The 48,772-nt window shown below is 70.1% G+C and carries 49 protein-coding genes (1 of these 49 cut by a window edge); 29 read left to right on the top strand and 20 right to left on the bottom strand.

Annotated elements, in window-relative coordinates:
• The 4 genes from AWC02_RS23040 to AWC02_RS13955 form a co-directional block, all read left to right on the top strand.
• A partial coding sequence (locus AWC02_RS23040) for a hypothetical protein (protein ID WP_133055594.1) occupies positions 1-78 on the top strand: 78 nt, incomplete at its 5' end.
• A gap of 102 nt (positions 79-180) precedes the next feature.
• The gene (locus AWC02_RS13965; RefSeq protein ID WP_085129350.1) at positions 181-690 is read left to right on the top strand and encodes a DUF6912 family protein; all 510 of its coding nucleotides are present in this window, start codon (positions 181-183) and stop codon (positions 688-690) included.
• A 64-nt stretch (positions 691-754) separates the two neighbouring features.
• On the top strand, positions 755-1,900 hold the full coding sequence (locus AWC02_RS13960; RefSeq protein WP_085129349.1) for a ferredoxin reductase: 1,146 nt from the start codon (positions 755-757) through the stop codon (positions 1,898-1,900).
• A gap of 81 nt (positions 1,901-1,981) precedes the next feature.
• Entirely contained in the window at positions 1,982-3,241 is a 1,260-nt protein-coding gene (locus tag AWC02_RS13955; RefSeq protein WP_085129348.1) for a fatty acid desaturase family protein, read from the top strand.
• A 20-nt stretch (positions 3,242-3,261) separates the two neighbouring features.
• Here the strand turns inward: AWC02_RS13955 and rsgA are convergent, their stop codons facing one another.
• From rsgA to AWC02_RS13935, 4 genes are all read right to left on the bottom strand, one after another.
• Positions 3,262-4,245, bottom strand: a complete 984-nt coding sequence (gene rsgA, locus AWC02_RS13950; protein ID WP_085129347.1) for a ribosome small subunit-dependent GTPase A — start codon at positions 4,243-4,245, stop codon at positions 3,262-3,264.
• Positions 4,242-5,534 (bottom strand): 3-phosphoshikimate 1-carboxyvinyltransferase, encoded by a 1,293-nt coding sequence (aroA, locus tag AWC02_RS13945; RefSeq protein ID WP_109561013.1) that lies wholly within the window; start codon positions 5,532-5,534, stop codon positions 4,242-4,244. Before aroA ends, rsgA begins: the two co-directional genes overlap by 4 nt.
• A 203-nt stretch (positions 5,535-5,737) precedes the next feature.
• On the bottom strand, positions 5,738-6,976 hold the full coding sequence (locus tag AWC02_RS13940) for a PPE family protein (protein ID WP_085129346.1): 1,239 nt from the start codon (positions 6,974-6,976) through the stop codon (positions 5,738-5,740).
• 14 nt (positions 6,977-6,990) lie between these two features.
• Positions 6,991-7,290, bottom strand: a complete 300-nt coding sequence (locus tag AWC02_RS13935; RefSeq protein ID WP_085129345.1) for a PE family protein — start codon at positions 7,288-7,290, stop codon at positions 6,991-6,993.
• A gap of 247 nt (positions 7,291-7,537) precedes the next feature.
• Between AWC02_RS13935 and AWC02_RS13930 the strand changes: the two genes are divergently transcribed.
• The 4 genes from AWC02_RS13930 to AWC02_RS13915 all read left to right on the top strand — a co-directional run bounded on the left by AWC02_RS13930 (position 7,538) and on the right by AWC02_RS13915 (position 11,629).
• Entirely contained in the window at positions 7,538-8,293 is a 756-nt protein-coding gene (locus AWC02_RS13930) for an SOS response-associated peptidase (RefSeq protein ID WP_085129344.1), read from the top strand.
• 79 nt (positions 8,294-8,372) lie between these two features.
• A complete protein-coding gene (locus AWC02_RS13925) occupies positions 8,373-9,095 on the top strand; it encodes a response regulator transcription factor (protein WP_085129343.1) in 723 nt (240 codons plus the stop codon).
• Positions 9,092-10,531, top strand: coding sequence for a sensor histidine kinase (locus AWC02_RS13920; RefSeq protein ID WP_207568059.1), 1,440 nt, complete (start codon positions 9,092-9,094; stop codon positions 10,529-10,531). Before AWC02_RS13925 ends, AWC02_RS13920 begins: the two co-directional genes overlap by 4 nt.
• A gap of 51 nt (positions 10,532-10,582) precedes the next feature.
• Positions 10,583-11,629 (top strand): class I SAM-dependent methyltransferase, encoded by a 1,047-nt coding sequence (locus AWC02_RS13915; protein WP_085129342.1) that lies wholly within the window; start codon positions 10,583-10,585, stop codon positions 11,627-11,629.
• A 42-nt stretch (positions 11,630-11,671) separates the two neighbouring features.
• Here the strand turns inward: AWC02_RS13915 and AWC02_RS13910 are convergent, their stop codons facing one another.
• Positions 11,672-12,529 (bottom strand): SDR family oxidoreductase, encoded by an 858-nt coding sequence (locus tag AWC02_RS13910; protein ID WP_085129341.1) that lies wholly within the window; start codon positions 12,527-12,529, stop codon positions 11,672-11,674.
• A gap of 305 nt (positions 12,530-12,834) precedes the next feature.
• On the opposite strand from AWC02_RS13910, the gene AWC02_RS13905 reads away from it, so the two are divergent.
• The 5 genes from AWC02_RS13905 to rsrA all read left to right on the top strand — a co-directional run bounded on the left by AWC02_RS13905 (position 12,835) and on the right by rsrA (position 15,628).
• Positions 12,835-13,470 carry a TetR/AcrR family transcriptional regulator gene (locus AWC02_RS13905; protein ID WP_085129363.1) on the top strand — a complete coding sequence of 212 codons (636 nt, stop codon included), beginning with the start codon at positions 12,835-12,837 and terminating at the stop codon, positions 13,468-13,470.
• 102 nt (positions 13,471-13,572) lie between these two features.
• Positions 13,573-13,746, top strand: coding sequence for a CsbD family protein (locus tag AWC02_RS13900; protein WP_085129340.1), 174 nt, complete (start codon positions 13,573-13,575; stop codon positions 13,744-13,746).
• Positions 13,747-13,892: 146 nt separating this feature from the next.
• Positions 13,893-14,435 (top strand): anti-sigma factor antagonist, encoded by a 543-nt coding sequence (locus AWC02_RS13895; protein WP_085129339.1) that lies wholly within the window; start codon positions 13,893-13,895, stop codon positions 14,433-14,435.
• 228 nt (positions 14,436-14,663) lie between these two features.
• Positions 14,664-15,332 (top strand): sigma-70 family RNA polymerase sigma factor, encoded by a 669-nt coding sequence (locus AWC02_RS13890; protein ID WP_237160469.1) that lies wholly within the window; start codon positions 14,664-14,666, stop codon positions 15,330-15,332.
• Positions 15,329-15,628 carry a mycothiol system anti-sigma-R factor gene (gene rsrA, locus AWC02_RS13885; RefSeq protein WP_085129337.1) on the top strand — a complete coding sequence of 100 codons (300 nt, stop codon included), beginning with the start codon at positions 15,329-15,331 and terminating at the stop codon, positions 15,626-15,628. Before AWC02_RS13890 ends, rsrA begins: the two co-directional genes overlap by 4 nt.
• 73 nt (positions 15,629-15,701) lie before the next feature.
• Here rsrA and AWC02_RS23035 read toward each other — a convergent pair whose 3' ends face one another.
• A complete protein-coding gene (locus AWC02_RS23035) occupies positions 15,702-15,776 on the bottom strand; it encodes a 50S ribosomal protein bL37 (protein ID WP_011728008.1) in 75 nt (24 codons plus the stop codon).
• A 115-nt stretch (positions 15,777-15,891) separates the two neighbouring features.
• Positions 15,892-16,284: a hypothetical protein gene (locus AWC02_RS13880; protein WP_085129336.1), complete on the bottom strand. Its 393-nt coding sequence runs from the start codon at positions 16,282-16,284 to the stop codon at positions 15,892-15,894.
• A 322-nt stretch (positions 16,285-16,606) separates the two neighbouring features.
• Here AWC02_RS13880 and AWC02_RS13875 point away from each other — a divergent pair, with 322 nt between their 5' ends.
• Together AWC02_RS13875 and AWC02_RS13870 are read left to right on the top strand one after the other, a co-directional pair.
• A complete protein-coding gene (locus AWC02_RS13875) occupies positions 16,607-16,822 on the top strand; it encodes a biotin/lipoyl-binding carrier protein (RefSeq protein ID WP_085129362.1) in 216 nt (71 codons plus the stop codon).
• Positions 16,823-16,855: 33 nt separating this feature from the next.
• Positions 16,856-18,343, top strand: coding sequence for a sensor histidine kinase (locus AWC02_RS13870; RefSeq protein WP_085129335.1), 1,488 nt, complete (start codon positions 16,856-16,858; stop codon positions 18,341-18,343).
• A 66-nt stretch (positions 18,344-18,409) separates the two neighbouring features.
• On the opposite strand, the gene AWC02_RS13865 is transcribed toward AWC02_RS13870, so the two are convergent.
• Both AWC02_RS13865 and AWC02_RS13860 read right to left on the bottom strand, forming a co-directional pair.
• Positions 18,410-18,664, bottom strand: a complete 255-nt coding sequence (locus tag AWC02_RS13865) for a WhiB family transcriptional regulator (protein ID WP_046189156.1) — start codon at positions 18,662-18,664, stop codon at positions 18,410-18,412.
• 253 nt (positions 18,665-18,917) lie between these two features.
• On the bottom strand, positions 18,918-19,883 hold the full coding sequence (locus tag AWC02_RS13860; protein ID WP_085129334.1) for a diacylglycerol/lipid kinase family protein: 966 nt from the start codon (positions 19,881-19,883) through the stop codon (positions 18,918-18,920).
• Positions 19,884-19,938: 55 nt separating this feature from the next.
• Here AWC02_RS13860 and AWC02_RS13855 point away from each other — a divergent pair, with 55 nt between their 5' ends.
• On the top strand, positions 19,939-20,331 hold the full coding sequence (locus AWC02_RS13855) for a hypothetical protein (RefSeq protein ID WP_207568058.1): 393 nt from the start codon (positions 19,939-19,941) through the stop codon (positions 20,329-20,331).
• On the opposite strand, the gene AWC02_RS13850 is transcribed toward AWC02_RS13855, so the two are convergent.
• Both AWC02_RS13850 and AWC02_RS13845 read right to left on the bottom strand, forming a co-directional pair.
• Entirely contained in the window at positions 20,291-21,406 is a 1,116-nt protein-coding gene (locus AWC02_RS13850) for an isochorismate synthase (protein WP_085129332.1), read from the bottom strand. The genes AWC02_RS13855 and AWC02_RS13850 overlap by 41 nt on opposite strands.
• Positions 21,403-22,005 (bottom strand): acid phosphatase, encoded by a 603-nt coding sequence (locus tag AWC02_RS13845; RefSeq protein WP_085129331.1) that lies wholly within the window; start codon positions 22,003-22,005, stop codon positions 21,403-21,405. The genes AWC02_RS13850 and AWC02_RS13845 overlap by 4 nt, the downstream gene beginning before the upstream one ends.
• A gap of 87 nt (positions 22,006-22,092) precedes the next feature.
• Here AWC02_RS13845 and AWC02_RS13840 point away from each other — a divergent pair, with 87 nt between their 5' ends.
• Positions 22,093-22,884 (top strand): ParA family protein, encoded by a 792-nt coding sequence (locus AWC02_RS13840; RefSeq protein ID WP_109561011.1) that lies wholly within the window; start codon positions 22,093-22,095, stop codon positions 22,882-22,884.
• Here AWC02_RS13840 and AWC02_RS13835 read toward each other — a convergent pair whose 3' ends face one another.
• The gene (locus AWC02_RS13835) at positions 22,885-24,120 is read right to left on the bottom strand and encodes an Rv3212 family protein (protein ID WP_085129330.1); all 1,236 of its coding nucleotides are present in this window, start codon (positions 24,118-24,120) and stop codon (positions 22,885-22,887) included.
• 14 nt (positions 24,121-24,134) lie between these two features.
• Positions 24,135-25,634 (bottom strand): DEAD/DEAH box helicase, encoded by a 1,500-nt coding sequence (locus AWC02_RS13830; protein ID WP_085129329.1) that lies wholly within the window; start codon positions 25,632-25,634, stop codon positions 24,135-24,137.
• Between the two features lie 254 nt (positions 25,635-25,888).
• Here AWC02_RS13830 and AWC02_RS13825 point away from each other — a divergent pair, with 254 nt between their 5' ends.
• Together AWC02_RS13825 and AWC02_RS13820 are read left to right on the top strand one after the other, a co-directional pair.
• The gene (locus AWC02_RS13825) at positions 25,889-26,584 is read left to right on the top strand and encodes a ferritin-like fold-containing protein (protein ID WP_085129328.1); all 696 of its coding nucleotides are present in this window, start codon (positions 25,889-25,891) and stop codon (positions 26,582-26,584) included.
• A gap of 146 nt (positions 26,585-26,730) precedes the next feature.
• Entirely contained in the window at positions 26,731-26,988 is a 258-nt protein-coding gene (locus AWC02_RS13820) for a DUF3107 domain-containing protein (RefSeq protein WP_085129360.1), read from the top strand.
• On the opposite strand, the gene AWC02_RS13815 is transcribed toward AWC02_RS13820, so the two are convergent.
• Positions 26,978-27,664 carry an HTH-type transcriptional activator FasR gene (locus AWC02_RS13815; RefSeq protein WP_085129327.1) on the bottom strand — a complete coding sequence of 229 codons (687 nt, stop codon included), beginning with the start codon at positions 27,662-27,664 and terminating at the stop codon, positions 26,978-26,980. The genes AWC02_RS13820 and AWC02_RS13815 overlap by 11 nt on opposite strands.
• A gap of 204 nt (positions 27,665-27,868) precedes the next feature.
• Between AWC02_RS13815 and AWC02_RS13810 the strand changes: the two genes are divergently transcribed.
• The 3 genes from AWC02_RS13810 (at position 27,869) to AWC02_RS13800 (ending at position 31,174) form a co-directional block, all read left to right on the top strand.
• The gene (locus tag AWC02_RS13810) at positions 27,869-28,900 is read left to right on the top strand and encodes a DUF3152 domain-containing protein (protein ID WP_109561008.1); all 1,032 of its coding nucleotides are present in this window, start codon (positions 27,869-27,871) and stop codon (positions 28,898-28,900) included.
• Between the two features lie 95 nt (positions 28,901-28,995).
• Entirely contained in the window at positions 28,996-30,174 is a 1,179-nt protein-coding gene (gene moeZ / locus AWC02_RS13805; protein ID WP_085129325.1) for an adenylyltransferase/sulfurtransferase MoeZ, read from the top strand.
• 145 nt (positions 30,175-30,319) lie between these two features.
• Positions 30,320-31,174 (top strand): TIGR02569 family protein, encoded by an 855-nt coding sequence (locus AWC02_RS13800; RefSeq protein ID WP_085129324.1) that lies wholly within the window; start codon positions 30,320-30,322, stop codon positions 31,172-31,174.
• A gap of 105 nt (positions 31,175-31,279) precedes the next feature.
• Here the strand turns inward: AWC02_RS13800 and AWC02_RS13795 are convergent, their stop codons facing one another.
• Positions 31,280-31,573 (bottom strand): MGMT family protein, encoded by a 294-nt coding sequence (locus AWC02_RS13795; RefSeq protein ID WP_085129323.1) that lies wholly within the window; start codon positions 31,571-31,573, stop codon positions 31,280-31,282.
• A gap of 11 nt (positions 31,574-31,584) precedes the next feature.
• Positions 31,585-32,373 carry an alpha/beta fold hydrolase gene (locus AWC02_RS13790; RefSeq protein WP_237160467.1) on the bottom strand — a complete coding sequence of 263 codons (789 nt, stop codon included), beginning with the start codon at positions 32,371-32,373 and terminating at the stop codon, positions 31,585-31,587.
• A 57-nt stretch (positions 32,374-32,430) separates the two neighbouring features.
• Between AWC02_RS13790 and AWC02_RS13785 the strand changes: the two genes are divergently transcribed.
• From AWC02_RS13785 to nudC, 4 genes are all read left to right on the top strand, one after another.
• Positions 32,431-35,571, top strand: a complete 3,141-nt coding sequence (locus tag AWC02_RS13785) for an ATP-dependent helicase (protein WP_085129321.1) — start codon at positions 32,431-32,433, stop codon at positions 35,569-35,571.
• Positions 35,568-38,885 carry an ATP-dependent helicase gene (locus AWC02_RS13780; protein WP_085129359.1) on the top strand — a complete coding sequence of 1,106 codons (3,318 nt, stop codon included), beginning with the start codon at positions 35,568-35,570 and terminating at the stop codon, positions 38,883-38,885. The genes AWC02_RS13785 and AWC02_RS13780 overlap by 4 nt, the downstream gene beginning before the upstream one ends.
• 56 nt (positions 38,886-38,941) lie before the next feature.
• Entirely contained in the window at positions 38,942-40,018 is a 1,077-nt protein-coding gene (locus AWC02_RS13775) for a potassium channel family protein (RefSeq protein ID WP_085129320.1), read from the top strand.
• Between the two features lie 73 nt (positions 40,019-40,091).
• Complete coding sequence (gene nudC / locus AWC02_RS13770) at positions 40,092-41,015, top strand: NAD(+) diphosphatase (RefSeq protein WP_237160466.1); 924 nt, start codon at positions 40,092-40,094, stop codon at positions 41,013-41,015.
• Between the two features lie 9 nt (positions 41,016-41,024).
• On the opposite strand, the gene AWC02_RS13765 is transcribed toward nudC, so the two are convergent.
• Positions 41,025-41,273 carry a mycoredoxin gene (locus tag AWC02_RS13765; protein WP_207568057.1) on the bottom strand — a complete coding sequence of 83 codons (249 nt, stop codon included), beginning with the start codon at positions 41,271-41,273 and terminating at the stop codon, positions 41,025-41,027.
• A gap of 74 nt (positions 41,274-41,347) precedes the next feature.
• Between AWC02_RS13765 and AWC02_RS13760 the strand changes: the two genes are divergently transcribed.
• Both AWC02_RS13760 and AWC02_RS13755 read left to right on the top strand, forming a co-directional pair.
• Positions 41,348-43,471 carry an ATP-dependent DNA helicase UvrD2 gene (locus tag AWC02_RS13760; RefSeq protein ID WP_085129318.1) on the top strand — a complete coding sequence of 708 codons (2,124 nt, stop codon included), beginning with the start codon at positions 41,348-41,350 and terminating at the stop codon, positions 43,469-43,471.
• Positions 43,472-43,775: 304 nt separating this feature from the next.
• Complete coding sequence (locus tag AWC02_RS13755; protein WP_085129317.1) at positions 43,776-44,021, top strand: WhiB family transcriptional regulator; 246 nt, start codon at positions 43,776-43,778, stop codon at positions 44,019-44,021.
• A gap of 11 nt (positions 44,022-44,032) precedes the next feature.
• Here the strand turns inward: AWC02_RS13755 and AWC02_RS13750 are convergent, their stop codons facing one another.
• The 3 genes from AWC02_RS13750 to AWC02_RS13740 form a co-directional block, all read right to left on the bottom strand.
• Positions 44,033-45,388, bottom strand: coding sequence for a macrolide-binding ATPase MABP-1 (locus tag AWC02_RS13750; protein WP_085129316.1), 1,356 nt, complete (start codon positions 45,386-45,388; stop codon positions 44,033-44,035).
• Positions 45,389-45,443: 55 nt separating this feature from the next.
• Positions 45,444-46,289 (bottom strand): TOMM precursor leader peptide-binding protein, encoded by an 846-nt coding sequence (locus tag AWC02_RS13745; RefSeq protein WP_207568056.1) that lies wholly within the window; start codon positions 46,287-46,289, stop codon positions 45,444-45,446.
• 77 nt (positions 46,290-46,366) lie between these two features.
• Complete coding sequence (locus AWC02_RS13740) at positions 46,367-47,701, bottom strand: zinc-dependent metalloprotease (RefSeq protein ID WP_085129356.1); 1,335 nt, start codon at positions 47,699-47,701, stop codon at positions 46,367-46,369.
• A gap of 100 nt (positions 47,702-47,801) precedes the next feature.
• Here AWC02_RS13740 and AWC02_RS13735 point away from each other — a divergent pair, with 100 nt between their 5' ends.
• Positions 47,802-48,772: the 5' portion of a YlbL family protein gene (locus AWC02_RS13735; protein ID WP_085129315.1), read on the top strand. It continues 49 nt past the right edge of the window; 971 of the gene's 1,020 nt are visible here — the first part of the coding sequence; it begins with the start codon at positions 47,802-47,804; its stop codon lies off the right edge, out of view.

The following is a 48,772-nucleotide window of genomic DNA, read 5'->3' as shown; positions in this document are numbered from 1 at the left end:
CGCAAGCTGATCGGCGGCCAGGAGGACCAACTCATCGACATCGCCCTGGAGATCCAACGGGAGCGAGCCGCGAAATAGCCGCAATCCAAGGGTGTTGGCAATCCTCGTACAGCCCCTGCTGCGAGCTCTCGCCCTGCTCTACTGGGCCGGGGTCGATGGCCGCGGGCTAAGGTCTGGCTCATGCGGGTTTACATCCCGGCGACGCTGGCCATGCTGGCCCAGCTGGTCGCCGACGGCTCACTGCGTCCGGTCAGCGGAACGGCGTTCGCGGTGACTCCGGCACTGCGGGAGGCCTACGCCCACGGCGACGAGGACGAGCTGGCCGAGGTCGCGCTCGCCGAGGCGGCGCTGGCGTCGCTGCGGCTGCTCGGTGCTGCCGCGACCGATCCGGCTGCCGAGAAGCTGCCGGTTCGCCGGGCGGTGCTGGTCGCCGAAGTTGAGGGCGTCACGGTCCGCCCCGACCTGGACGCCGCCGTGGTCCGGCTGGCGGGTCCGGTGGCGATCACCGACGTGGTCGCGGCGTATGTGGACAACGCCGCTGCCGAGCCGGCTGTACGCGCGGCGCTGGCGGTGATCGACGACGCCGATCTCGGAGACGAGGACGCCGAGCTGACAGTCGGCGACGCCCAGGACCACGACCTGGCCTGGTACGCCACCCAGGAGCTGCCGTTCCTGCTTGACCTGCTCTGATGCCGCCCGAGCTAAGTTACGGTACCGTAGGTTCATCCATCCGGTAGCGAACAGGGACACCGTCGTGAGCAAGAAGCAATCGGCCATCGTCGCGCGGCTCGGCGACACCAAGCGGGCGACCGCCGCGGGGGCCGAGCGGCATCCGGCGTGGAACGCATTACGTCGCATCGCCACACAGATCACCACGCCGCTGCTGCCGGATGACTATCTGCGGCTGGTCAACCCGTTGTGGTCGGCCCGCGAACTGCGCGGCCGCGTGGTGGAGGTCCGGCGGGAGACCGCGGATTCGGCGACGCTGGTCATCAAGCCCGGCTGGGGTTTCCAGTTCGACTATCGGCCCGGTCAATACATCGGTATCGGCCTGCTGGTGGACGGGCGATGGCGCTGGCGGTCCTACTCGCTCACATCGGCACCGGTGAGCGGCGCCCGAACCATCGCGATCACCGTCAAGGCGATGCCGGAGGGTTTTCTGTCCAGTCATCTGGTGGACGGCGTTGCGGCCGGGACCATCGTGCGACTGGCGGCCCCGCAGGGGGAGTTCGTGCTGCCCGATCCGGCGCCGGCCTCGGTTCTGTTCCTCACCGCGGGATCGGGGATCACCCCGGTCATGGCGATGTTGCGCTCCCTGGCCCGGCGGGGCGAGGTGGGCAACGTTGTTCACCTGCACTCGGCCCCGACCGCGGCAGACGCGCTGTTCGCCGATGAGCTGGACCGCCTGGCGCAGGACAACCCCGGTTACCGGCTGCTGCTGCGCACCACGCGCGACCAGGGCCGGCTGCAGCTGCGTGGCCCGGAAGCCCTCGACGGTGCGGTGCCCGACTGGCGTGAGCGTCAGACCTGGGCCTGCGGGCCGGCGGCGATGTTGGGCGACGCCGAGCTTCTCTGGTCGAAGGCGGGGATCTCCGAGCGTCTGCACGTCGAGCGGTTCTCGGTGGCGCGCACCGGCGCGGCCGGGGGCGGCGGTACCGTCACCTTCGCTGCCAGCGGAAAGAGTGTCGCGGCGGATGCGGCAACCACGTTGCTGGAGGCGGGCGAGGGCGCCGGCGTGCTGATGCCGTTCGGATGCCGGATGGGTATCTGTCAGTCATGCGTGGTGACGCTGGTTTCGGGGCAGGTCCGTGATCTGCGCACCGGTGTCGACCACGAGGCCGGCACCCGGGTGCAGACCTGTGTGTGCGCCGCAGCCGGCGATTGCCAACTGGACGTCTAAGGATTACCCGCTGGTAACCTACGTTGACGTAAGTTACGATAGCGTAGGTAAAGACAGTAAAGCGTTTCCTGGAGGAAGTAAATGGCGGTAACCGACGTCGAGGTGTTCGCGCACCTCAGTGACGCCGACGTGGCGAACCTCGCTGCAGAGCTGGATGCCATCCGCCGAGACGTCGAGGCCAGTCGGGGCGAGCGCGACGCTCGATACATCCACCGCACCATCGCGGCTCAGCGACTGCTTGAGGTGACCGGTCGGGTGCTGCTGGCGGCCGGGGATCGGCGCTGGGCGCGCTGGACCGGTACGGCGACCCTGGGCGTGGCCAAGATTGTCGAGAACATGGAGATCGGCCACAACGTCATGCACGGCCAGTGGGACTGGATGAACGATCCCGAGATCCACTCCAGTGGCTGGGAATGGGACATGGCCGGCTACTCCAAGCACTGGCGTTTCACCCACAACTTCGCTCACCACAAGTACACCAACATCCTCGGGATGGATGACGACGTGGGCTACGGCCTGCTGCGGGTCACGCGTGACGCGCCCTGGAAGCGCTTCAACATATTCAACATCTTCTACAACGCCATGCTCGCGATCGGTTTTGAGTGGGGAGTGGCGTTGCAGCACCTGGAGGTCGGCAAGATCTTCAAGGGCCGCAACGACCGCCAGGCGTCATTGGTGCGGTTGCGGGAGTTCGGCGGCAAGGCCGGCCGGCAGTTGTTCAAGGACTACATCGCGTTTCCGGCCCTGACCTCCTTGTCGCCCCGCGCATCGTTCGCCTCCACGGTGAAGGCCAACGCGATCGCCAACGTGATCCGTAACGTGTGGGCCAACGCCATCATCTTCTGCGGCCATTTCCCCGACGGCGCAGAGAAGTTCACCAAGACCGACATGGCCGGTGAGTCGCAGGGGCAGTGGTATCTCCGGCAACTGCTGGGCAGCGCCAACATCGACGCCGGACCGGTGATGCGGTTCTTCTCCGGCAGCCTGTCGCACCAGATCGAGCATCATCTGTTCCCCGATCTGCCGAGCAACCGCTACCCCGAGATCGCCGAGCGGGTGCGGGCCGTCTGCGAGCGCTACGACCTGCCCTACACCTCCGGCCCGTTCCTGGTGCAGTACGGCAAAACCTGGCGCACCATCGCCAAACTGTCTCTGCCGGACCGCTTCCTGCATGACACTGCCGATGACGCGCCGGAAACGCGCAGCGAGAAGATGTTCGCCGAACTCGGGCCGGGATTCTCGCGGGTGGATCCGATGACCGGGCGCCGTCGCGGTCTCAAGTCGGCCATCAAGGCGGTGCGCGGCTGGCGCAGCGGCCGGCAGGCGGAATTAGCCGCCTGATCCGGCGGAAGCCAAAAGCGTCAGCCCTCGCGCAACACCGTGAGCAACCGGCGGGCCGCCGCGACCCGGCGCTGCGCCGCCCCCGTCAGGTTGTCCAGCGCGCATTCGGGATCGGCGGGCGGACCCAGATGGCCGCAGCCGCGCGGACAGTCCGCGATGGCCTCGGCCAGGTCGGAGAACGCCAGCAACACGTCGTCGGGCGCAATATGGGCCAGGCCGAACGAGCGAATCCCCGGGGTGTCGATCACCCAGCCGGAGTCCGCCAGCCGCAGGGCTACCGACTGAGTGGACGTATGCCGGCCCCGGCCGATGTCGGTGACCCGCCCCACGGCCCGGTCAGCATCTGGGACAAGGCGATTCACCAGGGTGGACTTGCCGACACCGGAGTGGCCCAGCAGCACGGTCACTTTCGACTCCAGTAGGGGGGCGACGGCGTCGAGCGGGTCGTCGCGGCCCGCGGTCACGATCGTGAGGTCCAGGTCGGCGAACTGACCGGCGAACGGCTCCGGATCGGCCAGGTCGGTCTTGGTGAGGCACAGAATCGGCGCCAGGCCTCCGGCGTAGGCGGCGATCAGGGCCCGTTCGACCAGACCGGTCCGTGGCGGCGGGTCGGCCAGCGCCACCACCATGAGCAGCTGATCGGCGTTGGCGACCACCACCCGCTCGGTGGGGTCGGTGTCATCGGCGGTGCGCCGCAAGACCGTTCGCCGGGGTCTGCGTCGCACGATCCGTGCCAGCGTGTCCGGCCGCCCGGACAGGTCGCCGACCACGTCGACGCGGTCACCGACCACGATCGGGGTACGGCCCAGCTCGCGGGCCCGCATCGCGGTGACCGGCCGGTCGGCCGGATCCCCGTCCAAAACGCAGCCCCAGCGGCCGCGGTCCACGCTGACGACCATCGCCGAACGGGCATCGGCGTGCCCCGGGCGGATTTTGGTGCGCGGCCGCGATCCGCGGCCGGAGCGGACTTTGACGTCGGACTCGTCGTAGTCCTCCGGTTTCAAGCCCCGGCTCCCGCATCGGCGAGCATGTCGGCCCACATCCGGGGAAACGCCGGCAGGGTCTTGGCGGTGGTCTCGATGTCTTCGACCTCCACGCCGGGCACCCGCAGCCCCAGAATCGCACCGGCGGTGGCCATCCGATGGTCGGCGTAGGAGTGCCACGTCCCGCCGTGCAGCTCGGTGGCGGTGATCACCAGGCCGTCGTCGGTCTCGACGGCCTGGCCGCCCAACCGGTTGATCTCGGTTGTCAGCGCCGCGAGGCGGTCGGTCTCGTGCCCGCGCAGATGCGCGATGCCGCTCAGCCGCGACACCGACCCGGGATCGGCCAAGGCTGCCAGCGCAGCCACCGTCGGGGTGAGCTCGCCGACGGCCCGCAGATCCACGTCGAAGCCGCCGTAACCGTCTGGGCCCTGCACCTCAAGGTGCGCGTCGGTGTGGCTCACCCGAGCGCCGGTGGCGCCGATGATCTCGATGATGGCCGCGCTGGGCTGGACGCCGACCGCGGGCCAGCCGGCGATACGCACCCGTCCTCCGGTGACCACGGCGGCAGCCAGGAACGGGGTGGCGTTGGACAGGTCCGGCTCGATATCCCAGTTGCGGGCTGCCGCCGTCGCCGGCTCGACCCGCCAGCGGTTCGCGGTGGCGTCGTCGACGTCGATTCCGGCCTGGCGCAGCATCGCCACCGTCATCGCGATGTGCGGCGCGGACGGCAGGCTCGCCCCGGTGTGCACCACGGTCAGCCCGTCGTCGAACGCCGCCGCAGCCAGCAGCAGGCCGGAGACGAACTGCGAGGATGCCGAGGCGTCGATCGCCACCGTGCCACCGGCCACCGCCCCGGTGCCGTGGACCCCGAACGGCAATCCGTCGCCGTCGACCGCGATGCCAAGGCTGCGCATCGCGTCCAACAGCGGTGCAATCGGCCGGGCCCGGGCCTGCTCGTCCCCGTCGAACGTGACGGTGACCGTGCCCAGTGCTGCCAGCGGAGGCACGAACCGCAGCACGGTACCGGCCAGTCCGCAGTTCAACCGGATGTCCGGCTCGGGGTCGATCTTGCCGCTGACCGTCACGTGGTGCGCCACCGCCTCGACGCGCAGGCCCAGTGCCCGCAGTGCGTCGAGCATCAGGTCGGTGTCGCGGCTGCGCAGGGCGCCGGACAGGGTGGAGACGCCGCCGCCGCGGTCGGCGGCCAGTGCGGCCAGCACCAGCGCCCGATTGGTCTGCGACTTCGAACCGGGCACGATCACCGTCGCGTCGACAGCAGCGGTAGGCGTCGGCGCCGGCCAATTCATCACGGTCTCATCCTGCCAGCGTCGGACCGGGTGGCTGATATCGGCGCGCGGTCGGGCCGTCGTCGACGGGGGTTGCCGGCGTGACATGTGCTGTCCGCGTTGCGCCACCAGCACGCCGATGCCGCGCCAGAGCAGGTCATGGCGCGGCATCGATAGGGGTGGGGGACCGATCGCGGGGCGGCGCGATCGGCCCAGGAGCTAGGGGATCAGCCGCCGGCCGGGGGACGTCCGACCACCATCGGCCGGAATCCGTAGCGCGGAGTGCCGAAGGCACCGAAACCGCCGCGGCCGGCGCCGCCGGCGCCCGCCATTGGAATTCCGCCCATTGTGTGGGCGGCGCCACCGGCCCCGGCCGCGCCTGCTGCCCCCAGGCCACTGAGCTGCGCCGTTGCGGCCTGTGTCGCCGCCGCAGGTACGGCGGCGGCCCAGGTCTGCGGCACCGAGAGCGGGCCGACCAGCGAGGCCTTGCCGATGGTGCCCGAGATACCGGCGCCCAGGCCCTTGGCCGCGCCTTCGGCTGCTTTGGCGGCTCCTTCGGCGAGCTTGGAAGCCCCCTCGGCGACCTTCGCCGCCGGGAACATCGAGTGGGACAACCCGTCGATGTCCTTGAACGCCGTGGTGAAAAGCCGCATCGGCGAGACCATCCGGATGAACATGTCCATCGGGCTCGACGCGCTCAGCGTTTCCGACCCGGTCAGGCCCCGCATGAGGTCGCCGAGCACACCGTTGAAGGTGATACTCGACCCGTCCAGAGTGATCGGATTCTGCAGGTTTTCGAGGAATCCGGACACGGCCGGGCCGGCGAGGTCGCCCAACCGGCCGGGCAGCGCCGTGGTCAGGGCGGTCAACGTGTCGGCGTCGGTGGCGGTGGCCGATCCGGCCGCCAGCGCAACCGCGGCCTCCTGCGCCGCCACCCCGGCCGGGTTGACGGTGGGTGCCGGCGGCGTGAACGGCGGCAGCGTCGTCGCGGCCGCCGACTGGCCGGCGTAGCTGTACATCGTGGCGGCGTCCTGTAGCCACATCTCTCCGTAGGCGGCTTCGGTGGCCGCGATCGCCGGAGTGTTCTGTCCGAGGATGTTGGTCGCCAGCAGCGCCATCAACGTCTCGCGGTTCGCCTCGACCACTGCCGGCGGCACCGTTGCGGCAAACGCCGCGTCATGTGCGGCCGCCGCAGCGCCTGCCTGCGCTGCCACCTGCTCGGCCTGGGCTGCCGCCCGGTTCAGCCATTCCAGGTGCGGTGCAAACGCATTGGTCATGGCTGCCGCTGCCGGTCCCTGCCACTCAGCGGTCAGGTCGGCCAGCGCCGTCGTGTAGCTCGCAGCCGTGGAGTAGATGCCCGCAGCCAAGCTCTCCCAGGCTCGCGAAGCGGCCCACAGCGGGGCCGAGCCGGCGCCCGCGTACATCAACGCCGAGTTGATCTCGGGCGGCAACATACCGAAATCCATTGCGTCGCCTGCGCTTAACCCAGAGCGGCCGCGTTGGCGGCCTCGGTGGCGGCGTACGACCCGGAGCTGATGCTCAGCACGGTCTCCAGCATCTGCTGCATGGCAACAGCACGTGCACCGACCTGCTGGTAGAGCTCGGCGTGTGCGGCGAAGCTGGTGGCGGTCAGGATGGACACCATGTCGGCTCCCGCCGGGACGATCTGGGTCGTCGGGGCAAACGCCGCTGCGTTGCTGGCCTGCATTTCCGCGGTTATCGCCTGAAGCTCGTGGGCGCTCGCAGCCAAGACCTCCGGCTGCGCAACAACGGTCGACACGTCTAACTCCTCCTTGCCTGCACCGGAGTGCAGGAACTTGCGGGAAACTTGCAGAACACTGCCAGCGTAAGCACCTGTACGGGGGCCTGAAAAGCGCTCACACTCGTTGTTCACCGCGAAGGATCGAATGTTCATCGGCGAGGTTTTGGCGTCGATTCGATGACGCCTGCTGTTCATTTTCAACGCCTGCCGTTAACCGTTTCGTTTGGCGGTCGCGACCGCACCGGGCAGCTGTCACCATGGAGCCATGTGCGGTCGTTTCGCGGTGACCACCGACCCGGCGATGCTGGCCGGGCGGATCGGCGCGATCAACGAGATTCCGGCGGAGCGCTACGTCGGCCCGAGCTACAACGTGGCGCCCACCGACGACGTGATCGCGGTGGTCTGCCGGCACGGCGAGCCCGGCGACCGGCCGACGCGGCGCCTGCGACAGATGCGCTGGGGTCTGGTTCCGCCCTGGACTCGGGCCGGAGCCGACGGCCGACCGGCGCCCGGGGGGCGGTTGCTGATCAACGCCCGCGCGGACAAGGTCGCCACCTCGCCGGCTTTTCGGGCATCCGCGGACCATCGGCGCTGCCTGGTGCCCATGGACGGCTACTACGAATGGCGCACCGAGTCCGGCGGTCCGGCCGGCCGCAAAGCCCGAAAGACCCCGTTCTACATCCATGGGGACGGCGCGACGCTGTTCGCCGCCGGGTTGTGGTCGGTGTGGCGACCGCACAAGACCTCCGAGCCGGTGCTGAGCCTGGCCGTCATCACCACCGACTCCGTCGGCGACCTGGCCGGCATCCACGACCGGATGCCGGTGTTGCTTGCCCAAAGCCATTGGGATCGTTGGCTGGACCCCGACAGTGCGATCGATACCGGGCTTTTGACCTGCGCACTTGAGGCGCCGAGGACGGTGCTGCGCCAGGTCTCGCCGTTGGTCAACAGCGTCGCCAACAACTCGCCCGACCTGATCGCGCCCGCCGCGCCGCAACCCGAGCAGGGGTACCTGCTGTAGTCGGCCGGAGCGACGCGCTGAACGCATATACCGCGGAGGCCTTTTCCAATTCCGCGCAGGGCAGTGTTATCAATGAAGCATGACCGACTTCCGGCCCGCCGAGCGGCGCGGCGGCGGGTCTGGCGGCACTGGGACGCCGCGAGTGCTGGTCGTCGAGGACTCCGAGACAATCCGAGAGATGGTCGGCGAGGCGCTGTCCGACGCCGGCTACGTCATCGCCACGATGCCGGACGGGCACGGGCTGGAGGACGTGCTGGACGACTTCCGGCCCGACTTGGTGGTACTGGACGTCATGCTGCCGGGCCGCGACGGCTTTGCGCTGATGGACGTGATCGTGAAGCGGGGCGAAGCAGCGGTGCTGCTGCTGACCGCTCGCGGTGGGCTCTCCGACCGGCTGCGCGGGCTTGAATACGGCGCCGACGACTATGTGGCTAAGCCGTTCGAGCTTGCCGAGCTGGTTGCCCGCGTCGGCGCGGTGCTGCGCAGGAGGGGGCGGCTGCCGTCGGCGCTGAATGTCGGCGACCTCACGATCGACGTCGAGGCGGGGGCGGCTTCCCGGTCCGGCGCACCCTTGAACCTGACCGGCGCGGAGCTGCAGGTTCTGGTCTTTCTGGTCGAACAGCGCGGCCGCATCGTCAGCGCCGGCCAGATTCTCACCGCGGTATGGGGCCAGGAGGCCGAGGATCCGGACCTGGTTGAGGCTCACCTGGACGCATTGCGGCGCAAACTCGAGGCGCTGGGACCGCAGATTCTGCACGCCGTGCGGGGAATGGGTTACCGGCTGGAGATTCCCGGCTCATGACCGCCACGCCATCGCTGCGGCACCGGCTGATGGTGATGGTGCTGGCACTGCTCGCCGTGCTGATGGTGGCCATGGGGCTGGTGATCGACGCCACGTTGACGGCGTCGAACAACCGCAGCCTCAACGAGCGGTTGGCGTCGGCGATGGATCGCGCCGACTCCCTGGTGGCAATGGGGATTTCGGCGGAAAAGCTGGCGGAGCAGCTCAATGGGGGTGTCGTCGCGGCGCTGGTGGTGACCGCGGCGGGCCCCTCCTACGGCAACCCGGCGATCGATCCCGGGTTGACCGCCGGGGCATTGCGGTCTCACCCGCCGATGGAGCCGGACGATTCCGCTGCGGTGCGGGTGCATTCCCTGGCCAACGGCGACCGGGTGATTCTGGTCGCCGACACCACCGAGGCCGACGAGACGTTACAGCGGTTGCGCCGCTTGATGATCGAAGCCGGACTGGCCACGCTGGTGCTTGCAGCGGTGTTGCTGGCGGGGCTGAGCCGGGTGCTGCTGGCACCGTTGGACCGGCTCACCGATCTGGCGCGCGATATCACCACCGGCGACCGGGGAAGACGACTGCGTCCGGACCGCCCGAAGACCGAACTCGGGAGGGCGGCAGAGGCTTTCGATGACATGCTCGATGAGCTGGAAGCCTCCGAGACGCGAGCGCAGCTCGCGGCCGAGGGTGCCCGGCGTGCGGAGGCCGCGGTTCGGCGATTCCTGGCCGATGCCGCTCACGAGCTTCGTACCCCGATCGCGGGCATGCAGGCCGCCGCGGAACAGATCGCCGGCTACGTCGGCCAGCGGTTGTCTCACGACCCACTGCAGTCGGACATCGGACGTGAGCCCGAGTTGCTCCGCCAGCATCGTCGGGCCACGTTGCTGTTGACCGAGGCGCGGCGGGCCACCCGATTGGTCACCGACATGCTCGACCTGAGCTACATCGATGCGGGGCTGCCCCTGGAGCTTGTGGAGACCGACCTGGTCGGGATCGTCGAGACGCAGATGGATCGTGCCGCGTTGCTGGCCCCGCACCTGAGTCTGCAACGCAGCGGCCTGGATTCGGCGACTGTTCGCATCGACCCGATGCGGGCGGCGCAGATCCTGTCCAACCTGCTCGACAACGCACGCCGCTATACGCCGTCGGGTGGTCGGATCGCCGTCGAGGTCGGCCGCGTAGACGCAGGGGTGGAGGTGCGGGTCACCGACACCGGCATCGGGGTGAGTGCCGACGACGCCGAGCGCATCTTCGATCGGTTGGTGCGCCTGGACAGCGACCGCGGCCGGGACCACGGCGGGGCCGGTCTGGGGCTGCCGATCGCGCGGGCCTTGGCGGTCGCACACGGCGGGACGCTGACCTGTCTACCTCACGCCGGTGCGGGCGTGACCTTCCGATGGGTCATCCCGGAGAGCGGAAGCGGCGTCCTTTCCGGCCATTCTGCGTGAATACTGACATGTTACTGGCAATTAGCTGGACGGTTCGCTACAAACGGTTGCATGGAGAGCCTGCCTGAGCTGTCGACCCATCCGCCCCGGCTGCGCCAAGCCATGACCAGCAGGCTTTATCGCCTGGCCGCGGCCTCCGGAAAGGTCCGGATCCCGGCGGTGCCCGGCATGCTCGACGAGTACGTCACGATGTGCGAAACACTGTTCTCCTGTTTGGGAGCACCGCTGTGCGACGACGAACGCGACCAGCTCAGGGCGGCCCTGCAAACCGAGTTGACGGCGGCATTCGAGGCCTCGTCGCGGTCGGTCATCATGATCAGCTACGAGCTGCCGGTCGGCAACGTACTCAACTACGTGATCCGCGCCGAGTGGCACTCGATCGAGGTCGGGTACGAGAACTGGCTGGCCACCCGCCAGCCGCCGCTGTTCGGCACCGAGCCCGATGCGCGGGTCTGGGCGCTGGCGGCCGAGTTCAGTGAGCCCCGGTCCTGTCGGGTACTCGATATCGGGGCAGGCACCGGGCGCAACAGCCTGGCTTTGGCCCGGCGTGGCCATCCGGTGGACGCGGTCGAGATGACCCCGACGTTCGCCGACACCATTCGGGTGGACGCGCACCGCGAGGCGCTCGACGTCTCGGTGATCTGCCGGAACGTCTTCGTCGCGACCGCCGACCTGCACGCCCAGTACCAGCTGATCGTGCTCTCCGAGGTCACGATGGACTTCCGCAGCGCCCAACAGCTGCGTGAGGTGTTCGGCCTGGCGGCCCAGCGATTGGCGCCGGGCGGGTATCTGGTCATGAACGTCTTCGTGACTCGCGACGGCTATGAGCCCGACAGTGCGGCCCGCGAGATGAGCCAGCAGTGTTACAACATGTTCTACACCTGGCAGGAGATCGATGATGCGGCCGCGGGGTTGAGCCTGCAGCTGGTCGCCGACGATTCGGTGTATGAGTACGAGAAGGCCCATCTTCCCGACGGCGCCTGGCCCCCGACCGGCTGGTACTCCGAGTGGGCCCGCGGCCTGGACCTCTTCGACCTCGATCCGGCCGAGTGCCCTATCGACCTGCGCTGGCTGGTCTACCAGAAGCCCGTCGGGTAACGGCTCGCCGGCGAGTGGCGCGGTCCGGCCGGTGCCGCAGGGTCAGGGCTGCACGTATCCCGGGGGATTGACCGCGTCGACCCACAGGTCGACTCCCAGTTCGCTTCCGGGCACGCAGTCATAGACCGAGAGGTCGGTGACGCCGGACTCCACCAGGACGTCCTCGCACAGCAGGGAATGCCCCGTGTAGTCAGCCGGCTTGGTCACGATGGCGTACGCGGCGTCGGCGTAGATCTGCGGGGTACGCGACCGGGCCATCGCCTCGTCGCCGCCGAGAAGGTTCTGCACGGCCGCCGTCGCGATCATCGTGCGCGGCCACAGCGTGTTGGAGGCGATTCCGTGCCCGCGCAGTTCCTCGGCCATCCCCAGCGCGCACAACGTCATCCCGAACTTGGCCATCATGTATGCGGTGGGCCTGAGCCATTGGGGTTCCAGCCGGATCGGCGGGGACAGGGTCAGGATGTGCGGATTCTCGCGGTTGATCATGTGTGGGATGCAGGCCTGCGACACCGCGTAGGTGCCGCGAACTTCGATGCCGTTCATCAAGTCGAAGCGCTTCAGCGGAACCTCGAGAATCGAGCCGAGGTTGATCGCCGAGGCGTTGTTCACGCAGATGTCGATACCGCCGAACCGCTCGACGGTGGTTGCCACCGCAGCTTCCACCGCGTCCCCGTCACGGATGTCACCGACGATCGGCAGCGCCTGCCCGCCCGCATCTTCGATCTCGGCGGCCGCAGAGTAGATGGTGCCGTCGAGTTTCGGGTGCGGTTGCGCGGTCTTGGCGATCAACGCGATGTTGGCGCCGTCGCGCGCGGCTCGTTTGGCGATCGCCAGACCGATGCCACGGCTGGCGCCCGAGATGAACATCGTCTTGCCGGCGAGCGGGCCTGAGGTGGGCATGGCTGTCAGCCTATGCCGCGCCGGCAATGTGGTGAAGCGGGTCTGGCAACGGGGGCCATGAGACGTAAACTCACCAACGGCAGATGTCGAGGCCCGTAGTCCGCCACACGGCGGTAGGGATGGCTACCACGCCCGGGAATTGCTGGTCGGCTGATCGTCGGTTGTCGGTGCAGTGAAATGGGGTGGTCCGCGTGGATGCCGATGACCTGGGTTCCCGGCAGGGCACGGCAGGGCCCGAGCTGCCCGCCGACGCTGGGGATTCCGCCGGCCTCCGTCCCTTGCTGAGCCGCGAAGGCATTCTGGAGATGGCCATCGATTTCATCGATCGGCACGGACTGTCGAATTTGACGATGCGGCGCCTGGGAGCGGCCTGCGGGGTCGAGGCGATGGCGCTGTACCGCTATGTGCACGGTCGCGGGGACCTGCTCACCGGGGTGGTCGACCACATCATCGACCGGCTCTACGCCGACCAGCTCGCGGCGCGGCGCCAGGAAGACGGCTGGCAGGAGTACCTAGTGCGGCTGGCGCACGGCGTCCGCGCAATTGCACTCGACCATCCGGAGGTCTTTCCGTTGGTCGCCACCCAGGCCCCGGAGGCGCCGTGGGTCCGGCCGCCGCTCGGCAGCCTGCGGTGGATGGAAAGCTTCCTGGACACCCTGATCTCCTACGGATTCGACGACGACGCCGCGGTGTCGGCCTACCGTTCCTACACCACGTTCCTGATCGGTCACCTGCTGCTGGAGGTGTCCGCCCGGGGGGCCCAGCTGCACCCCGACGTGGAGATTCTCGAGGACGGCCCGCTGCCCGGGCGGGACCTGACCGACTATCCGCACCTGCGGCGGCTGCAGCCGAGACTGTCGCAGGACCGCAGCACCGCCGAGTTCGAAGAGGCGCTGGAAGCCATCCTCGATCGCCTCGAATTGTTGGCTGGCCCAAGCTGACTCGGCAGATCGCCACTCAAAAGGTTTGCGTCGTAAACATCGTGGGCATGCCTCGTGTTGCACCGTCACGGTGTTGCACCGTCACGAGGGAGGAGTTTCACGATGGGGCTTACTGACAAGGCGAAAAACGCTGCCCAGGACGTCACCGGCAAGGCCAAAGAGGCTGCCGGCAAGGTCACCGGCGACGACAAGCTCAGGAACGAGGGCAAGGCCGACCAGGGCAAATCCAACCTGAAGAAGGCCGGCGAGAACGTCAAGGACGCCTTCCGGGACTGATAACGCCGAACCGCCGTCCCGCGCACCTGCGATGGTGCGCGGGACGGCGGCGCTTCACCGGTGGTGGCGCTGTCGCGGTGCCCCCGGGACCAGGAGCCGGGCGCGCCGCATTTACAACGTAAACAAACGGGCGTACCTTCGAGCAAATGCTGTCTGGTTTACGTCGTAAACTCTGCCGCTATGCGGCGTGGCGCCCCATCGAGCGTCGATCGCTGCGAGCACCCGCCCGCCGCGCCGGAACGCGGCCCGGCGGCGCGTCCGCACGGCAGGAGGCGCCGGCCGTCCCGGCGGACTGCGCCGCCGATGCAGTCGACGAAGTCCACGTGCTGGTGGAGCGTCGCGGTTCGGCATTGCTGATCTGCGCTGCGGGCAGCGTCGATGCGTCCAACGTGGCGGTCTGGCGTCGGCTGGTCGGCGAGGCCGCCGGGGTCGCAACTCCGCCCGGGCCACTGATCATCGACACCAGCGGACTCGAGTTCATGGGGGTCTGTGCCTTTGCGGTGCTGGTGGAGGAGTCGGCCAATTGCCGCCGTCGCGGTATCCGGCTGTGCCTGGTCAGCAGTCAGCACATCGCCTCCCGCGTGGTCGCGGCGGCGGGCCTGCACACCCACTTCTCGTTCGCGGCGACGGTTGAGGATGCTTTCGGCGGCGCCTCAAGCGAGGATCCCGGCCCGGTGCTGGGCGGCTGAGGACAACCGCCGATATTCCGACCCGTCGGGCCAAGCTGCCGCGGGAATGAGCGCCACGGTTCACGGTGTTGAGTTACACAGTTCGTGTGGTCGCCACCCGTGGCTGTCGCTCACGGCCCTAGGATCGGAAAGGAGTCGGCGATGTCGACGGCGATTGGCCTGCTGGAACGCGAGGTACCGGCAGGACTGATTGTGAGCATCGCGACGGAAGGGACCTCGGCGATACAGATGGCAGACGGTGAGAGTGCGGTCGGTACCGGAACTGACGCCGCGTCGCAGTCGAAGGCCCCGGTGCGGTCGGGGGAGACCGACGAGCAGCTGACCGCCCGGTTCGAGCGCGACGCGATCCCGCTACTCGATCAGCTCTACGGCGGTGCGCTGCGGATGACGCGCAACCCTGCCGATGCCGAGGACCTGCTCCAGGAGACCATGGTCAAGGCGTACGCCGGGTTCCGCTCGTTCCGGGAAGGCACCAACCTCAAGGCGTGGCTGTACCGCATCCTGACCAACACCTACATCAACGGCTACCGCAAAAAGCAACGTTCGCCCGCCGAATACCCGACTGACGAGATCACCGACTGGCAGTTGGCGTCCACCGCCGAACACTCCTCCACCGGGCTGCGTTCGGCGGAGGTGGAGGCGCTGGAGTCGCTGCCCGACACCGAGATCAAAGAGGCCCTGCAGCAGTTGCCCGAGGAGTTCCGGATGGCGGTGTACTACGCCGATGTCGAAGGGTTCCCGTACAAGGAGATCGCCGAGATCATGGATACACCGATCGGCACGGTGATGTCGCGGCTGCATCGCGGCCGACGACAACTGCGCGGCCTGCTGACAGACGTCGCCCGTGACCGCGGATTCATCCGCGGCGACCAGGCTTCCGAGGAGGTGTCGTCGTGACCGAGCGCTCGCGGGACTGCGACACGCCGCCGGTTGCCGGCGAATCCGGCACCGACTGTTCGGAAGTGATCGCCGAGGTATGGACCTTGCTGGATGGGGAGTGCACGGCCGAGACCAGGGCCAAGCTTCGCCGGCATCTGGAGGAGTGCCCGGGTTGTCTGCGGCACTACGGGGTCGAAGAGCGCATCAAGACGCTGATCGCCCGCAAGTGCAGTGGAGACAAGGCGCCGCGTCGGCTCTACGAGCGGGTGCGGCTGGAGATCAGCCGGACCACCATCGTGCACCGGGAGGGCTAGTCGAGGCGCTCAACCGCAGCAAGCCCGGCCGGGGGCCGGGCTTGCGGGCAGCCAGCGGATTAACGCTCTAGATCTAGGCGTTGGGTCGCTTGCCGTGGTTGGCTTTGCTGTGCTTGCGGTCGCGCTTCTTGCGCCCACGCTTTGCCATGATTGACCCTCCTATATTCCGGCTGGACAGTCTCTCATATGGACCGGCGTGGCGCGGTGGCGGCCCCGGGAACCGGCTCTGGCCACCGCGCCGTCGCAAAGCCGTCGGTGATCGGTCAGTGGAAGGTCCGTGCACCGGCCAGGGTCTGCGGCACCAGCGCCGGGGAAGCCGGGGGAGCCGGCGGGGCCTCGAGCGCCGGTGTCACCGACATCGGTGAGCCGGGCGGCGTCAGGGAGCTGACATCGGTCGGCACGATCGAGCCCACCCCGGGGATCACGCGGTTGAGCATCCCGTTGAGCACCTGCAGGAAGGAGTTGGCGGCGTTCATCCCGGATGCTGAGCTGCCCGGGGCCGCTGCGCCGGGGAGGCCGCCGGGCAGGCCGCCGGACAGGCCCGGCAGGGCGGGGCCGCCGAGCGGCGTAGGCATCGGCATGGGCATGGGCTCGTCGATGAGTCCCGGGACGGCTTTGGCGGACGCGATCCCAAATCCGAGGGTGGCCAGCGACATCGCGGCGGCGCATACCAAGGTCAGCCGTACCCTCGGCTGTGCTAAACGGGTTACAGACAACGCGTTACTCCTCAAGTTCGGTCTCGACTTGTGCCGCGTCACGGCGATTTCGTCACGCGTTAAAAACACTCGAGTAACGGTGCTATGCAATTGTCACAGCAGAAACACGACACGATCACAGATCGAACTCTCTAAATCCTCTTAATTATCTTGGAGTCCGCTTAACCGGGCGCCCTGACCGTCGATCGGACGGGTTGTGGTTCGATAGGGCCAAAGGCTTTTCAGATCGACAATGGTCGACTGGGTGATGAACGAGGTGAAGATGGCCGAGGACGTTCGGGCGGAGATCGTGGCCAGCGTGCTCGAAGTCGTGGTCCACGAGGGCGACCAGATCGGCGAAGGCGACACCGTGGTGCTGCTGGAGTCGATGAAGATGGAGATCCCGGTGCTGGCCGAGACCGCCGGCACCGTCAGCAAGGTCGCCGTGCAGGTCGGAGACGTGATCCAGGCTGGCGACCTGATCGCCGTGATCAGCTGAACGCAGCGGCCCCGAACGGCAGCTACGTAGTCGATGTCCACACTCGGTGACCTGCTCGCCGAACACACCGTGTTGCCCGGCAGTGCGGTGGATCACCTGCACGCCGTGGTCGGGGAGTGGCAACTGCTGGCGGATTTGTCCTTCGCCGACTATCTGATGTGGGTACGCCGTGAGCCGGACCCCGGCGGCGCGCTGGTCTGCGTGGCGCAATGCCGGCCCAACACCGCGCCCACGGTGCTGCTCAGCGACGCGGTCGGCACCGTCGTGCTCCCGGACTGGATGCCACTGGCCGTCGCGGCATTCGAGTCCGGCGTGATCGGACGGGAAGGCATTGCCGGACAACCCAATATGGAAGCCGTGCCGGTCCGCCACGGCGACCGGGTGGTGGCGGTGCTGACCCACCAGACGGCGTTGACCGGCGGCCGGGCATCCAGCCGGCTCGAAGCCGCCTACCTCGACTGCGCCGCAGACCTGGTGCACATGCTCTCCGAGGGCACCTTTCCCGACGTCGGCGACATCGCGGTGTCGCGGTCGAGCCCGCGGGTCGGCGACGGTTTCATCCGGCTTGCGGTGGACGGCACAGTCCGCTACGCCAGCCCGAACGCGGTGTCGGCCTATCACCGGATGGGCCTGGCCGCCGAGCTGGCCGGTCATGACTTGGTGGCCGTCACCCGGCCGCTGATCTCCGACCCCTTCGAGGCCCACGAGCTGGCCGAACATGTGCGCGAGTCGCTGTCGGGGGGATCGAGCATGCGGTTCGAGGTCGACGCTGCCGGAGCGGTGGTGCTGCTGCGGACCCTGCCGCTGATCGTGCACGGCCAGCCGGCGGGTGCGGCGGTGCTGGTCCGCGATGTCACCGAGGTGAAGCGCCGCGACCGCGCGCTGCTGTCCAAGGACGCGACCATTCGTGAGATCCACCATCGGGTCAAGAACAACTTGCAGACCGTGGCGGCGCTGCTGCGGTTACAGGCCCGCCGCACCGCCAGCACCGAAGGACGCGAGGCGCTTTTGGAGTCGGTTCGGCGGGTGTCCTCGATCGCGGTGGTCCACGAGGCCCTGTCGATGTCGGTCGATGAGGTGGTGAACCTCGACAAGGTGATCGACCGCATCCTGCCGATGATGAACGACGTTGCCAGCGTGGATCTCCCGATTCACATCGCCCGGATCGGGTCGGTCGGCTCGCTGGACGCCGACCGCGCCACAGCGTTGATCATGGTGATCACCGAACTGGTCCAGAACGCCATCGAGCACGCCTTCGAGGCCGATGCGGACCGGCGAACCGTGACCATCTGGGCCGAGCGCTCGGCGCGCTGGCTCGACGTGGTGGTTCACGACGACGGTCATGGACTGCCCGAGGGGTTCCGGCTGGAGACCTCCGACCGGCTCGGACTGCAGATCGTCAACACGCTGGTGTCGGCGGAACTCAACGGCAAACTGACCGCCCAGGACGCGCCGGGAGGTGGCACCGAGATGGTGCTGCGCATCCCGGTCGGCGGTCGCCGGCTCCGCCAGGCGTTGTGAGGTCCTGGCCCGAGGCACAAAAACGCGGCCCCGACCAGGTCGGGGCCGCGTCATCGTCTTCAGGTGTCAGACCCCGCTGCGCGCCCGGGTCCGGGCGTTGCGGCGCTTGAGCGCACGCCGCTCGTCCTCGCTCATGCCGCCCCACACGCCGGCGTCCTGGCCGGTCTCCAGCGCCCAGGTCAGGCACTCGGTGACAACCGAGCAACGGGTGCAGACCTGCTTAGCGGTAGCAATCTGCGCGAGAGCCGGCCCGCTGTTTCCCACCGGGAAGAACAGCTCCGGGTCCTCGTCGCGACAGACCGCCTTGTGGCGCCAATCCATAGGTCTCCAACTCCTTACCTTGGGCGCAGCAGGGTGCGCCATGCTTTTCGACTGTTATAAGCGGCGCAAGAAATGATTACGGCTTGCATCCGATCGCTCGATCGTTTCACAGCCTGGACAGATGTCAAGGGTGCTCTTTATCACGTGGTCAAGGTCACGTTTGCGCGGGGCTGCCGCCAGTCCCGTGGGGTCCATGTATTACAGTGGACACACCTGTGCGCTTATCGACCGTGACGAGGGTTATCTTCGCAGGTCAGCCGGATTTTTCCACCGGGGGAGCGACAACGTCCAGGGCGTCGGGGACCGCCCGGAACGTCATTGAAGATCGCAATCCGAGGTATTCGCCATCGATCTGTGTGGCGATCGGCGTGTCGCCCGCATCCACCCGCAGCGCGGCTACGTCGTCGTCACGGATGAGGTGTTTGGCGCGCAGCTTCGGCCGTTTCGACACCATCTGCCGCACTAGCCTCAGCGTGGGTAAAACCTTCATGCTGGTGGTCGCGAACACCCCCATCCCGGCTTCGAAGGTGGTGTCGGGATTGGTCCACACGCTGCGTTCGTCGGCGTAGGTCCAGGGCGCGCAGTTCGAGACGAAGACGAGATGCACGCCTTCGACCGGCTCCTCGTCGTCCAGCTGCAGCGTCAACGTCGGTGCCCGGCGGGTGCTGGCCAGGACCGCGGGAACCGCCGCGCGGATATAGCGCAACGGCGTCACGGCGTGGCCCTTCTCGCGTTCGGCCTCTACCGCGGCCACCACCTCGCCGTCGACGCCCATCCCGGCGTTGAGCACCGACCACCGCTCGCCGCAGTCGATCAGCCCGATACGGCGCCACCTGGGCCGGCCGTCCGGGACATTGATCAGGTCGATGAGTTGGTTGGTGGCGGCGATCGGGTCGGCCGCGATGCCCAGCGACCGGGCGAACACGTTGGCCGACCCGCCAGGGACCACCGCCACCGCCGGCAGGCGCGCGGGCACCGGGGATCCGGGCAACCCGAGCAGGCCGTTGACCACGTCATGCACCGTCCCGTCGCCGCCGTGAGCGATGACCAGGTCGATGCCGTCCCGGCAGGCGGCCTGGCCGATCTCGACGGCGTGACCGCGGTAGTCGGTGTGCGCCACGGTCAGGTCGAGTCGGCTCTTGAGCGCGTGGGCCAGCAGATCCCTCCCCGCAGCCGTGGTGGACGTGGCATTCGGGTTGACGATCAGCACGGCACGCACGGGGTACCAGTGTATGGGCATCGGCACCAGGGCCCGGGGTGGTTACGCTGGCGGCGTGAAACCCGCCGTTGACTCACCGCGCGCCGTGTTCGCAGCGGGCCTGATCGTTGCGGCGCAGGGCGCGGCCGCATGGATCGTCGCGGCGACGCTGGTGCTGCGGGCGCTGGCCGGAGCGGATCAGCACGCGGCCAACGGTTATGGCACGGCGGCGTGGTTCGCCCTGATCGGTGCCGCGGTCTCGGCAGCCGGCTGGGCGCTGCTGCGGGGCCGCCGGGCCGGGCGCGGCGTCGCGGTCTTCGCCAACCTGCTGCTGCTGCCGGTCGCCTGGTACCTCGGGGTCGGCTCGCACCGCTGGGGCTACGGCGTGGCGGTGGCGGTGGCGGCGCTGGCGGTGCTGGCGGCGCTGTTCAGCCCCGCGGCGCTGCGCTGGGCAGAACGACACCCATAGCCGACAGGATCGTGCCGAACTTCGTCGCGGTTTCGGCCAGTTCCTCATCCGGGTCGGATTCGGCGACGATCCCGCCGCCGGCATGGGCCAGCGCGAATCGCCGGTCGGCGGAGAGCTGCGCGCAGCGGATCGACACCACCCACCGGCCGTCGCCCGCGGCGTTGCACCAGCCGACGGCGCCGGCATAAAAGCCCCGGTCGCCCTCCACTTCGTTGATCAGCTCGACCGCCGCGGCGGTCGGCACCCCGCCGACCGCCGCCGTCGGATGCAGGGCCAGCGCCAGGTCCAGCGCGGTGGTGCCCGGGTCGCGCAGCCGGCCGCTGATCGGGGTGTTGAGGTGCCACACCGCGGCAGTACTGCTCAGCTGCGGCACCGCAGCCACCTCGAGGTCGGTGCACAGTGGCCCGAGGGCGGCACGCAGCTGGTCGACCACCAACTGATGCTCGTGGCGGTTCTTGCCCGAATCGGCCAGCGCCGCCGCGTTCGCGGCGTCCACGTCGGGGTCGGGGGAGCGTGGTGCCGAACCCGCGAAAGGCCGGCAGGTGATCCGGTCGCCCTCGCGGGCGACCAACAGCTCTGGACTGGCGCCCACCAGGACGGTGCCGGCGTAGTCGCCGCCGGCCGCGCTCAGGTCCACCAGGTAGCCATAGCCGCTGGGGTCGGCGGCCATCAGCCGCCGCAGGACGGTGCCGGCATCCACCGCGGCGTCGGCGGCCAGGCGCAGACCGCGGGCCAGCACCACCTTGTGCAGCGAATTGCCCGGTGCGCTCAGTTCATCCAGGGCCCGGCGAATGCGGTCGCGGTGCACCTCGGGTTGCGGAAGCTGCGCGGCGATGCGGATCGCCGGCAGCGCGGCACCGGGCGCCGGCGCCGGCGCATCGGCGCATCGCAGGCCATCCGGGACGAACAACGCCGCCGGGGCATCCGAGCGGAAAGGCAAGGCGCCCACCACAATCGGTGCCACGCCCGAACGCAGCGCCGCCTGGGCCGCGGCGACGTCTGCGAATCCGGTTGCCACCGCGTCAGCCGACACGGTCCCCGACGGTCCGGACAGCACGAATGCCGGGGTGCTCACGCGCGCGCTTCCGGCCCGGTCAGCCCCAGTGCCACCAGTTGGCGCACGCCGTGCTCGAACGCACAGACGGCCAGCGACGCCGCGCTCATCGCAAACCTCGCGCCATCGGCCAACGGCAGCTCGAGCCAACGGGTGATCAGCGCCCGGGAGAAATGGCCGTGCCCCACGAACACCACGTCACGCGTGGCCAGCTCCCGCAGCGCCACCGCGACCATTCGGTCGGCGCGGTCGCTGACCTGTGCCACCGTCTCACCGCCGGCACTGCCGTGCGTCCAGATCAGCCAGTCGGACTCGGTCTGGCGTATCTGGGCGGTGGTCAGCCCCTCGTAGCGGCCGTAGTCCCACTCGGCGAGGTCGTCGGAGATCTCGTCGACGTGCAGTCCTGCCAGCTCGGCGGTCACCTGGCTACGCCGGCGGGGGCTGCAGACGACCAGGGGGTTGGACAGCGCGAGCTCCGCCAGGAGCGCGCCGACGGCCACCGCTTGCCGCCGGCCCACCTCGGTCAGCTCGAGATCGGTACGCCCGGTGTGCCGACCGCTTCGGGACCACTCGGTTTCACCGTGGCGCAGTAGCAGAAGTCGGTGCTCCTCGATCCCCACGCCCGTCGATTCTGCCCCACGAAGGACATCGGCACCCGTTTGGTGCTCTGCGGCGCCGACCCGTGCCACTATGTCGGTGTGACGGGGATGCGGATCTTGGCGGTGGCCAATCAGAAAGGCGGCGTGGCCAAAACCACGACGGTGGCCTCGATCGGTGCGGCGATGGCCGAACTGGGTAAGCGGGTGCTGCTGGTCGACCTCGATCCGCAGGGTTGTCTGACCTTCTCGCTGGGGCACGACCCCGACAAGCTGCCGGTGTCGGTGCACGAGGTGCTGCTCGGCGAGGTGGAGCCCAGCACGGCGCTGGTGCCGACCGAGGAAGGCATGACACTGTTGCCGGCCAACATCGACCTGGCCGGCGCCGAGGCGATGCTGTTGATGCGGGCCGGCCGGGAGTACGCCCTGCAGCGGGCGCTGGTCAAGCTGGAAGACGAGTTCGACGTGGTCGTCATCGACTGCCCGCCGTCGCTGGGGGTGCTGACGCTCAACGGGCTGACCGCGGCCGGCGAGGTGATCGTGCCGCTGCAGTGCGAGACCCTGGCGCATCGAGGTGTCGGCCAATTCCTGCGCACGGTTGCCGATGTCCAGCAGATCACCAACCCGAAACTGCAGCTGCTCGGGGCGTTGCCGACGCTCTATGACTCGCGCACCACTCACAGTCGCGACGTGTTGCTCGACATCGCCGACCGGTACGGCTTGCCGGTGCTGGCGCCGCCGATCCCGCGGACGGTGCGTTTCGCCGAGGCCAGCGCGTCGGGCGCGTCGGTGATCGCCGGGCGCAAGAACAAGGGCGCGGTGGCCTATCGGCAGCTGGCGGAGGCGTTGCTCAAGTATTGGAAGAACGGCAAGTCGCTGCCGACGTTCACCCCCGAGGTCTGATCACCCCAGCGCGGCCACCGTGTCGCCGCGCTGCTCCAGCACCGTCGGGCCCGATACCCCGGGGAACACCGACGTCACCCCGGGCGGGCGGCTGACCGGGATGATCCGGTCGACGGCGCCGGTGCGCTGGTCGACCACGCCGACTCCGCCGGTGACCGGGATGAGCAGGCGCTCGCCCATCATGGCCGCCGGTCCCAGCGGGACCGCGGCACCCGAGGCCGGGACGGTGTAGCGGTAGGTCAGGGTTCCGGAGTCGAAAACCATCACCGAGTCGCCGGTCCACCAGCAGATCAACCCGGTGGGCCGCGATACCGGCAGCGCCGCGCTGGCGGCGGTGGGCTTGGCCGGGAGCAGGGTCTTGGCGATGGTGCTGCCGGTCTGGTCGACCACCTCGACCCGGGGGGTGGGGGTGGGCAGATAGACGGCGGTGTTGGTCCCGGAGTCCGAGTCGGTCACCGCGAGCACCCGCGCCCCGGAGTCGGCTGTCACGCCGGGCTGGGGGATGTGCTGGGTCTCGGGCTCGTCCTCTTCCTTCCCCGCACGCAGCAGAGTCAGCTGCAGGTCCTCGCTGCCCGCGCAGGACTCCAGCACCGAGACCGTTGATGACGCCGCCGCCGCCGAGACCAGGGTGCAGCCCTGCCCGAGGCCGCGCGCCGACGGTTTCACCCGTGCGTCGATCTCGCCGTAGGACAGCACCCGCACCAGGTCCGATCGCCACAGTTCCAGGCGGGTGGAGCCGGCCGAGAGCACCGCGCTGCCCTCGGAGGTGACCCGCACGCTGCGGTCGGCGTAACTGGTTCGCGCCGGTCCGCGCAGTCCCGTGGCCGCGACCACGGCGCTGACTTGGCCGCAGCCGCGCGAGTCCGGGTACACCGCGACGGCGTAGCGGTAGATCCAGGACACCGCACACAGCTCGACGCCGCGGGCAAAGCTCCAGCGTTCCTCCCCGGTCAGCGGATCCCGCCCGCTCATCCGGGGACCGTCGCCGGTGATGACGGTGCCCGACACCACCACCGGTGCCCAGGTTGCCGGGCTGGGCGCCGTCCACAGCTGCGACAACGCCGCTGGCACCATCGCCGCCGACGGGGGAATGGTTGCGGTGTCCGGAGCAGGTCGGCTGACGGTGGCGCGGGCGTCGCTGTTCCACCAGATGGCGACCCCGACAGCGGCGACCACGACCACGATCAGCGCCGCGGCGACCAGATCACCGAAGGTGCGGCGCTCGGGTCGTACCATGTGCGCCGCCCGGCTCAGCTGCCGTTCGCGGCAGCGGCAGCAGCAGGCTTGTTCGGGCGACGGCGCCGGCGACGGCGCGGCGCACTGGGGCCGGTGGCGTCGGCGCCGGAGTCACCGGATTCAGCGGCCTTCGGGGCGCCCTCGGCGGCGGCCTGACCGCCCCGGGTGCGCCGCCGGGAGCGGTTGGGGTTGCGCGGCGCGCGCTGGCGCTCGGCCGACGATTCGCGGGTCTCGTCCGCGTCCCGCTTGGCCGGTGACCGGCGGGTCTTGCCGACGGAGCCGCCGGCCTCGGCCGGAATGTTCAGCTCGGTGTAGAGGTGCGGGGAGCTGGAGTAGGTCTCGGCGGGGTCCGGGCAGCTCAGGTTGAGGGCCTTGTCGATCATCGTCCACCGGGCCAGCTCGTCCCAGTCCACCAGCGTGACGGCGACGCCGGTACGCCCGGCCCGCCCGGTGCGGCCGATGCGGTGCACGTAGGTCTTCTCGTCGTCGGGGCACTGGTAGTTGATCACGTGCGTGACGTCGTCGATGTCGATGCCACGGGCGGCGACATCGGTGGCCACCAGGACGTCGATGTCACCGGATCGGAACGCTGCCAGCGACTTTTCCCGGGCCACCTGGCCCAGGTCGCCGTGCACCGCGCCCACCTTGAAACCGCGCTCGTTGAGGTCGTCGGCGACCTTCTGGGCAGTCCTTTTGGTCCGGGTGAAGATCATCGTGGCGCCGCGGCCCCGCGCCTGCAGAATCCGAGCGACCAGTTCCGCCTTGTCCAGCGCGTGCGCCCGGTAGACGAACTGCTCGGTGGCGTCGTGCACGGCCGAGGAGTGCGGGGCCTCGGCGCGGATGTGGGTGGGCTGGTTCATGAAGCTGCGGGCCAGCGTGATGATCGGGCCGGGCATGGTCGCCGAGAACAGCATCGACTGCCGGTCGTCGGGGATGCGCGACAGAATCCGCTCGATGTCGGGCAGGAAGCCCAGGTCCAGCATCTCGTCGGCCTCGTCAAGCACCAGTACCGACAGGCCGCCCAGCTGCAGGTGTCCCTGCTGGGCCAGGTCGAGCAGTCGGCCCGGAGTGCCCACCACCACGTCGGCGCCGGCCTGCAGCGCCTCGATCTGCGGTTCGTAGGGCCGGCCGCCGTAGATGGCCTGCACCGACAGCGCACGGTCCCCGGCGGTCAGGTACTTGGCCGCGTCGGCGAGATCGCCGGAGACCTGGATGCACAGCTCACGGGTAGGCACCACGACCAGGGCGCGGGGCGCCCCCGTCAGTGGCCGGTCCGGGGTGGTGGTGACCCGCTGCAGCAGCGGGACGCCGAAGCCGTAGGTCTTGCCCATGCCGGTACGGGCCTGGCCGATCAGGTCGTCGCCGGCCAGGGCCAGCGGCAGCGTCAGCTCCTGGATCGCGAAGGCGTGCTCGATACCCTGTTCGGCCAGAGCGCGAACGATCTCTTCGCGAACGCCCAGTTCGGCGAAGCTCGGAGGGGTGGTGGGAACGGTCGTGGAAATCAGTGGGGTCATGCGCGGGCAGGTGCCTTTCGAAGTCGGCGCGGTATGTCAGTCGATCGCGGTGCGGGTCGGGGCGCACACACTGCGACGGTCGATACTTTGCCCATTTTCGGAGGCACCGCCGGGGGCCCTGCACTCGCCGAGTAGGCGGGCCAACCGCATGTACGCACATTGCGCGGCAGTGCCGAATAAGCACTGTCCACCGGACATACTACCTGGTCGGGCCGGGCAGCGGTCCACCGCTGCGCAACGCCTACAGTGAGGTGATGAATTCGGTTCCCTCCGCCGACGCCGAAGCGCAGTCCAGCCCGCCGCGGCTCTCCGCCGATCATCCCGGTATCAACGAGCTTTTCGCCGCCCTGGCCTATGGCGAGGTGGCCGCGTTCTACCGGCTCACCGAGGAAGCCCGGATGGCACCCGATCTGCGTGGCCGGATCTCGATGGCGGCGATGGCCGCCGCGGAGATGGGCCACTTCGAGCTGCTGCGCGAAGCCCTCGAGCGACGGAACGTCGACGTGGTGGCGGCGATGTCGAAATACGCCGGCGCCCTGGACAATTACCACCGGCTGACGATGCCCAGCACCTGGCTGGAGGCACTGGTCAAGACCTACATCGGCGATGCGCTGGCCGCCGATTTCTATCTGCAGATCGCCGACGGGCTCCCCGACGAGGTGGCCGACGTGGTGCGGGCGGTGCTCGCCGAGACCAAGCATTCGCAGTTCGTCCTCGAGGAGGTGCGCCGCGCGGTCACGGCCAGTGCCAGACAGCGCAGCCGGCTGGCACTGTGGTCGCGCCGGCTGCTCGGCGAGGCGATCACCCAGGCGCAGTATGTGTTGGCCGACCGTGACGAACTGGCCGATCTGGTGGTGTCCGGCGCGGCCGGGCTGGCCCAGCTGGCCGGGTTCTTCGACCGTCTGCAACAGACCCACGACGCGCGCATGCGCGAGCTGGGCCTGGCGTGACGCGCCGCGCCGGTCGCGCTGCGCCCGCCGGCGCCGGGCGAGCGTTCCGGCCCGGTATCTCCGAGGGCGAACAGCCGGTGCGCACCAACCCGGCGGGCGTCCACTAGCCTGCTTAGCAACGCCCAACGCGAATGAAAGGGGCCGGCGTGGAGGTCAAGATCGGGATTACCGACAGCGCGCGCGAACTGGTCATCTCCAGTGCGCAGACGCCCGATGAAGTCGAGAAACTGGTCGCTGACGCGTTGGCCACCGGTGCCGAGAGCGCCGGACTGCTGTCTCTCACCGACGAAAAGGGCCGCCGCTTTCTGGTGCAGGCCGCCAAGATCGCCTATGTCGAGATCGGTGTCGCCGACAGTCGCCGGGTCGGTTTCGGGATCGGTGCCGGCGACGCCGTCAGCGGGTAAGCGGCACGTGTGACAGGCCGCCCCAGGCGAAGGCCACCGTCCCGTCGACGGCGTCTTCCTTGGAGATCGGGCGGTCACTGTCCAGCCAGTACCGGGCGCAGTCCACGCTGATCGCGACCAGTCCCACCGCGACCATCCGGGCGCGGTGCGGGTCCAGGCCGGAGTCTCGGCTGACCAGGTCGAAGATCGCATCGATGCAGGACTCGGTGGCCACCCGCACCTGGACCGCGACCTGCGGCTCGGCGACGTTGTCGTTTTCGAAGATCAGCCGGTAGCCCTGGCTGTCGTGCTCGATGAAGTCGAAGAAGGCCTGCACCGCCGACCGCAGCCGCTGCCGGTTGTCGGTCGTGGTCCGCAGGGCCTGACGCACACCGGAGACCAGGTTGTCCACGTGCCGGGCCAGCACCGCCAGGTACAGCTCCAGTTTCGACGCGAAGTGCTGGTAGAGGATGGGCTTGCTGACGCCGGCCCGCTCGGCGATCTCATCCATGCCGGCCGCGTGGTAGCCGCGGTCGACGAAAACGTCACTGGCGGCGATCAGCAGCTGGCCGCGGCGTTCGTCGCGGGGCAGGCGGCTGCCTCGGCGGGCGTTGGCGGCCGGTGCCTTGGCGCCGCCCCCGCGGCGGTCGGCCGGACCGGAGCCGTCTCGCTCAGCCGTGTCGATCGGTTTGCTCATCGACTCCTCAATCTGGTTCGGCCGGACGCCGGGGACGGGGCCCGCGACGGCCGGTGCGTGACAGCGAGACTACGCGCTGGGCCCGTCGCATCCACCAGCGACATCCGCTAAAGGGCTGTTGAAGGCCGTTTCGGAGGCCTCGTGGGGGCCCCTCCTGGCGTGCCGAAGAGTCCCAGCTCGCGCAGGCTGTGCCATTCTGGGACGGTGACCTACGACCCGGGGCGGAGCGGTGGTCGAGCCCCGGTGCTACGAGACCGCTTCCGCGAGCCGCTACGCGCCCAGCGCGACCCGCTGGCGGCCGGCGCCGGGCGGGTGCGGTCCGACCGAGACGTGCACCGCCAGTGGCGCAAACAGACCTGGCTGGGCAGGTTCGTGTCCACCTACGGTTGGCGCGCCTACGCGCTGCCGGTGCTCATGGCTCTGACCGTCGTGGTGGTGTACCAGACCGTCACCGGTACCGGCGTGCGCACCCGCGCCGCCGACGACCAGGTGCAGGGGCCGCCGACCATCGGATCGGCGGGCACCTCGATCATCGGTGCACCGCCGCGTGGCCTGACCCAATTCGACGTCAACCTCCCGACCGGGGTGCTGCCCAACGGCGGCCCCTTCACCGAAGCCGGTGACATGACGTGGCGCGTCATACCCGGTACGGAGGCGCCGTTCGGCCAGGGCACCGAGAAGGTCTTCGCCTACACCATCGAGGTGGAGAACGGCATCGACACCACCGCGTTCGGCGGGGACGAGGCATTCGCCCGGATGGTCGACCAGACGCTGCGCAACCCCAAGGGATGGACGCACGCGCCGCAGATCGGCTTCATGCGGATCGACGGCAGCAGCCCGGTCCCCCCCGACTTCCGCATTTCGCTGACCTCGCCGATAACGGTCCGGGAAGGCTGCGGGTACGAGATTCCGCTCGAGGCGTCCTGCTACAACCCGTCCTATGGGGCGAGGTCGGAGCCTCGGGTGTTCATCAACGAGGCGCGGTGGGTTCGCGGAGCCGTGCCCTTCCAGGGCGACATCGGGTCCTATCGGCAGTATCTGATCAATCACGAGGTGGGTCATGCCCTCGGCTATCAGCACCATGAGCCGTGCGAGAAGCAGGACGGGCTGGCGCCGGTGATGATGCAGCAGACCTTCGGAACGTCCAACGACGATGCGGCGAAGTTCGACCCCGACTGGGTCAAACCGGACGGCAAGACCTGCCGGTTCAATCCCTGGCCCGCACCGATCGCCTGAGCGAAGACCCCCGTCCGGGGAAGCTTCGCACCCGGTTTGTCGTTGCCCCCATCAGCTGCTGTGATTGGCGGACGCGACGTTGAGGAGACTGCCCGGTGCCGATATCACTGCCGCCGCTGGTGGAGCCGGCCGGTGAGCTGACCCGAGATGAGGTGGCGCGCTACAGCCGGCACCTGATCATCCCCGATGTCGGCGTGGTGGGGCAGAGGCGGCTCAAGAACGCCCGGGTGCTGGTGATCGGTGCCGGCGGGCTGGGGGCGCCCACGCTGCTGTATCTGGCCGCGGCCGGGGTGGGAACGCTCGGGATCGTCGACTTCGACGTCGTCGAGGAGTCCAACCTGCAGCGCCAGGTCATCCACGGCGTCACCGACGTCGGCCGGGCCAAGGCCGAAAGCGCCCGGGACTCCATCGCCGAGATCAACCCGCTGGTGCAGGTGCAGCTGCATCAGGTGCGGCTGGAGGCGTCCAATGCCGTCGAGCTGTTCTCCCAGTACGACCTGATCCTGGACGGCACCGACAACTTCGCCACCCGCTACCTGGTCAACGACGCAGCGATCCTGGCCCGCAAGCCGTACGTGTGGGGATCGATCTTTCGGTTCGAAGGCCAGGTGTCGGTGTTCTGGGAGAACGCCCCGGGCGGCCGGGGACTGAACTACCGCGACCTGTACCCCGAGCCGCCGCCGCCGGGAATGGTGCCCTCATGTGCCGAGGGCGGTGTGCTCGGTGTGCTGTGCGCCTCGATCGGCTCGGTGATGAGCACCGAAGCGATCAAGCTGATCACCGGCATCGGGGAGCCGCTGCTGGGCCGGCTGATGATCTATGACGCCCTGGAGATGAGCTACCGCACCATCGCGATCCGCAAGGATCCCGCCACGCCTCCGATCACCGAGCTGGTCGACTACGACGTGTTCTGCGGCGCGGTCTCCGACGAGGCTGCCGCAGCGATCGCCGGTTCCACGATCACCCCGGTCGAGCTGCGGCAGCTGCTGGACTCCGGGCAGCCGTTGGCGCTGATCGACGTGCGGGAACCGGGCGAGTGGGCGATCAACCGCATCGAGGGGGCGCAGTTGGTCCCGCAATCGACGATCAACAGCGGCGAGGGGCTGGCGCAGTTCCCGCAGGACCGAATGTCGGTGCTCTACTGCAAGACCGGTGTCCGCTCGGCGGAGGTTCTGGCCGTGCTGAAGGAGGCCGGATTCGCCAACGCGGTGCATCTGGGCGGTGGAATTGTGGCGTGGGCCAACCAGATGCAGCCCGACATGGTGATGTACTAGCGCCACAGCGGGGACAGCCGCGGCTTTCGGGCCGGGTGACCCGCCGCGCCCGGCTCCGCCGTGGTTGCGTTCCCCGTGATTAATGGCGGTGACCCGCCGCGCCCGGCTCCGCCGTGCTCGCGATCACCGCGGTTAGTCTGATCGCGTGACCGTTGAGCCGCCGCCCGAACATGTGCTGGCGACGTTCGGGATTCGCAACATCGACCCCGCACCGCTGGGGGCCGGCTGGGAGAACGGCTGGAAGTGCGGTGAAGTGGTCCTGTCGATGGTCGCCGACCATGCCCGGGCCGCGTGGTCGGCGAAGGTGCGCGAGACCCTGTTCGCCGACGGCATCCGCCTGGCCCGCCCGGTGCGTTCCACCGATGGGCGCTATGTGGTGTCGGGGTGGCGGGCCGACACCTATGTCGCCGGCAGTCCCGAGCCCCGCCACGACGAGGTGGTGTCGGCGGCGGTTCGGCTGCACGAGGCCACCTCGCCGCTGGAGCGGCCACGCTTTTTGACCCAGGCGCCGGTGGCGCCGTGGGCCGACGTCGACGTGTTCATCGCGGCGGACCGGGCGGCCTGGGAGGAGCGGCCGTTCGCCTCGCTGCAGGCCGGTGCCCGGCTGGCCCCGGGTTCGGTGGACGGTCAGCGGTCGATCGATCTGATCAACCAGTTGGCCACCTTGCGTAAACCCACCAAGAGTCCCAGCCAGCTGGTCCACGGCGACCTGTACGGAACGGTGCTGTTCTCCGGTGCGGCGGCTCCCGGCGTCACCGACATCACCCCGTACTGGCGCCCGGCGTCGTGGGCGGCCGGGGTCGTGGTGGTGGATGCCCTGTCGTGGGGCGATGCCGACGACGGGCTGATCGAGCGCTGGGAGACACTGCCCGAGTGGCCGCAGATGCTGCTGCGCGCGTTGATGTTCCGCCTTGCCGTCCATGCGCTGCATCCGCGCTCGACCGAGGAGGCGTTCCCCGGGTTGGCGCGCACCGCGGCGCTGGTGCGCCTGGTGCTGTAGCGTTCGGCCGCCCGCGCCGCTCGCCCGTTCGCGCCGAACGTGTACTCAGGTCGGGATTTCGGCCAGTCTTTCGGGCTGAGTACACGCTCGGTGAAAGTGGCGCCGTCAGAACCGATGTCGCCGCGCACGCAGATCGACTTTGCCGTCCACCGCCGGCACTCCTTCGGCGCGAAGACGCTCCAGTTGTTCGGCGCTCCGGGGCGCCGACGGCCGGCCCGACGCCGGAACCACCCGGTGCCAGGGCAGGTCGGCGCCGTCGGTCCGCAGAATCCAGCCCACGATGCGGGGACTGGAAAGCCCCGCCGCGCAGGCGACATCGCCGTAGGTGGTGACGCGGCCGGCCGGCACGCCGGCGATCAGGGCCCGTACCAGCTCGACCTGGTCGTCGGTGACCGCCACGGCCCGGCCTCCTAGCGGTGCGCCAGCTGGGCGCGGATCACGGCGGCGGCCTCGGCCGGGCGGGCCTGGTCCACCATGTGATTGCAGTCGAAGTCCACCAGCTCGAACTTCGCGCCCGGCCGCTCGCGCAACGCATCGATCAAGGGCTGTTGGACGTAGGGCGGCGAGGTGCGGGTGGCCCGCACCAGCGTGGTCGGCGTCGCCGGGGGAACCACGACGGGGCGGGCCAGCTCGCTCCAGTAGGCCATCACCGCGGGAACGCTGATCCGCCAGCCGACGCGGCCGCCCGGCAGCGTGACCAGATGCGCCTCGAGTTCGTCGTCGAGGCGAGCGGGATCCACATCGGCCCACGCGCCGTGCTCCTTCTCGGCGCGCGCCTCGGCGGGATCGGGGTAGTCGGGCGAGGCCAGCATCGCGGCCGCGATCGTCGCCATCCACTCGCCGTCGAGGCCGGCCGCCGGGTCCAGCAGGGTCAGCGTGTCGACCAGGTCGGGCCGTGCCGCGGCCAGCTGCAGCGCTATCGCGCCGCCGAAGGAATGCGCCACCACCGGAACCGGGCCGGCCGCGGTGCGCTCCAGCAGCGCCGCCAGCGCGGCGACGTTGGCGTCGATGGTCCACGGGGCCGCCCACGACGAATGCCCATGGCCGATCAGGTCCGGCGCGGCGACGGCGACGTCGGGAAGATGCCCGGCCACATATCGCCAGCGCGCCCCGTGACCGGTCAGGCCGTGGATCGCCAGCAGCCCCACCGGGCCGGCCGGGCCGTAGCGGTGCACATGGAGTCGATGATCGGGATTCACCCGTCGATGGTGCCAGCCGCGCCCGCACTTGTCAGAGGGCAGTGCTCTCATAGCGGCATGCCACAGCACTGGGGATCCGATGCCGCGCAGGTCGCCGCGGCGCTGAATCCGGGCGCGCGTGGCGTCTTGCAGGTGCGCGGTGGTCCGGGCACCGGCAAGACCAGCCTGCTCGTGGAGGTGGCCACCGCGCACGTCGCCGCGGGCGCCGACCCGAATTCGGTGCTGCTGCTGACCGGCTCGGGCCGGCTTCCCGCCAGCGACCGGGGAGCGCTGACCGCGGCGTTGCTGGCCGCCGGGGGGCCCGCGGCGGGCCGGGCCATCCGGGAACCGCTGGTGCGCACCGTGCACGGCTACGCCTTCGCGGTGCTGCAACGCGCCGCGAAGCGGGCAGAGGCCACCCCACCGCGGCTGGTCACCGGGGCCGAACAGGACAGCGCCATCCGCGAACTGCTCGCCGGCGACGGCGCCGGGGCCTGGCCGCCGTCGTTGCATGCTGCCCTGGCCACCGACGGCTTTGCCACCGAACTGCGGGATCTGATGGCGCGCTGCGCCGAACGGGGCGTGGACCCGGCGGATCTGACCCGATTGGGCCGGCGGTTCCGCCGCCCGGAGTGGAGCGCCGCGGGCCGGTTCGCCCAGCAGTACGAGCAGGTGATGTTGCTGCGGGCCGCGGTCGGTACCGCGGCGCCCCAGGCGACCACGCCGGCGCTGGGAGCGGCGGAATTGGTCGGGGCGGCGCTGGAGGCCTTCGCCACCGACCCGGACCTGCTCATCGAGGAGCGCAGCCGGATCCGGTTGTTGCTGGTCGACGACGCGCAGCAACTCGACCCGCAGGCGGCCCGGCTGGTGCGGGTGCTCGCCGCCGGCGTGCAGCGGACGGTGATCGCCGGGGACCCGGATCAGGCGGTGTTCGGATTCCGGGGTGCCGAGCCCACCGTCTTGTTGGCCGATGACCTACAGCCTGGCGGAGCGCAGGCCCCGGTGGTGACGCTGACGACCTCCTACCGATGCGCCCCGGCGGTGGCCCGGGCGGTGCGCGCCGTCGCCGGGCGACTGCCCGGTGCCGGCGCATGCCGCGGGTTGCAGGGCACGGGGCCCGATGGCGGGGCGGTGAGTGTGCACCCCGCGGGCACCGGCCAGGCCGAGGCGACGCTGATCGCCGACATTCTGCGGCGCGCCCACCTTATCGACGGCGTGCCCTGGTCGCAGATGGCGGTGATCGTGCGGTCGGTGCCGCGGGCGGCCATGCGCCTGCCGCGCACCCTGGCAGCCGCGGGCGTGCCGGTCACGGTACCGGCCAGCGGTGCGTTGCTGGCCCAGCAGCCGGCGGTGGCGGCGCTGATCACCGTGCTGCAGTGCACCGCCGACGGTGTGGACGGTTCCCGCGCGCTGAGTCTGCTCAGCGGGCCCATCGGCCGGGTGGACCCGATCTCGCTGCGCCAGCTGCAACGCACGTTGCGCCGCAGTACGGCCCGCCCGGATGCGGCGGCCGACCCCGACGACCGCCTGGCGGCGGTGTTGACCGGGCCGCCCGGCGAGCTGCCGGCCGCGCAGAGCCGCGCGCTGCGCCGGGTTCGTGCGGTGCTGCAGGCCGCGGCCCGCAGCCACGCCGAGGGCCGCGACCCACACCACACGCTGTGGCAGGCGTGGAATCGGTCGGGCCTGCAGCAACGCTGGCTGGCGGCGGTCGAGCGCGGCGGCCCGGCCGGCGCGCAGGCCGACCGCGATTTGGAGGCGGTGACCGCCCTGTTCGAGCTCGCCGAGCAGTACGTGGCGCGCACCGCGGGCGCCACCGTGGCCGGGCTCGTCGAGTACGTCACGGCCATGCAGCTGGCCGCACCGCGGACCGAAACTCCCGCGGCGGGCATGGAGGCCGTCGCCGTGCTCAGCGCGCATGCCGCGCTCGGCCGCGAATGGGATCTGGTGGTCATCGCCGGTGTGCAGGAAGGGCTGTGGCCCAACACCGTTCCGCGTGGCGGTGTGCTGGGAACCCAGCGCCTCCTGGACACCCTGCACGGGTTCGGTGAAGAGGTCTCGGCCCGGGCTCCGCTGCTTGCCGAGGAGCGGAGGCTGCTGGTGTCCGCCCTGGGCCGGGCGCGGCGCCGGCTGGTGATCACCGCCGTCGACGGCGACGGCGACGGCGGCGACGAGGAACAGATCCCGTCGGAGTTCTTCACCGAACTGGCGGCCTGCGCCACCGCGGATGCTCCTGCGTCGCCGGTGTCGCCGGTCCTGGCCCCGCCGGTGCTGTCGGCCGCGGGACTGGTGGGCCGACTGCGTGCCGTGGTCTGCGCGCCGGAAGACATCGTCAGCGATGCCGAACGAGCTGACGCGGCAAGGCAATTGGCGAGGCTTGCCAGGGCGGGCGTGCCCGGCGCGGACCCGCAGAGCTGGTACGGCCTGGCGCCGGTGAGCACCGAGGAGCCGCTACGGCAACCGGGTGCCGGCCCGGTCACGCTGTCTCCCTCGGCTCTGCAGAGCCTGCTGGACTGTCCGCTGCGCTGGATGGCCGAACGCCACGGCGGCACCGACGGCCGCGATCTGCGTTCGACGATCGGATCGATGATTCACGCTCTGGTCGCGCAATCCGGCGACAGTCCGCAGCAGCTGCTCGCCGAGCTCGACCGGGCATGGCAGGAGCTTCCGTTCGCCTCGCCGTGGTATTCGGCCAACGAACACGACCGGCATCGCGCCATGATCGAGACGTTCCTGCAGTGGCGAGCCCAGACCCGGGGCGAACTCACCGAAGTCGGAACCGAGGTGGCCTTCGACGGCGTGATCGACGCCGGCGACGGCGTGCGGTTGCGCGGCCGCATCGACCGGGTCGAGCGCGACGCCGCCGGGCGACTGGTGGTCGTCGACGTCAAGACCGCCAAGACCCCGGCGGGCAAGGACGACGCACAACAACACGCACAGCTCGCCGTGTATCAGCTGGCCGTGGAAGCCGGTCTGATCGGGGCGGACGAGCAGCCCGGCGGAGCCCGGCTGGTCTATCCGGCCAAACCCGGGGCGGCGGGAGCCACCGAGCGCGAGCAGGACCCGCTGACGCCCGAAACCGGCGACCAATGGCGGGAGCGCATCGCACAGGCGGCTGCGGCCACCGCCGGGCCGACGTTCACCGCCCGGGTCAACGACGGGTGCCGGCACTGCCCGGTCCGGCCGATCTGCCCGGCCCACGACGGAGGCTGCGGCGCATGACAACCCGCTATGAGCCCGGCGAACTGGCGGCCGCGCTCGGACTGCACCAGCCCACCGAGGAACAGGCCGCCGTGATCGCCGCGCCGCCGGGCCCCCTGGTGGTGATCGCCGGCGCGGGCGCCGGCAAGACGGAGACGATGGCCGCCCGGGTGGTGTGGCTGGTCGCCAACGGCTACGCCGACCCCGGCCAGGTCCTGGGGCTGACCTTCACCCGCAAGGCCGCCGGCCAGCTGCTGCGCCGGGTCCGCTCCCGGCTGGCGCGGCTGGCCGGTGCCGGACTGATGCCCACCGAACCCGGCTCGGGAGCAGACGGTGCCGCTGCCGCGGCGGCGCCCGTCGTGAGCACCTACCACGCCTTCGCCGGGGCGCTGCTGCGCGAACACGGACTGCTGCTCGGCATCGAGCCCGACACCCGGCTGCTCACCGAGACGGGGCTGTGGCAGATGGCCTTCGACGTGGTCAGCAGCTATCCGGGGGAACTGCGCACCGATCGTGATCCCGCCGCGGTCACGGCCATGGTGTTGCGGCTGGCCGGCCAGCTGGCTGAACACCTGGTGGACACCGACGCGCTGCGCCACACCCATGGGGAGCTCGAGCGGCTGGTGCATACCCTGCCTCCGGGCCCGCGCCAGCGAGCCGAACCCAACCAGACGCTGCTGAAGATGCTCGACATCCAGACCGAGCGGGCCGAGCTGGTGCCGTTGATCGACGCACTGCACCAGCGCATGCGCGCCGAACGGGCCATGGACTTCGGCGCCCAGATGTCCACCGCCGCTCGCCTGGCGCAATCCAACGAAACCGTCGGTGCCCGGCTGCGCGCCACCTACCGGGTGGTCCTGCTCGACGAGTACCAGGACACCGGGCACGCCCAGCGCATCGCACTGTCGTCGCTGTTCGGGGGCGGCGCCGACGACGACCTGGCCCTGACCGCCGTGGGCGACCCCATCCAGTCGATCTACGGCTGGCGGGGCGCCTCGGCCACCAACCTGCCCCGATTCGCCACCGACTTCCCGCTCTCCGACGGCAGCCCGGCGCCCACCCTGGAGCTGCGGACCAGTTGGCGCAATCCGCCCGAAGTGCTGCACCTGGCCAACGAGATATCCCAGGAGGCCCGCCGGCGCTCGGTGACGGTGCAGTCGCTGCGGCCCCGCCCGGCGGCCCCGCCGGGCGACGTGCGGGTCGCGCTGCTGGGCGATGTGGCCGCTGAAGTGCAGTGGGTCGCCGAGGCCCTGCAGCAGCGCTACGGCAAAGCCGCCGCCGAGGGTGTGGCCCCGCCCACCGCCGCGGTGCTGGTGCGGCGCAATGCCGATGCTGCGCCGCTGGCCGAGGCGATCCGTGCCCGCGGCGTCCCGGTGGAAGTGGTGGGGCTGGCGGGCCTGCTGTCGATTCCGGAGGTGGCCGACCTGGTCGCGATGCTGCGGCTGATCCAGGAGCCGACGGCTGGTGCGGCGGCCCTGCGCGTGCTGAGTGGATCGCGCTGGCGGCTGGGCGCCGCCGATATCGCCGCGCTGTGGCGACGTGCCGCCGAGTTGGCCCGCCCCGAGGTGGCCAGTGCACCGGCCTCTGCCGCAGAGATCGCCGCCGGCGCCGGGTCCGACATCGACGCCCCCTGTCTGGCCGACGCCCTCGCCGATCCGGGCCCGGCGCAGCGTTATTCGACCACCGGCTACCGGCGCATCATCGCGCTCGGCGAAGAGCTGACGATGCTGCGCAGCCATCTGTGGCATCCGCTGCCCGACTTGGTCGCCGAGGTGCGCCGGGTGCTCGGCCTGGACTGCGAAGTGATCGCCGCGCAGCCGGTGGCGGCGGGAGCATCCGGCACCGAACAGCTGGACGCCTTCGCCGATGTGGTGGCCGGTTACGCCGAGGCGATGGCGAAGCCGGCGCCCGGGCAGGGCGGGCTGTCGTCCTGGGGGCCCGGCCCCGGAGGCGGCGGTGCACTGGCGGGGCTGCTCGCCTACCTGGACGCGGCAGCGGTGGTGGAGAACGGGCTGGCCCCGGCCGCGCCGGCGGTGGCCGCCGACCGCGTGCAGATCCTCACCGTGCATGCGGCCAAGGGACTGGAATGGCAGGTGGTCGCTGTTCCGCACCTGGTGTCACGGGTGTTTCCGTCGACCGCCTCGCGCCGCAGCTGGCTGTCCGACGTCGGCGAGTTGCCACCGCTTCTGCGCGGTGACCGGGCCCAGCCCGGCACCGAGATCGTCGAAGGCGTCCCGCTTCTCGACACCGGTGCGGTGACCCACCGAAAGCAGCTGACCGACGCGATCTCCGAACATCAGCGCCGCCTGGACCAGCGACGGGTCGATGAAGAGCGCCGGTTGCTCTACGTTGCCGTCACCCGGGCCGAGGACACCTTGCTGGTCTCCGGTCACCACTGGGGCATGGGCGAGACCAAGCCACGTGGCCCGTCGGCCTTCCTCGATGAGATCAAGGCGGTGATCGATGAGTCGGCTGCTGCCGGTGCACCCTGTGGGGTCATCGAGCACTGGGCGCAGGAGCCGGCCGCGGGGGAGCAGAACCCGTTGTGCGCCACCGCCGCCGAGGGAATCTGGCCGGCGGACCCACTGGCCGGCCGGCGGGGTGGCGTCGAGCGCGGTGCGGCTCTGGTCGCCGCGGCGTTGCGCGACGGCGAACCTCACGACGACGACAGCCCCTGGGCCGCCGACGTCGAGGCGCTGCTGGCGGAGCGGTCGGCGGCGGCGACGCGGCACGCCGGCGTCCTGCCCGGCCAGCTTTCGGTGAGCGGCCTGGTCGAGTTGAGCCGCGACCCGGCCGGGGCGGGGCAGCGCCTGAGCCGGCGGCTGCCCGCCAGACCAGACCCTCATGCCTTGTTGGGCACCGCGTTCCACGACTGGGTGCAGCGGCTCTTCGGGGCCGAGCGGCTCTTCGAATTGGAGGACCTGCCCGGTGCCGCCGACGCCGACACCGCCCGTGCCGATGCGCAGGAGCTGGCCCGCCTGCAGGAGGCCTTCCTGGACTCGGCGTGGGCTGCCCGCAGTCCGGTCGCCGTGGAGGTGCCCTTCGAGATGGCGATCGGCAGCCGCGTGGTGCGCGGCCGCATTGACGCGGTCTTTGCCGACCCGGACGGCGGTGTCACCGTGGTGGATTGGAAAACCGGTGCTGCTCCGGACGGGCCGGAGGCGCGCCGGCACGCCGCGGTCCAGCTCGGCGTCTACCGGCTGGCCTGGGCGGCGATGACCGGCTGCCCGGAAGCTCAGGTGCGGGCCGCCTTCCACTACGTGCGGTCCGGGACCACCGTCGTGCCCGACGATCTGCCCGAACTGGCCGAGCTGGCCGCGCTGCTCACCGACTGACGGCGCGGGTGGCTACAGTGGGTCCGTGCGTCAGGTGCGACCGATGACCGCCCACCGTGGCGGGAGCTAGCTGGCGGCGGCTGCGTCGTCTCGATGAGACGCTGACCGCCCAGCCCAGCCACGCCCTCGTCGGCGTCCTGCGCATCCCCCAGGGGCGCTCCAGTCCTGGCCGCATCGTCTACCGGCGCACCGCCATTGCCCTGGCGGCGCTGCTGGTGTCCACGCTGCTCGTCTACGTCGACCGCGACGGCTACCAGGACGTCCAAGGCGACCGGTTGACCTTTCTGGACTGCCTCTATTACTCGGCGGTGACCCTGTCGACGACGGGGTACGGCGACATCACGCCCATCACCGAGTTCGCCCGCATGATCAACGTCTTGATCATCACCCCGCTGCGGATCGCCTTCCTGATCCTGCTGGTCGGAACGACCGTGGAGGCGTTCACCGAGACGTCGCAGCAGGCATTCCGCATTCAGCGATGGAGGAGAAGAGTGCGCGACCACACCATCGTCATCGGCTATGGCACCAAGGGCAAGACCGCGATCGCCGCGATGCTCGGCGACGACGAGACCACCCCCAGCGACATCGTCGTGGTGGACAGCGACCGCGCCGTGCTCGACCGCGCCAAGAGCGCCGGGCTGGTGACCGTCGACGGCGACGCGACCAGGTCGGATGTGCTGCGGCTGGCCAGCGCCCAGCGCGCGGCGGCAATCGTGGTGGCCACCGGTTCGGACGCCACCGCGGCGCTGGTCACCCTGACGGCCCGGGAGATCGCGCCGCAGGCCACCATCGTCGCGGCGATCCGGGAGGCCGAGAACCAGCACCTGCTGGAGCAGTCCGGGGCCAACTCGGTGGTGGTGTCCTCGGAGACCGCCGGACGGCTGCTCGGTATCGCGACCACCACGCCCAACGTGGTCGAGATCATCGAAGACCTGCTGACCCCCGACGCCGGCTACGCCATCGCCGAACGGCCGGTGGAGCAGCAAGAGGTCGGCGGGTCGGCCAAGCACCTCAACGAGATCGTGCTGGCCGTGGTCCGCGACGGGCGTCTGCTGCGCCTGGACACCCCGGAGGTGGATGTGATCGAGGCCGGCGACCGGTTGCTCTACGTGCGTACGGTGGGCAACCAGTGACGGCCGCAGGCGCGGCCACGCCGGCCGCCGGGACCGCCCGCATGCCGGTGACGGCGCGGCGCGGGGGTCGATGATGGGCACCTTCGAACTGCGCCAGGTACCCCTGCTGTCGCGGATCGGGGCCGACCGCGCCGACCAGTTGCGCACCGACACCGACGCGGCCGCCGCCGGATGGCAGCAGGCCGCGCTGCTGCGGGTCGATCGCCGCAATCAGGTTCTGGTCGCCGACGGACGGGTGGTGCTGCAGCAGGCAGCAGAGCTGGGCGACACCCCGCCCCCGGATGCGGTGTTCCTGGGCCGCATCGCCGACGGCCGGCACGTCTGGGCCGTGCGTGCGGCGCTGCCGGCCCCGCCCGGGGCCGACGTTTCGGTGCTGGACATCCGTTCCGTGGGCGACGTCATCGACGACGTCAGCGCCCAGCTGGTGTCTTCGGCTATCGCGTTGCTGAATTGGCATGAGAATGCCACGTTTTCGCCGGTCGACGGCACACCGACCAAGCCGGCGCGCGGGGGATGGGCGCGGGTCAATCCGATCACCGGCGCCGAGGAGTTCCCCAGAATCGATCCCGCGGTGATCTGTCTGGTGCATGACGGGGCCGACCGGGTGGTGCTGGCCCGGCAGCACAACTGGCCGCTGCGGATGTTCTCGCTGCTGGCCGGGTTCGTCGAAGCGGGCGAATCCTTCGAGGCCTGCGTGGTCCGTGAAGTCCACGAAGAGATCGGGCTGACGGTTCGCGACGTGACTTACCTGGGCAGCCAGCCGTGGCCGTTCCCCCGCTCGCTGATGGTCGGCTTCCACGCCGTCGCCGACCCGGGGCAGACCTTTGCCTTCAGCGACGGCGAGATCACCGAGGCGGCGTGGTTCACCCGCGACGAGGTGCGGGCAGCGCTGTCCGCCGGCGCCTGGAACAACGGCGATCCGAATGCGAAACTGCTTCTGCCCGGCTCGATCTCGATTGCCCGGACGATCATCGAGTCCTGGGCCGAATCGGGCTGAGCGCCGGTTCTAGCCGCCGAGGCTTTCCAGCTTCGCCTTGACCTCACGCCCGGTGGGGTTGGTCAGCGTGGAGCCGTCGGCGAAGCGCAGCGTGGGCACCGTGCGGTTGCCCCCGTTGGCCGAGGCGACGAACTCCGCGGCGGTGGGGTCGAGCTCGATGTCGATCTCCTCGTAGGGGATCTCGAGCTTCTTCAGCGCCGCTTTGAGCTGCCGGCAATAGCCGCACCACCGGGTGGTGTACATCACGAGCTGGTTCATAACTGTCCAAACGTAGTCGGTCGGGTAGGGATTCCTCGAATCGGCGTCAGGGGTCGTCGGAGGTGCCTGCCAAGATGGACGCCATGGATGCGCTCATCGCCGGCCTGGACGAGGAGCAGCGCGCTGCGGTACTGGCGCCCCGCGGCCCGGTGTGCGTGCTCGCCGGGGCCGGAACCGGCAAGACCCGCACCATCACCCACCGGATCGCCCAGCTGGTCGCCGCCGGTCACGTCGCGCCCAGCCAGGTGTTGGCGGTGACGTTCACCCAGCGTGCCGCCGGCGAGATGCGGTCACGGCTGCGTGCGCTGGGCGCGGCGGCCGGTGGGGGAGCGGCCGCCGGCGTCGCCGGAGTGCAGGCGCTGACCTTCCACGCGGCCGCTCGCCGGCAACTGCGCTACTTCTGGCCGCGGGTGGTCGGCGACACCGCCTGGGAGCTGCTGGACCGCAAGTTCGGGGTGGTTGCTCGCGCCGCCGGGCACGCCGGCCTGCGGCTGAGCAACGACGACGTACGCGACGTGGCCGGCGAGATCGAATGGGCCAAGGCCTCGCTGATCGGGCCGGAACAGTATCCCGGGGCGGTGGCCGCAGCCGGCCGGGACATCCCGTTGGACGCGGCGAAGCTGGCCGACGTCTACGCCGGTTACGAGGCGCTCAAGGCCCGCGGCGAGGTGGCGATGCTCGACTTCGACGACCTTCTGCTGCACACCGCCGCGGCCATCGAGAACGACGCGGCGGTGGCCGCGGAATTCCGGGATCGCTACCGCTGCTTCGTCGTCGACGAATACCAGGACGTCACGCCGCTGCAGCAGCGCGTGTTGTCGGCCTGGCTGGGGGAGCGCGACGACCTGACCGTGGTCGGCGACGCCAACCAGACCATCTACTCGTTCACCGGAGCCTCGCCGCGCTACCTGCTGGACTTCACCCGCCGGTTCCCCGACGCGGTCCTGGTACGCCTGGAACGCGACTACCGCTCCACCCCCGAGGTGGTGTCGTTGGCCAATCGGGTGATCGCCGCCGCCCGGGGGCGGGTGGCCGGCAGCAAGCTGAAACTGATCGGTCAGCGCGAGTCCGGCCCGGCACCGGTCTTTCGGGAATACCCCGACGAGGTCGCCGAGGCCACCGCGGCGGCCAAATCCATCGCCCGGCTGATCCACGACGGCGTCGCGCCGGCCGAGATCGCCGTGCTGTACCGGATCAACGCGCAGTCCGAGGTCTACGAGGAGGCTCTCACCGAGGCCGGGGTCGCCTACCAGGTCCGCGGCGGCGAGGGGTTCTTCACCCGCCAGGAGATCCGCCAGGCGCTGGTCGCCCTGCAGCGGGCCGCGGAACGAGAGGGCGCGCGCGGCGAAGCCGGGGGCAGCGGGCCGGCGCTGTCGGTCCTGGTGCGCGGCATTCTCGAACCGCTTGGCCTGACCGCCGAACCACCGAGCGGGGCCACGGCGCGCGAGCGCTGGGAGGCGCTGGGCGCGCTGGCCGAACTGGTCGACGACGAGGTGGCCCAGCGACCCGACCTCGACCTGCCCGGGCTGGTCGCCGAACTGCGGGTACGCGCCGACTCCCGGCACCCACCGACGGTGCAGGGGGTCACCCTGGCGTCGCTGCACGCCGCCAAGGGGCTGGAGTGGGACGCGGTGTTTCTGGTCGGCCTGGCCGACGGCACGCTGCCCATCTCCCATGCCCTGGCCCACGGCGCCGACAGTGAGGCGGTCGAGGAGGAGCGCCGCCTGCTGTATGTGGGGGTGACCCGGGCCCGGATTCACCTGACCCTGAGCTGGGCGCTGGCCCGCGCCCCGGGCGGTCGGGCCGGCCGTAAACCGTCGCGCTTCCTCAGCGGTATCGCTCCGCAGGCCGACGCCTCCACCGCACCGGCCAAGCGCCGGTCCCGTGGTGCCCCAAAACACTGCCGTGTCTGCAACAAGGCGCTGGTCACTCCGGCGGCCATCATGCTCAGCCGCTGCGAGACCTGCGCCGCAGACGTCGACACCGACCTGCTGGTGGCCCTCAAGGACTGGCGACTGCGGACCGCCACCGAGCTGAAAGTGCCCGCCTACATCGTCTTTTCCGACAACACCTTGACCGCGATCGCCGAGATGCTGCCCGGCGACGAGGCCGCCTTGGTGGCCATTCCGGGTATCGGAGCGCGCAAGCTGGAACAGTTCGGCTCCGACGTGCTGGAGATGATCCGCAACCGGGGCTGACCGCGGTGCTGGAGGAAATTCGGTTGTGGGCCGGTGCACCCAGCGGTTACCCTTCGAACCCATGACCACGATCAGCGTCCTGTGGGTACGCCCGGCCGGCGCGCGCCATGGCGCCGCTGCCCAGGCGGCGGCGCGTCACGCCGCCGCCGAGTCCGTGCATCGGGGTTCGCCTTAGGGCCGCTTCGCCCCAGCCACCCGATGGCCACGGACCCAACCAGGATCCGTGGTCATTTTTTTGTTTTCGGCCAGCCCGCCTTCCGGCCCGGATCCGACCATCACGAGCCGACCGGAAAGCAGGTACACCATGTCGAGAACACTTCAGCTGCCGTGCACGGGCGACCCCGACCTGTGGTTCGCCGAGAACCCGGCCGACCTGGAGCGGGCCAAGGGGCGCTGCGCTGGGTGCCCGATTCGCGAGCAGTGCCTCGCAGCGGCGTTGCAGCGCGGCGAACCGTGGGGCGTCTGGGGCGGCGAGATCCTCGACCGGGGCAACGTGGTGGGCCGCAAGCGGCCCCGCGGCCGGCCACGTAAGCAGCCCCTGGCCGCCTAGGTCCGGCAGGCTCAGGCCGACGGCTCGGCCAGGACCTCTTCGGGGTGGGCGAAGCCCGGCACCAGTTCCTCGGAGATCCGCCTGGTCGGCACATGCGCGTCGAGCTGGCACAGGATCGCCGTGGTGGAGCCGAGCACCCGCATCGGCATCGCCAGCTTGGGCGGCAGGTCCAGCTGGCGGGCGGTCTTGAGCTGCTCCACCGGCCGCTCCAGCTGCTTGCCGGCCATCCGCATCAGCCACCTGCGGGTGTAGTGGAACACCTCGACCTGGACCGGTTCGACGTGCTGGCGCAGCATCTCGTCGATCTCGCGCACGGAGACGTCCTGACCCTTCTGGATGAAGCCGCCCTGGCGCATGACCGCGATGACCTTGTCGTAGTCACCGTCATGGGCAAACCGCACGGCCGCACCCAGTTCCGGGGGGAACCCGCCGGGCAGGGGCGCGACCGCGCCGAAGTCGATGATGCCCATCCGGCCGTCGGGCAGCAGCATGAAGTTGCCGGGGTGCGCGTCGCCGTGGATCAGCTCCAGCCGGCGGGCCGCGTCCCAGGTGAATTCCGCCAGCCGGGTGCCCATCAGGTCACGCTGCTCGACTGTGCCGTTGCGGATGATCTCGCCCATGCCGATGCCGTCGATCCACTCCTGGATCACCGTCTTGGGGGCACTGGCCACCACGTTGGGGATGAGGAAGTGCGGGTGGCCGGCGTAGGCCTTGGCGAAGATGCGCTGGTTGTCGGCCTCCAGCCGGTAGTCCAGCTCCATCTCGGTGCGCTCGATCAACTCGTCGACGACGGCCTTGACATCCACGCCGGGCGCCAGCTGCTTGAAGACGCCGGTCAACCGGCGAATCGTCTTCAGGTCCGCGCGCAGCGCCTCGTCGGCGCCAGGGTACTGGATCTTGACCGCTACCGGGCGGCCGTCGGCCCACACGGCCTTGTGCACCTGCCCGATGCTGGCCGAGGCGATCGGGGTGTCGTCGAACTCGGTGAATCGTTCCCGCCACTTGGTGCCCAGCTGGGCGTCGAGCACCCGATGCACCTTGTCCGCGGGCAGCGGGGGCGCGTCCTTCTGCAGCTTGGTCAGCGCCTCCCGGTAGGGCTCGCCGAACTGTTCGGGGATGGCTGCTTCCATCACCGACAGGGCCTGGCCCACCTTCATGGCGCCGCCCTTGAGCTCACCCAGGACGGTGAACAGCTGGTTGGCGGCCTTCTCCATGAGCTCGGCAGTGACGTCGTCCTTGGACTTGCCGGTCAACCGCTTCCCGAACCCGAGCGCTGCCCGTCCGGCGAAGCCGACGGGCAGGCTGGCCAGCTTCGCATTGCGCGCCGCGCTACCGCGTTTGATCTCTGACACGTCTCTATCATCCACGACGTTGTTGTGGCGCCGGTCACCGCGTTGATAATCGCTGGTGGCGCATGCCAGCTCAGCAGTCGCACAGCGGATGCCGAATCCAGTGGCGGGTCAGGATCGATCCGTTCGCCAGATCCAGTTCCAGGGTGGCGTCCAGCGTCGGTGGGGCCGGGCCGGCCGCGTTGCCGCGCACCGCCGCCACCACCTGGTCGACCTGGCTCAGCGCCAACGCCGCTGTCGCCAGCACCGTCGCCCGGTCGGCGGGCGTCACGGTGTGGCGCAGCTGGGCGGCCACCGCGGGCCACGCGCCGTCCCGGTCCCGCCGGTGCAGGTCTGCGCAGCCCAAGCAGCTGGTGACACCCGGCAGCACCAGCGGGCCGACCACGCCGGTTCCGTCGCGCACCCGTACCGGCAGGTGGGCCACCCGCTCGGCGTGCAATTCGCGCACCAGCCGCGGGTCGGGGACCAGATAGTCCGCCAGCACCACCAGATCGGTCCCGGCGGTGCTGATGCGGGCATGCGACTGACTGCTGCGCCGGACCACCGCGCTGGTGCACCGCAGCGATTCGACCAGCAGATCTGACAGGGGACCCCGGCCATGCACCCGCAGCGCCACGGCGCGGCAGCGGCGGCGCGTCCCACCGCCGCGGACCGCCACCCGCGCGGTGACCAGCGCGCTCAGCAGGCCGTCCAGTTCGTCGTCGTCCACGTTGCCGTGGGCCGTGGCCTGGTGACGCAGCGCGGCAGCGGTGATCGGAAGCTGCATCGCGCGTAGCAGGGCGGCCAGCGCGGACGCGGTCAGCCCGCGAGGTGGGCGCACCAGCACAGCTCGCCGCGGATCCCACCCGACCTGCACCGTCCCGTCGGGACGCAGCAACACCGGCAGCGCCGGGTCCAGGGTGTAGGTATCGGTGGACACGGTCTGACCCTGGCATGGCCGCCGCCGACGCCCCGCCGGTTATCCACAGTGCGACCGGGGCGCTCGGCGCCGTACGGTCAGCTGTCGTCGTCGGGCTTGTCGGCCTCGCGCTGGAATTCGGCGATCGCCTGGTCGATGGCCGAATCGACGTCGCTGGAACCGCCGAGGATCCGGTCGATGAACGCTGCCGGATTGTCCAGATCGGCGGCCTCGGGCAGCAGATCGGGATGCTGCCAGACCTTGTCGCGCGCGTCCGGCCCGACCGCCGCCGTCAGCCGCTCCCACAGCGCGGCGGCCTCGCGCAGCTTGCGTGGCCGCAGCTCCAGACCGACCAGGGTGGCGAAGGTCTGCTCGGCGGGGCCCCCGGTGGCCCGACGCCGGCGAAGCATCTCCGAGAGGGCCGCGGTGCCCGGAATCCGGTCTCCGAGTGCCGCATCGACCACCGTCTGCACCCAGCCCTCGATGAGCGCCAGCAGGGTCTCCAGGCGCTCCAGCGCGGCGAGCTGCTCAGGGGTCGACTGGGGCTCGAACACGCCCTGGTTGAGCAGTTCGTTCATGGCGGCCGGATCGGTCATCGCCGACGGGTCGAAGCCCTGGGCCAGTTCCTCGATGCCCCGGATGTCGATCTTCATGCCCCGGGCGTAGGCCTCGACGGCGCTGAGCAATTGGTGCGACAGCCACGGCACGTGGCTGAACAGCCGGTGGTGGGCGGCCTCGCGGGCGGCCAGGAAGGTGACGACCTCACTGCGCGGCTGCTCCAGGCCGCCGGCCAGTTCCTCGATCGCCCCGGGCAGCAGGGCGGCCACGCCGCTGGGCCCCAGCGGCAGACCGATGTCGGTGGAGGTCAGCACCTCCCCGGACAACCGTCCCAGCGCCTGACCCAGCTGGGAGCCGAACGCCAACCCGCCCATCTGCGACATCACAGACAGCAGCGGGCCGGCCATACTCTTGGCCTCCTCCGGCAGCGCTGAGGCCCACACCGACGAAACCTGTTCGGCCATCGGGTCGCACAGTCGCTGCCAGGTGGAGATGGTGTTCTCCACCCAGTCCACCGGCGTCCAGGCCACCCCACGGGTGGTGCCGGCCGGCAACGGGGTGGCACCGTCGAGCCATGTTTCGGCCAGGCGCACCGCATTGCCGATGGCCGTCGCGGTGGACGCGCTGACCGGGGACACCGCGCCGATCGATTTGATCGCGACCTGACGTGCCAGGTCGTAGTTCACCGGCCCCGCCGGGCGGCCGTCGGCGCTCACCCGGCCGGCGCCGCTGAACATCTGTCCGAGCTGGGTGAAAACCTGGCCCAGATCGGCCATATTGAAGCCGGCGCCCATGCCGAACGGGTCGGTGGGCCCAGAGCCTCGCTCGCGGTCGGGGTCGTCCCCGGATGAGAAACCGAAGGGCAGATCAGCCATAGACACAACCGTACCCACCGGCACCGTCGCGTGGTACGACACACGGCCCGCGGCGATCGGGCCGTCCGCGCCGGCGCCGGGGCCGTTTACCATACCCGGGGTGAACAGGCGGATTCTCACGCTGTTGGCGGCTGTGCTGCCGGTGGTCACGTTCGGCGTACTGCTGACGGCGGTGACCGTGCCGTTCGTGTCGCTGGGGCCGGGGCCCACCTTCGACACGCTCGGCACCATCGACGGCAAGCAGGTGGTGGCCATCGAGGGGACCACCACCCACCCGACGACCGGTCACCTGAACATGACCACGGTCTCGCAGCGCGACGGGCTGACCCTGGGGGAGGCGCTGGCCCTGTGGCTGTCCGGGCGGGAGCAACTCATGCCTCGTGACCTGGTCTATCCGCCCGGCAAGTCCCGCGAGGAAGTGGACGAGAGCAACACCGCCGACTTCCGGGCCTCCGAACAGAGCGCCGAATACGCCGCCCTGGGCTACCTCCGGTATCCGTCGGCGGTCACCCTCGCCGACGTCCACGATCCGGGACCGTCCGCCGGGGCCCTGCAGCGCGGCGACGCCGTGGACGCGGTCAACGGCAAACCGGTCTACACCGTGGAGCAGTTCACCGCGCGGCTGGCCGAAACCAAGCCGGGTGAGACGGTGGCCATCGACTACCGGCGCAAGAACGCCGCGCCCGGCACTGCGCGGATTACGCTCGGAGAGAACAAGGACCGGCCCAACGGCTTTTTGGGTGTCTCGGTCCTCGACGCGCCCTGGGCGCCGTTCAGCATCGACTTCAACCTCGCCAACATCGGCGGGCCCTCGGCGGGGCTGATGTTCTCGCTGGCCGTGGTGGACAAGCTGACCACCGGCAACCTGGCCGGATCGAACTTCGTCGCCGGCACCGGGGTCATCAAATCCAACGGTCAGGTGGAGTCGATCGGCGGGATCGCCCACAAGATGACGGCCGCCCGCGAGGCCGGCGCGACGATGTTTTTGGTACCCGCCGACAACTGCTACGAGGCGCGGGCCGACAACAAGGGCCTGCAACTGATCAAGGTCGACAGCCTCGCCCAGGCGGT

The organism is Mycolicibacter engbaekii, from assembly GCF_002101585.1.
In the GTDB taxonomy this organism is placed as follows: domain Bacteria; phylum Actinomycetota; class Actinomycetes; order Mycobacteriales; family Mycobacteriaceae; genus Mycobacterium; species Mycobacterium engbaekii.
The sequence above is the reverse complement of the archived record's forward strand: the minus strand, read 5'-3'. Positions and strand labels throughout refer to the sequence as shown.

Excerpts from the sequence above, each read along its gene's own strand:
- AWC02_RS13965 (WP_085129350.1), top strand. The coding sequence starts at position 181 with ATGCGGGTTTACATCCCGGCGACGCTGGCCATGCTGGCCCAGCTGGTC.
- AWC02_RS13955 (WP_085129348.1), top strand. The coding sequence starts at position 1,982 with ATGGCGGTAACCGACGTCGAGGTGTTCGCGCACCTCAGTGACGCCGAC.
- AWC02_RS13940 (WP_085129346.1), bottom strand. The coding sequence starts at position 6,976 with ATGGATTTCGGTATGTTGCCGCCCGAGATCAACTCGGCGTTGATGTAC.
- AWC02_RS13930 (WP_085129344.1), top strand. The coding sequence starts at position 7,538 with ATGTGCGGTCGTTTCGCGGTGACCACCGACCCGGCGATGCTGGCCGGG.
- AWC02_RS13925 (WP_085129343.1), top strand. The coding sequence starts at position 8,373 with ATGACCGACTTCCGGCCCGCCGAGCGGCGCGGCGGCGGGTCTGGCGGC.
- AWC02_RS13920 (WP_207568059.1), top strand. The coding sequence starts at position 9,092 with ATGACCGCCACGCCATCGCTGCGGCACCGGCTGATGGTGATGGTGCTG.
- AWC02_RS13915 (WP_085129342.1), top strand. The coding sequence starts at position 10,583 with ATGGAGAGCCTGCCTGAGCTGTCGACCCATCCGCCCCGGCTGCGCCAA.
- AWC02_RS13910 (WP_085129341.1), bottom strand. The coding sequence starts at position 12,529 with ATGCCCACCTCAGGCCCGCTCGCCGGCAAGACGATGTTCATCTCGGGC.
- AWC02_RS13905 (WP_085129363.1), top strand. The coding sequence starts at position 12,835 with ATGGCCATCGATTTCATCGATCGGCACGGACTGTCGAATTTGACGATG.
- AWC02_RS13900 (WP_085129340.1), top strand. The coding sequence starts at position 13,573 with ATGGGGCTTACTGACAAGGCGAAAAACGCTGCCCAGGACGTCACCGGC.
- AWC02_RS13895 (WP_085129339.1), top strand. The coding sequence starts at position 13,893 with ATGCTGTCTGGTTTACGTCGTAAACTCTGCCGCTATGCGGCGTGGCGC.
- AWC02_RS13890 (WP_237160469.1), top strand. The coding sequence starts at position 14,664 with ATGGCAGACGGTGAGAGTGCGGTCGGTACCGGAACTGACGCCGCGTCG.
- AWC02_RS13880 (WP_085129336.1), bottom strand. The coding sequence starts at position 16,284 with ATGTCGCTGGCCACCCTCGGATTTGGGATCGCGTCCGCCAAAGCCGTC.
- AWC02_RS13875 (WP_085129362.1), top strand. The coding sequence starts at position 16,607 with ATGGCCGAGGACGTTCGGGCGGAGATCGTGGCCAGCGTGCTCGAAGTC.
- AWC02_RS13870 (WP_085129335.1), top strand. The coding sequence starts at position 16,856 with ATGTCCACACTCGGTGACCTGCTCGCCGAACACACCGTGTTGCCCGGC.
- AWC02_RS13865 (WP_046189156.1), bottom strand. The coding sequence starts at position 18,664 with ATGGATTGGCGCCACAAGGCGGTCTGTCGCGACGAGGACCCGGAGCTG.
- AWC02_RS13840 (WP_109561011.1), top strand. The coding sequence starts at position 22,093 with ATGCGGATCTTGGCGGTGGCCAATCAGAAAGGCGGCGTGGCCAAAACC.
- AWC02_RS13835 (WP_085129330.1), bottom strand. The coding sequence starts at position 24,120 with ATGGTACGACCCGAGCGCCGCACCTTCGGTGATCTGGTCGCCGCGGCG.
- AWC02_RS13830 (WP_085129329.1), bottom strand. The coding sequence starts at position 25,634 with ATGACCCCACTGATTTCCACGACCGTTCCCACCACCCCTCCGAGCTTC.
- AWC02_RS13825 (WP_085129328.1), top strand. The coding sequence starts at position 25,889 with ATGAATTCGGTTCCCTCCGCCGACGCCGAAGCGCAGTCCAGCCCGCCG.
- AWC02_RS13815 (WP_085129327.1), bottom strand. The coding sequence starts at position 27,664 with ATGAGCAAACCGATCGACACGGCTGAGCGAGACGGCTCCGGTCCGGCC.
- AWC02_RS13785 (WP_085129321.1), top strand. The coding sequence starts at position 32,431 with ATGCCACAGCACTGGGGATCCGATGCCGCGCAGGTCGCCGCGGCGCTG.
- AWC02_RS13780 (WP_085129359.1), top strand. The coding sequence starts at position 35,568 with ATGACAACCCGCTATGAGCCCGGCGAACTGGCGGCCGCGCTCGGACTG.
- nudC (WP_237160466.1), top strand. The coding sequence starts at position 40,092 with ATGGGCACCTTCGAACTGCGCCAGGTACCCCTGCTGTCGCGGATCGGG.
- AWC02_RS13765 (WP_207568057.1), bottom strand. The coding sequence starts at position 41,273 with ATGAACCAGCTCGTGATGTACACCACCCGGTGGTGCGGCTATTGCCGG.
- AWC02_RS13760 (WP_085129318.1), top strand. The coding sequence starts at position 41,348 with ATGGACGCCATGGATGCGCTCATCGCCGGCCTGGACGAGGAGCAGCGC.
- AWC02_RS13755 (WP_085129317.1), top strand. The coding sequence starts at position 43,776 with ATGTCGAGAACACTTCAGCTGCCGTGCACGGGCGACCCCGACCTGTGG.
- AWC02_RS13740 (WP_085129356.1), bottom strand. The coding sequence starts at position 47,701 with ATGGCTGATCTGCCCTTCGGTTTCTCATCCGGGGACGACCCCGACCGC.